The sequence below is a fragment of the Bdellovibrio sp. genome (assembly GCF_047637665.1).
Taxonomy (GTDB): Bacteria; Bdellovibrionota; Bdellovibrionia; order Bdellovibrionales; family Bdellovibrionaceae; genus Bdellovibrio.
Genome location: NZ_JBLJBT010000043.1, coordinates 57,672 through 115,342 on the forward strand (window position 1 = coordinate 57,672; position 57,671 = coordinate 115,342).

General features: G+C 46.9%; 55 protein-coding genes (2 of these 55 cut by a window edge). 24 read left to right on the top strand and 31 right to left on the bottom strand.

Going from position 1 to position 57,671, the window contains the following annotated elements; genetic code table 11:
* The 3 genes from fni to rpmI all read right to left on the bottom strand — a co-directional run.
* A protein-coding gene (fni, locus tag ACM64D_RS14630) for a type 2 isopentenyl-diphosphate Delta-isomerase (RefSeq protein WP_415063971.1) crosses the window boundary here: on the bottom strand, window positions 1–384 show its beginning. The gene continues 660 nt to the left of window position 1, outside the view; only the first 384 of its 1,044 coding nucleotides appear in the window; the start codon lies at window positions 382–384; the stop codon falls past the left edge of the window.
* Window positions 385–414: 30 nt separating this feature from the next.
* The gene (gene rplT, locus ACM64D_RS14635; RefSeq protein WP_415063972.1) at window positions 415–762 is read right to left on the bottom strand and encodes a 50S ribosomal protein L20; all 348 of its coding nucleotides are present in this window, start codon (window positions 760–762) and stop codon (window positions 415–417) included.
* Window positions 763–843: 81 nt separating this feature from the next.
* Window positions 844–1,035, bottom strand: a complete 192-nt coding sequence (gene rpmI, locus ACM64D_RS14640; RefSeq protein ID WP_011164102.1) for a 50S ribosomal protein L35 — start codon at window positions 1,033–1,035, stop codon at window positions 844–846.
* Window positions 1,036–1,364: 329 nt separating this feature from the next.
* Between rpmI and ACM64D_RS14645 the strand changes: the two genes are divergently transcribed.
* Window positions 1,365–1,901, top strand: a complete 537-nt coding sequence (locus tag ACM64D_RS14645; protein ID WP_415063973.1) for a hypothetical protein — start codon at window positions 1,365–1,367, stop codon at window positions 1,899–1,901.
* A gap of 54 nt (window positions 1,902–1,955) precedes the next feature.
* A complete protein-coding gene (locus ACM64D_RS14650; protein WP_415063974.1) occupies window positions 1,956–2,984 on the top strand; it encodes an alpha/beta hydrolase-fold protein in 1,029 nt (342 codons plus the stop codon).
* Window positions 2,985–3,017: 33 nt separating this feature from the next.
* Here ACM64D_RS14650 and ACM64D_RS14655 read toward each other — a convergent pair whose 3' ends face one another.
* Complete coding sequence (locus tag ACM64D_RS14655; RefSeq protein WP_415063975.1) at window positions 3,018–3,341, bottom strand: DMT family transporter; 324 nt, start codon at window positions 3,339–3,341, stop codon at window positions 3,018–3,020.
* Between the two features lie 268 nt (window positions 3,342–3,609).
* On the opposite strand from ACM64D_RS14655, the gene ACM64D_RS14660 reads away from it, so the two are divergent.
* A complete protein-coding gene (locus ACM64D_RS14660) occupies window positions 3,610–4,410 on the top strand; it encodes an acyltransferase (protein WP_415063976.1) in 801 nt (266 codons plus the stop codon).
* A gap of 4 nt (window positions 4,411–4,414) precedes the next feature.
* Here ACM64D_RS14660 and dtd read toward each other — a convergent pair whose 3' ends face one another.
* The 4 genes from dtd to ACM64D_RS14680 all read right to left on the bottom strand — a co-directional run bounded on the left by dtd (window position 4,415) and on the right by ACM64D_RS14680 (window position 8,339).
* A complete protein-coding gene (gene dtd / locus ACM64D_RS14665; RefSeq protein ID WP_415063977.1) occupies window positions 4,415–4,852 on the bottom strand; it encodes a D-aminoacyl-tRNA deacylase in 438 nt (145 codons plus the stop codon).
* Window positions 4,853–5,000: 148 nt separating this feature from the next.
* The gene (gene infC / locus ACM64D_RS14670) at window positions 5,001–5,591 is read right to left on the bottom strand and encodes a translation initiation factor IF-3 (protein WP_415063978.1); all 591 of its coding nucleotides are present in this window, start codon (window positions 5,589–5,591) and stop codon (window positions 5,001–5,003) included.
* A gap of 101 nt (window positions 5,592–5,692) precedes the next feature.
* Window positions 5,693–7,657 (bottom strand): threonine--tRNA ligase, encoded by a 1,965-nt coding sequence (thrS, locus tag ACM64D_RS14675; RefSeq protein ID WP_415063979.1) that lies wholly within the window; start codon window positions 7,655–7,657, stop codon window positions 5,693–5,695.
* Between the two features lie 130 nt (window positions 7,658–7,787).
* Window positions 7,788–8,339 (bottom strand): PilZ domain-containing protein, encoded by a 552-nt coding sequence (locus ACM64D_RS14680; RefSeq protein WP_415063980.1) that lies wholly within the window; start codon window positions 8,337–8,339, stop codon window positions 7,788–7,790.
* 301 nt (window positions 8,340–8,640) lie between these two features.
* Here ACM64D_RS14680 and ACM64D_RS14685 point away from each other — a divergent pair, with 301 nt between their 5' ends.
* A complete protein-coding gene (locus ACM64D_RS14685) occupies window positions 8,641–8,970 on the top strand; it encodes a hypothetical protein (protein WP_415063981.1) in 330 nt (109 codons plus the stop codon).
* A 22-nt stretch (window positions 8,971–8,992) separates the two neighbouring features.
* Here the strand turns inward: ACM64D_RS14685 and ACM64D_RS14690 are convergent, their stop codons facing one another.
* From ACM64D_RS14690 to ACM64D_RS14735, 10 genes are all read right to left on the bottom strand, one after another.
* Window positions 8,993–9,514, bottom strand: a complete 522-nt coding sequence (locus ACM64D_RS14690; RefSeq protein WP_415063982.1) for a hypothetical protein — start codon at window positions 9,512–9,514, stop codon at window positions 8,993–8,995.
* Between the two features lie 230 nt (window positions 9,515–9,744).
* Window positions 9,745–10,944 (bottom strand): molybdopterin oxidoreductase, encoded by a 1,200-nt coding sequence (locus tag ACM64D_RS14695; RefSeq protein ID WP_415063983.1) that lies wholly within the window; start codon window positions 10,942–10,944, stop codon window positions 9,745–9,747.
* Between the two features lie 8 nt (window positions 10,945–10,952).
* Window positions 10,953–11,531, bottom strand: coding sequence for a c-type cytochrome (locus ACM64D_RS14700; protein WP_415063984.1), 579 nt, complete (start codon window positions 11,529–11,531; stop codon window positions 10,953–10,955).
* The gene (locus ACM64D_RS14705; protein ID WP_415063985.1) at window positions 11,532–12,053 is read right to left on the bottom strand and encodes a DUF3341 domain-containing protein; all 522 of its coding nucleotides are present in this window, start codon (window positions 12,051–12,053) and stop codon (window positions 11,532–11,534) included. It lies immediately after the preceding gene.
* Complete coding sequence (gene nrfD, locus ACM64D_RS14710; RefSeq protein WP_415063986.1) at window positions 12,053–13,414, bottom strand: NrfD/PsrC family molybdoenzyme membrane anchor subunit; 1,362 nt, start codon at window positions 13,412–13,414, stop codon at window positions 12,053–12,055. The genes ACM64D_RS14705 and nrfD overlap by 1 nt, the downstream gene beginning before the upstream one ends.
* On the bottom strand, window positions 13,411–16,545 hold the full coding sequence (locus ACM64D_RS14715) for a TAT-variant-translocated molybdopterin oxidoreductase (RefSeq protein WP_415063987.1): 3,135 nt from the start codon (window positions 16,543–16,545) through the stop codon (window positions 13,411–13,413). The genes nrfD and ACM64D_RS14715 overlap by 4 nt, the downstream gene beginning before the upstream one ends.
* A 17-nt stretch (window positions 16,546–16,562) precedes the next feature.
* Window positions 16,563–17,102, bottom strand: coding sequence for a cytochrome c3 family protein (locus ACM64D_RS14720; protein ID WP_415063988.1), 540 nt, complete (start codon window positions 17,100–17,102; stop codon window positions 16,563–16,565).
* Window positions 17,103–17,298: 196 nt separating this feature from the next.
* Window positions 17,299–18,924: a cytochrome c biogenesis protein gene (locus ACM64D_RS14725; RefSeq protein WP_415063989.1), complete on the bottom strand. Its 1,626-nt coding sequence runs from the start codon at window positions 18,922–18,924 to the stop codon at window positions 17,299–17,301.
* Window positions 18,925–18,926: 2 nt separating this feature from the next.
* On the bottom strand, window positions 18,927–20,324 hold the full coding sequence (locus ACM64D_RS14730) for a cytochrome c biogenesis protein ResB (protein ID WP_415063990.1): 1,398 nt from the start codon (window positions 20,322–20,324) through the stop codon (window positions 18,927–18,929).
* A 110-nt stretch (window positions 20,325–20,434) separates the two neighbouring features.
* Window positions 20,435–21,247, bottom strand: coding sequence for an N-formylglutamate amidohydrolase (locus tag ACM64D_RS14735; protein ID WP_415063991.1), 813 nt, complete (start codon window positions 21,245–21,247; stop codon window positions 20,435–20,437).
* A 77-nt stretch (window positions 21,248–21,324) separates the two neighbouring features.
* On the opposite strand from ACM64D_RS14735, the gene ACM64D_RS14740 reads away from it, so the two are divergent.
* From ACM64D_RS14740 to ACM64D_RS14755, 4 genes are all read left to right on the top strand, one after another.
* Window positions 21,325–21,900, top strand: a complete 576-nt coding sequence (locus ACM64D_RS14740; protein WP_415063992.1) for a cob(I)yrinic acid a,c-diamide adenosyltransferase — start codon at window positions 21,325–21,327, stop codon at window positions 21,898–21,900.
* A complete protein-coding gene (locus ACM64D_RS14745; RefSeq protein WP_415063993.1) occupies window positions 21,900–23,027 on the top strand; it encodes a hypothetical protein in 1,128 nt (375 codons plus the stop codon). The genes ACM64D_RS14740 and ACM64D_RS14745 overlap by 1 nt, the downstream gene beginning before the upstream one ends.
* A gap of 170 nt (window positions 23,028–23,197) precedes the next feature.
* Window positions 23,198–24,655, top strand: a complete 1,458-nt coding sequence (locus ACM64D_RS14750) for a hypothetical protein (RefSeq protein ID WP_415063994.1) — start codon at window positions 23,198–23,200, stop codon at window positions 24,653–24,655.
* A 151-nt stretch (window positions 24,656–24,806) separates the two neighbouring features.
* Window positions 24,807–25,409 (top strand): hypothetical protein, encoded by a 603-nt coding sequence (locus tag ACM64D_RS14755; RefSeq protein WP_415063995.1) that lies wholly within the window; start codon window positions 24,807–24,809, stop codon window positions 25,407–25,409.
* Window positions 25,410–25,477: 68 nt separating this feature from the next.
* Here ACM64D_RS14755 and ACM64D_RS14760 read toward each other — a convergent pair whose 3' ends face one another.
* Together ACM64D_RS14760 and ACM64D_RS14765 are read right to left on the bottom strand one after the other, a co-directional pair.
* On the bottom strand, window positions 25,478–28,108 hold the full coding sequence (locus tag ACM64D_RS14760; protein WP_415063996.1) for an adenosylcobalamin-dependent ribonucleoside-diphosphate reductase: 2,631 nt from the start codon (window positions 28,106–28,108) through the stop codon (window positions 25,478–25,480).
* A 314-nt stretch (window positions 28,109–28,422) separates the two neighbouring features.
* The gene (locus ACM64D_RS14765; RefSeq protein WP_415063997.1) at window positions 28,423–28,992 is read right to left on the bottom strand and encodes a hypothetical protein; all 570 of its coding nucleotides are present in this window, start codon (window positions 28,990–28,992) and stop codon (window positions 28,423–28,425) included.
* A gap of 175 nt (window positions 28,993–29,167) precedes the next feature.
* Between ACM64D_RS14765 and gspC the strand changes: the two genes are divergently transcribed.
* From gspC to ACM64D_RS14845, 16 genes are all read left to right on the top strand, one after another.
* A complete protein-coding gene (gene gspC, locus ACM64D_RS14770) occupies window positions 29,168–30,085 on the top strand; it encodes a type II secretion system protein GspC (RefSeq protein ID WP_415063998.1) in 918 nt (305 codons plus the stop codon).
* Window positions 30,086–30,140: 55 nt separating this feature from the next.
* Window positions 30,141–32,423 (top strand): type II secretion system secretin GspD, encoded by a 2,283-nt coding sequence (gene gspD, locus ACM64D_RS14775; protein ID WP_415063999.1) that lies wholly within the window; start codon window positions 30,141–30,143, stop codon window positions 32,421–32,423.
* Between the two features lie 5 nt (window positions 32,424–32,428).
* Entirely contained in the window at window positions 32,429–34,120 is a 1,692-nt protein-coding gene (gene gspE / locus ACM64D_RS14780; RefSeq protein WP_415064000.1) for a type II secretion system ATPase GspE, read from the top strand.
* A gap of 8 nt (window positions 34,121–34,128) precedes the next feature.
* Window positions 34,129–35,346 (top strand): type II secretion system inner membrane protein GspF, encoded by a 1,218-nt coding sequence (gene gspF, locus ACM64D_RS14785; protein WP_415064001.1) that lies wholly within the window; start codon window positions 34,129–34,131, stop codon window positions 35,344–35,346.
* A 119-nt stretch (window positions 35,347–35,465) separates the two neighbouring features.
* Window positions 35,466–35,876: a type II secretion system major pseudopilin GspG gene (gspG, locus tag ACM64D_RS14790; protein ID WP_415064002.1), complete on the top strand. Its 411-nt coding sequence runs from the start codon at window positions 35,466–35,468 to the stop codon at window positions 35,874–35,876.
* A 6-nt stretch (window positions 35,877–35,882) separates the two neighbouring features.
* A complete protein-coding gene (locus tag ACM64D_RS14795; protein ID WP_415064003.1) occupies window positions 35,883–36,473 on the top strand; it encodes a Tfp pilus assembly protein FimT/FimU in 591 nt (196 codons plus the stop codon).
* Window positions 36,470–36,976, top strand: a complete 507-nt coding sequence (locus ACM64D_RS14800) for a type II secretion system protein (RefSeq protein WP_415064004.1) — start codon at window positions 36,470–36,472, stop codon at window positions 36,974–36,976. The genes ACM64D_RS14795 and ACM64D_RS14800 overlap by 4 nt, the downstream gene beginning before the upstream one ends.
* Complete coding sequence (locus ACM64D_RS14805) at window positions 36,973–37,821, top strand: type II secretion system protein GspJ (RefSeq protein WP_415064005.1); 849 nt, start codon at window positions 36,973–36,975, stop codon at window positions 37,819–37,821. Before ACM64D_RS14800 ends, ACM64D_RS14805 begins: the two co-directional genes overlap by 4 nt.
* Complete coding sequence (locus ACM64D_RS14810; RefSeq protein WP_415064006.1) at window positions 37,769–39,010, top strand: general secretion pathway protein GspK; 1,242 nt, start codon at window positions 37,769–37,771, stop codon at window positions 39,008–39,010. Before ACM64D_RS14805 ends, ACM64D_RS14810 begins: the two co-directional genes overlap by 53 nt.
* 138 nt (window positions 39,011–39,148) lie before the next feature.
* The gene (gene pilM, locus ACM64D_RS14815; RefSeq protein ID WP_415064007.1) at window positions 39,149–40,819 is read left to right on the top strand and encodes a pilus assembly protein PilM; all 1,671 of its coding nucleotides are present in this window, start codon (window positions 39,149–39,151) and stop codon (window positions 40,817–40,819) included.
* Complete coding sequence (locus tag ACM64D_RS14820; RefSeq protein ID WP_415064008.1) at window positions 40,816–41,514, top strand: hypothetical protein; 699 nt, start codon at window positions 40,816–40,818, stop codon at window positions 41,512–41,514. The genes pilM and ACM64D_RS14820 overlap by 4 nt, the downstream gene beginning before the upstream one ends.
* Window positions 41,515–41,516: 2 nt before the next feature.
* A complete protein-coding gene (gene gspN / locus ACM64D_RS14825) occupies window positions 41,517–42,482 on the top strand; it encodes a type II secretion system protein GspN (protein ID WP_415064009.1) in 966 nt (321 codons plus the stop codon).
* Window positions 42,483–42,642: 160 nt separating this feature from the next.
* On the top strand, window positions 42,643–43,080 hold the full coding sequence (locus ACM64D_RS14830; RefSeq protein WP_415064010.1) for a single-stranded DNA-binding protein: 438 nt from the start codon (window positions 42,643–42,645) through the stop codon (window positions 43,078–43,080).
* A gap of 90 nt (window positions 43,081–43,170) precedes the next feature.
* Window positions 43,171–43,575 carry a hypothetical protein gene (locus tag ACM64D_RS14835; RefSeq protein ID WP_415064011.1) on the top strand — a complete coding sequence of 135 codons (405 nt, stop codon included), beginning with the start codon at window positions 43,171–43,173 and terminating at the stop codon, window positions 43,573–43,575.
* 11 nt (window positions 43,576–43,586) lie between these two features.
* Complete coding sequence (locus tag ACM64D_RS14840) at window positions 43,587–44,501, top strand: hypothetical protein (protein WP_415064012.1); 915 nt, start codon at window positions 43,587–43,589, stop codon at window positions 44,499–44,501.
* A gap of 140 nt (window positions 44,502–44,641) precedes the next feature.
* Window positions 44,642–45,520: a transposase gene (locus ACM64D_RS14845; protein WP_415064013.1), complete on the top strand. Its 879-nt coding sequence runs from the start codon at window positions 44,642–44,644 to the stop codon at window positions 45,518–45,520.
* A 197-nt stretch (window positions 45,521–45,717) separates the two neighbouring features.
* Here the strand turns inward: ACM64D_RS14845 and ACM64D_RS14850 are convergent, their stop codons facing one another.
* The 11 genes from ACM64D_RS14850 to ACM64D_RS14900 form a co-directional block, all read right to left on the bottom strand.
* Entirely contained in the window at window positions 45,718–48,321 is a 2,604-nt protein-coding gene (locus ACM64D_RS14850) for an ATP-binding protein (protein WP_415064014.1), read from the bottom strand.
* A complete protein-coding gene (locus ACM64D_RS14855; protein WP_415064015.1) occupies window positions 48,308–50,524 on the bottom strand; it encodes a RelA/SpoT family protein in 2,217 nt (738 codons plus the stop codon). The genes ACM64D_RS14850 and ACM64D_RS14855 overlap by 14 nt, the downstream gene beginning before the upstream one ends.
* Before the next feature lie 230 nt (window positions 50,525–50,754).
* A complete protein-coding gene (gene rpoZ, locus ACM64D_RS14860; protein ID WP_415064016.1) occupies window positions 50,755–50,994 on the bottom strand; it encodes a DNA-directed RNA polymerase subunit omega in 240 nt (79 codons plus the stop codon).
* A gap of 103 nt (window positions 50,995–51,097) precedes the next feature.
* A complete protein-coding gene (gmk, locus tag ACM64D_RS14865) occupies window positions 51,098–51,655 on the bottom strand; it encodes a guanylate kinase (protein WP_415064017.1) in 558 nt (185 codons plus the stop codon).
* Window positions 51,652–52,530 (bottom strand): YicC/YloC family endoribonuclease, encoded by an 879-nt coding sequence (locus tag ACM64D_RS14870; protein ID WP_415064018.1) that lies wholly within the window; start codon window positions 52,528–52,530, stop codon window positions 51,652–51,654. The genes gmk and ACM64D_RS14870 overlap by 4 nt, the downstream gene beginning before the upstream one ends.
* 34 nt (window positions 52,531–52,564) lie before the next feature.
* Window positions 52,565–53,497: a tRNA (adenosine(37)-N6)-dimethylallyltransferase MiaA gene (gene miaA / locus ACM64D_RS14875; RefSeq protein WP_415064019.1), complete on the bottom strand. Its 933-nt coding sequence runs from the start codon at window positions 53,495–53,497 to the stop codon at window positions 52,565–52,567.
* Entirely contained in the window at window positions 53,497–55,359 is a 1,863-nt protein-coding gene (gene mutL, locus ACM64D_RS14880; protein WP_415064020.1) for a DNA mismatch repair endonuclease MutL, read from the bottom strand. The genes miaA and mutL overlap by 1 nt, the downstream gene beginning before the upstream one ends.
* A gap of 38 nt (window positions 55,360–55,397) precedes the next feature.
* Window positions 55,398–56,048: a hypothetical protein gene (locus ACM64D_RS14885; RefSeq protein WP_415064021.1), complete on the bottom strand. Its 651-nt coding sequence runs from the start codon at window positions 56,046–56,048 to the stop codon at window positions 55,398–55,400.
* A 16-nt stretch (window positions 56,049–56,064) separates the two neighbouring features.
* Window positions 56,065–56,913, bottom strand: coding sequence for an SH3 domain-containing protein (locus ACM64D_RS14890; RefSeq protein WP_415064022.1), 849 nt, complete (start codon window positions 56,911–56,913; stop codon window positions 56,065–56,067).
* On the bottom strand, window positions 56,888–57,583 hold the full coding sequence (locus ACM64D_RS14895) for a polyprenol monophosphomannose synthase (RefSeq protein ID WP_415064023.1): 696 nt from the start codon (window positions 57,581–57,583) through the stop codon (window positions 56,888–56,890). Before ACM64D_RS14895 ends, ACM64D_RS14890 begins: the two co-directional genes overlap by 26 nt.
* Window positions 57,584–57,628: 45 nt before the next feature.
* Window positions 57,629–57,671 carry the 3' end of a hypothetical protein gene (locus ACM64D_RS14900; RefSeq protein WP_415064024.1) on the bottom strand. 398 nt of this gene lie beyond the right edge of the window, so the window shows 43 of its 441 coding nt (coding positions 399–441); its start codon lies beyond the right edge, outside the window; the stop codon is at window positions 57,629–57,631.

The window sequence follows — 57,671 nt, forward strand, 5'->3', positions numbered from 1 at the left end:
TCGAGCCTTGGGCGCCTGTTTGCGCACTCGGGCCCACTCTTCGGCCGCATTGGAATCTTCCAGCTCACGACGTTGCGAACCCACTCCCATCATAATTTGATGACGATCACTGAGTCTCGCCAGAGCCTCGTTGATCTCTCGACCTCGCTCGTGTCCCGCAGTCATGGAAGAAATAAAGATAGGAGAAGACAGGGAAACCGCTTCGCCTTTAAAAACAAAAGAGGTCGAAATATCGACCTCTTTAAAATTCAAATCAGGCAATGCCTCATGAATCAATTCGATCGAGTCCAATCCATTTTGACCTTCGGTCTGGGACCTAGGATCCAGCGCAATCCTTATATGATCGCGCTTTCTTTGTTCAAACTGAGAGTTGGACTCTTTCATGGGCTTGGGCCCTTCAACAAAAGCGTTGGACTATGCCAACGCGTGTTTGCAAAGTGCCGTGAATGCCGCTGCATCGTTGATTGCTAGATCAGCCAAGATTTTTCTGTCTACTTGGATTCCAGCTTTAATCAAACCACCGATCAAACGAGAATATGTAGTCCCGTTCAAACGAGCTGCTGCATTGATACGTTGATTCCACAAAGTACGGAAGTTACGTTTTTTAGCTTTACGATCGCGGTAAGCGAAAGCCATACCACGGTCATTTTTTTCTACCGCGTGAATATACGCACGAGAACCAGCTGAATAGTAACCTTTTGCTCTTTTAAGAACTTTTTTGTGACGAGCACGATTTGTTTTACCACTTTTTACACGAGCCATTTTTTACTCCACCAAATTTTTATTCACTCTGGATTGACCAGAGTAGCTATACGGAAAAGACAGTTAATTTAAATTTCTAAATTAGAATACCAGGCAACGACGAACTTGAAGCATGTTTGCATCTTCAACGTATGATGTTTTACCTAGTTGTCTTTTCGTCTTAGAGCTCATGTGTGAGTTCAAGTGACGCATGCGAGTGCTTTTCTTCTTAACTTTTCCGCTTGAAAGAACTTTCAAACGTTTTTTAGCGCCAGAATGAGTGCGCATTTTCATAATTGTTACCTTCCACCGATAAGGCGTCTGCCGGTCTGCACTTCAACTTCGTTGAAGTAATTAAAAACAGGGGCAGCTCTTAACCATTGCCTTAGACAGTCATAATTACGGACTCATCGTTGTAGGTCGAATGAGGGGTAAAATCAAGCTTTTTTAAGGGGTTAGAGGGTGTATGAACTCTCTACCACGCCCCTCAATAGATCTTAATTTTCTTTATAATTTCAACAATTTAAGGAAATCTCACTGAATTTTCAAAGAATTTTCCCCTCGACTCTGCTATAGATGAGTGCCTAATTTTAAGGCTGATTCACCATCAAAAGGGAGTTCTCATGATCCGGGCCCTCGCTCTTTTACCTCTTCTTTTTTCCCTGAATTCACAGGCCACCGAACAGAGAACCTTCACTAAATTGGGGCCGGACTCTGCGCTCGTAAAAATTGTGCCTGAAAGCTCCGACACTCCCCAGGCCGCCACCTACGTCGATGGAAACGAAAATGTCGCTTTTATTGAAATGATGCTGGCAGATCCCCAATCTTCCTTGGCTCAAACCAAACAGCAGTTAGAGATGGAAAACTGCGGCGAAACCAGCACAAGCCCTGATGGATGGATCCCTTCCTGCGGCCGCGTGGAGCTGACTTCTTTTGTGAGAACCTCTTTTGGCCGTGGCGGCTGGATGGAGGCGGGAGCTGGTTACACTTTTTTTGTTGGATTTCGTTTTGCCGGTTCCGGACATTTTTTTGAAAGCCGATATATGGCTACCCTTCGCGAAGATGTCATTGCCGATGTCGATGAGCAAATGCAGTATCAAGGTTCACTGTCTAAGAATTTAGGATTAGAGAAGATTGTTATCCTTCCTCTAGCCCGCTAGTGCCTGGTGCAATAAAAATTGCACCGTGCTGCGAGTGATGCCAGACTCTAAAATATGACATCAGAAATTCTAAAGAATTATCGCGCCTATGAAGTGAAGCACTTTCAGATTGAGACTTTAAAAATCGAAAGTGCTCTTCTTAAAAAGAATCCTCTCAAAGACCCTGCGGTTCGTTTCAACCCGTTACTCCTTCCTCACTCAGAAGGGCCGTGGCCAGTCGTCGTTGTCCTGGCCGGTTTTACAGGGAATGCGCCTTTTTACTTCAATCCAAAATTCAATGAATCTAATAGCATTCAGATGATCGACGAAGCCTTTGCCCGGGGCGAGGCTCCCGAAGCTCTTTATGTTTTTGTCGATGCCTTGACGACCTGGGGTGGCTCGCAGTTCATCAACTCGGCGGCGACGGGCCACTATGAAGACTACATTATGACGGAGCTGATTCCCGCACTGAAAGAGCACTATCCTCTTTCTCACAAAGCCAGCGATTGGTGTGTAACCGGCGGCTCCAGTGGGGGCTACGGCGCTTTACATCTTGGCAGTCAATATCCCGAGGTTTTCGGGCATATTGCCGCCATTGCTCCAGATTGTTTTTTTGAAGCCAGTCTCTTGCCAGAGCTTTATCATGCGCTCCCCTTGTGGGAAAAATACAATCAGTCCACGCGCAAAGCTCTTGAGGAGCTTCGCAATGGAAAGCTCACTAAAAATCGCAACTGGCACACATTGCTGAACGCCTTTGGCATGGCCGCTTGTTATGGGGCGCACGGCGCTCCCGGAGAGTTCCAGTTCCCTTTAGATCCTCACTCTGGCGAAAAGATTCCCGCTCTTTGGGATCAATGGCTTGAGAAAGATCCTCTTCATTTTCTACCTAAAAGAACTTCCGCTCTTAAAAAAGTAACGGGAATCTATTTGGACGTCGGCAACAAAGACAACTTCCACCTTCAATACGGCGCCCGTCAGATTTCAAAAATTCTAAAAACCTATCATATTCATCACGACTACGTAGAGTTCGATGGCAACCATTTCGACATTGGCGACCGTCGCCCCGAAGTCTGGAAATGGCTCGCCACTCAATGGCGCACCTAACACCCCGCACTGCAAAAAGGTACGGCGTACCTTCTAGGCGAATTTGAGGCCGAGGATGCCGGTGATGATCATCCCTAGGAACGCGAGTTTTAAGAGGGAGATGGGCTCATGGAATACAAGATAACCAATCACGACGGCGCCCACGGCACCGATGCCCGTCCACACGGTGTAGGAAACCCCCACGGGAAGGACCTTCATGGACAAGGAGAGCAGGTAGAAGCTAATTCCCATTGTGATCAGCGTAAACACCGAAGGGCCTAACTTCGTAAATCCTTCAGAATATTTTAAGCCCGTGGCCCATACGAATTCCAAGATGCCGGCGATCAATAAGATAATCCAAGCCGTTGTATTGCTCATAGCAAACTCCCCTCGTCGCTTCTCATTGCGACGCTCGCAATTTTTTAGAAAGTCGTTGCTGCAAAACAGAGGGAGACTTTACCATCCCCGTTCTTTCTGAAAGGTCTTCAGAAAATAGATTTCCCTCGAGACTAGCACACTTTTAGCTCGTCGCAAGCACGAAAGCCCGACCTTTTTCTAGCTATAATTCCACCGAGCGGATATATATTACGAGCGCCTTATCAGAAAGGCTCAAGTTGAGACCCCGTCTCGACCGATAGGAACTTGAATGAAGAAAATGGATTTAGAGACGACTCAAACAGAACATAAAGGCCTCAAAGGTCTTTTTGAGAAAACATTGCGCCGCTTTAAAGTGGCAACACACCTTTTGACGATGCTTCCTGTGTATGGACTGGCTTGTTTGATTTTGGGTGCCAGCCTTATTCCCGGAATTTCTCTTTTTCGTTTTCTTTCAGATCTCGTGGCTACACAGAGTTCAGTGATTCAGAACATCACCTATGGCATCGGCATTGCGACCGGTTTTTTTCTTTACGGAACGACACTTATTTTTCTGGCACCTTTGGTAAATGCGCTGTTTCGCGCGAAACTGAAACCGTGGCGTGGTCCCTATCACTCAGCGGAATCCCTGAAGTGGTTTATTCATAACGGCCTTACTTATCTGGCTCGTTTTACCTTCTTGGAGTTCGTGACACCCTCTCCATTAAGTCTTCTTTTTTACAGAATGATGGGAATGAAAATTGGTGATGGTACCGTGATCAACTCCACCTGGATCTCGGATCCTTCCTTGATCGAGTTAGGGAACAAAGTCACCATCGGAGGCTCTGTCACTATCGTCGCTCACTATGGACAAGGCGGACTCTTAGTCATTGCTCCGGTCAAAATTGAAGATGGATGCACGATTGGAATCAAAGCGACCATCATGGGTGGCGCAACCATCGGCGCAGGAGCAAAAGTTCTGCCTCACTCCGTGGTCCTCCCCAAAACAGTCATCCCCGCCGGAGAAACCTGGGGTGGCGTTCCAGCGCAAAAGATCGACTCGTTGAGAGCGCACACAGGAAAAAGCGCTTAAACCCTTATACTTCAATAATCAATGTCACCGGGCCGTCATTGAGAAGCTGCACTTTCATGTCAGCGCCAAAGACACCGCCACAAGTAGGCACTCCCTGAGCCGCACTGATCTCAAGGGCCTTCTCATACATTTTAAAAGCAATATCTGGAGCTTCCGCACCGATGAAACTGGGGCGGTTCCCCTTTGAAGCATCACCTAAAAGTGTAAACTGGGAAACGATCAGGTGAGATCCCCCGACATCCTTCAGCGAAAGATTCATTTTCCCGTTCTCATCAGGAAAAATTCGCAGCGCGATTATTTTTGAAATGAGTTTTTGAAGTTGCTCTTCTGTATCGCCCTTAGCGACTCCCAACAGGGTCAAAAATCCTTTTTCTATGGAGGAGATCTCTTTACCACCCACTACGACTGAAGCATTTTGTACTCTTTGGACAACGGCCTTCATAAGCTCCTCTAATATTAAAAACTCTACGGCACGGCAAACCTGACGCATCGTAGACCCAAAAAAGAAGCAGGCACTTTAGAAAAAAAAGAGCCCCGAGGGGCTCTTTTTGACACGCTGTAGACTGAAAAAGTCACCAGGCACCTTTTTTTTAGTCTTCGTCTTCTTCTTCGACTTCTTTTAGTTCGTCGAGTTGTTTGGTGTCTTGTTTGGATTTGTTCGGATGAAGTTTTTGGTATTCTTTGATTTTCAAAGGATCCGGTCCCAACATCAAGAACATGTTTTTACCTTCCATTTTCGGCTGAGCTTCGATCATGGCTAGGTCATTTACGAAAGCGATCGCTTTTTGCATCACTTCCATGCCCAATTCTTGATGGGCCATTTCACGTCCCATGAAACGCAAAGAAACCTTCACCTTGTCCCCTTCTAAAAGGAAACGGCGGGCGTGGTTCATCTTAGTTTCAAAGTCATGCTGATCTGTGCGCGGACGCATCTGGATCTCTTTGATTGTCACTACGGTTTGTTTCTTACGAGCGGCTGTCGCCTGTTTCTTTTTCTCGTACTTCCACTTACCGTAATCCATGATTTTACATGTCGGAGGAGTTGCTGTCGGAGCAATCTCAAGAAGATCGAGGCCTCTATCTTCAGCAATACGTAACGCCTCAGGAACAGTCATCACTCCCAGCATGTTACCTTCATCATCGATAACACGGATTTGTTGAGCGCGAATTTCGCGGTTCACTCTTAATGAGTCTTTAGAGTCTTTCTTACGGTCACGGTCAAAACGTCCGCCACCACCTCTAAAATTACCTTCAAACTTGCTAATGGGAAACCTCCAGGGTTCTAGTTAGTCGTTGCAGCCTTCGCAAGAGAGGACTGCAATTGTCTTGTCGTAATATCGTCCAAAATCGTTTTCATTAACTCATCCACCGTCAGGCCTTTGTGCTCAGAGCCGTCTCTGAGACGCAAAGACACGGTCTTCGTCTCAGCCTCTTTATCCCCCACAATAATCATATAAGGGATTTTCTGAAGCTGAGCCTCACGGATCTTATAATTAAGCTTCTCATTACGGCGATCAAATTCAACACGAACTTTGTGCTCTTTGAGAAGTTTCATAATATCTTCACAGAACGTATTCACACGGTCCGTCACATTCAGGATGCTGACCTGGGTTGGGCACAACCACGGAGGCAAATGCCCCGCCGTATGCTCCAGGTAAACCCCGATAAAGCGCTCCAAAGAACCCAAAACCGCTCTGTGCAACATCACAGGGCGATGTTCTTTGTTGTCCTCACCGGTGTATTTTAAATCAAAAGCCTCTGGCATATTAAAGTCGACCTGAATCGTTCCCGTCTGCCATGAACGCCCCAAGGCATCCACAAAGTGGAACTCAAGCTTAGGACCATAAAAGGCCCCCTCGCCTGGGGAGTATTCAAACGGCAAATTCAAGCCATTCAAGGCATCGGCCAAGGCACCCTCGGAACGATCCCACACACTGTCATCACCCATTCTATTTTCTGGGCGAGTCGCCAAAAGAATTTTATAATTCGGCATTCCCAAGGTTTGATAGATTCGATTCAACATCTCAACGAAACGAGAGATCTCGACCGTCAATTGGTCCATCGAACAGAAGATATGAGCGTCATCCTGGCAGAACGTGCGCACCCGGGTGATCCCGTGGATCGCTCCCGATTTTTCATAACGGTGCAAACGACCAAAGTCCGCAATACGCAAAGGCAGCTCACGGTAAGAGTGCTTTTCCGCGCCAAACATCAGACAGTGACAAGGACAGTTCATGGGCTTTAGAGCATTCTCACGCTCATCAAGCTTCGTGAAATACATATTGTCCTTGTAGTTGGCATAGTGACCGGACTTCTTGAAAAGCTCCGTATCAAAAACCTGCGGCGTGATCACTTCCTGATAACCATATTCCAAGTACAAATCACGGATGTAGTTCACAAGTTCATTGTAAACCGTTGAACCCTTGCCCGTGAAGAAGGGAGACGCTGGAGCAAATTCATGGAACATGAACATGCCAAGCTCTTTACCCAATTTGCGGTGATCGCGCTTTTTGGCTTCTTCGAGATTGTGAAGATAAAGATCGAGATCTTTTTTATCGCCGAACGCGGTGGCGTACACACGCTGAAGTTGGGCGTTCTTTTCATCCCCTCTCCAGTAAGCTCCCGCCACGGAAAGAAGTTTGAACGCTTTGATCTGTCCCGTGCTTTGCACGTGAGGTCCACGACAAAGGTCAAACCATCCTTCGCCGTTGAAGTAAATCCCCACAACTGTCTCACCCTTTGAGGCCAAGTCTTCAATCAACTCCACCTTAAAGCGTTCGTTCATTTTTTTGAAGGTCTCAATAGCTTTAGCGATCGGCCAATTTTCACGACGAATCGGAAGATCCTTAGCGACGATCTCAGCCATCTTCTTTTCAATTTTTTCGAAATGCTCTTCATTGAAGGCAAACGGAGAATCAAAGTCGTAGTAAAAACCGTTGTCGATCACCGGACCAATCGTGACCTTCACCTCTGGCCAAATATCTTGAACCGCTTGAGCCATGATATGCGCGCAAGAGTGACGAATCACCTCCACCGCCTCAGGGCTTTTGGTGGTGATCAACGCCACCTTGGTTTGGTCCTTAAGAGGCATACGGAAATCAGAGATTTCGGTTGATCCATTGATTTTGACCCCAAGAGTTTCTTTGGCCAAACGAGGGCCAATGGACTGCGCCACTTCGAGCGCCGTTGGTTCATGGTCAAAAACCTTCGTAGAGTTATCCGGCAGAATGATTGTAACTTGTGACATTAGCTTGCTTGCACTCCGGCTTCGCCGGAGCATGAAAAGGTCGTCGTGAAACGATCAGTACTAGTTAGAAAATGTGATGAATAATTATGCATTTGCATCACATTATTAGTAATCCGCCTAGCACAAGGGGTCAAGCACTCACCGCAAGAAATTGCACACCTATAATCTGTTCCCCGGCGGTGGTCGACACAACCCAGCGAACTTGAGACTCCACGGACACCCAGCGCCCATGGCGATTTTGATACATCAAACTGACAAAGTCCTTCACGCGAACTCCACTTTGCCCCAAGGAGACCTGCGCGCCTCCCTTTGAGAAGTCATTCATCAACCCTTCACGGAGGAACTGGACCCCACCACCCGTGGGCGAGGCTTCCGCAACAACAGATTTTTTAAGCATCACTTGGGACTGAACCGGAACCCGCTCTTGCTTTCGACTTTTCACTGGCACCCCCATGAGGCGACGAGTCACAAGGCTCCCAATACGCGCCCCTTCAGACTCAAAAAGGAAAAGCATCTTGGGACTCATCAACGACATCTGATAAGCCGCACTTTCAATAGTTTGCACAATAAAGATAAAGGACAGTTTCGCATTGAACTGAAACCAGCTCGCAAAAGCTTGAACCGTTCGCAAACTAAGAAAATCAGACCGAACCACCACGCAGACCTCTCCTTGTTGAGACATTAAGTATTGCTTTAACTCCTCAGTGTTTCGAGAAAAGTGCCATCGCACCCCCACCACCCCCTGAAGATAGGGAGGTAGATTTTGACTCGAACTGAGATAGATAAGTTCCTGTACGGGCTTTTTATTCATATAAAGATCTATTGCAAAGCTGAAGCCCAAACCCCAACTCAACCCTGGCGCTTCCGACTGTCAAGCTCGTGGACAGTCGCACATAAAACTTTAAACAACATTGCTAAATTACTGATTTACCAAGCGAAAAATGCAAATCACTATCAACTCAATATTTTACCAAGGAGAACTCATGAAAACTCTTATGATTGCGCTCGTGGCCTGTTTGGCTTTCACATCTTTAGCTTTTGCCGAAGAAACGATGGGCCAAAAAACCGAGAAGACTCTAGAGACCGGCAAAGAAAAAGCCAAAGAACTGGCCTCTGAAGCTAAAGTCGAAACCAAGAAAGCCGCCCGAAAAACAAAACGCATGGCTAAAAAAGGCATGCATCGCGTGGAAGAGGCGACCTGCATGGAGGGCGACGCTGCCTGTGCCGCGAAAAAAATGAAAAATCGCATGGAAGAAGGGAAAGACACCACGGTCGACAAAATGAAAGACGTCAAAGACGAAATGTCGAAATAACTTTGCCCGGTGCCTGGACCTCTCAACGGCAACGAAGAGCGATCTCCCGCAGCTCTGACAAATCGTCACAGTCAAAACGTGAAATTCGACTGCAGACATAATCTATGCAAGACACGTCGTAAAGGCCTCGACACATATCCGTGACTTCGAACACCTCGACCTTTTCATCACAAGCAAACCGACTCACACGACTGCAGATACTGCGCACGCAATCGCCATTCACGTTGCGACATGCCTCCGACACCTCCAGCATATCCTCCCGATCATCGCATTCAAATCGACTCATCTGGGCACAAACCGCATCAATGCATCGACTGGGAGATCCTCCGGGAGAACACTGCGGAGGTCGAGGCGAAGGACGAGGCGGCGTATTGGGAGGTGGCGCATTTTCAGGAGGGTCCGGCAAGGGTCGTGGACGCGGCTGAGCCAAATTAAGATAGTAGGCATCGACCAACTGCTGAAGCCTTTGCGAAGAAGTCACTGCAAAACTATCGATTGAAATCAACAATGACAGAACAAAAAAAATCGAAATCGCCAGACGCATAAAACCTCCCCCTTCATGCTCAGGGAGATCTCAAAGCAAGCTCAAGGCTTTCCCAAAGAAAGAGACAAAATACATCCCACACATTTCTTTGTCTGAACCTTGGCCGAATTTTGTCAAATGAGCTTTATGCCCTCAGCGACGATTTGGGCTGGAGAATTCCTTAGAAAAATTCCATAAAAAAAGGGAACTCTGAAGAGTTCCCTTTTTGAGAGGACTATGAAGTTCCTCAATTAGTAAGCAACGTGGTGATTGACAGCCTCATGAAGACGAGGATCCTTCAATGGAACCAAGCTGTGCTTGCTCCAGAAAGACATGATCGTCAGCAAGAAGACCCCTGCGAAACCAGCAAAGATACCGATCTCCCAGAATCCGAAAGTCACATGACCATCGAAGAAGTTAGGATAAACCATCCAGTAGATATCCACGTACTGCATAACCAAAACAAGAGCCGACACCAACAAAACGTGGGTGTCATTTCTCTTAGCACCACGGGGAAGAAGCGCCAAGAAAGGCACAACGAAGCGGAAGATCAAAAGGGCCATAGAAACGCCCATCCAGCCGCCTTGTGCTCTCATGATGTAGTATTCAGTCTCTTCTGGTAAGTTAGCGTACCAAATCAACATGAACTGAGAGAACGCAATGTAAGCCCAGAAAATAGAGAAGCCCTTTAGGTACTTCACTACGTCATGCTGATGTTCTTCAGTCACATAACCTTTTACATAGCCATGACGCTTCATCAACACAACAACAATTGCCAAGAAAGCCATACCCGCTTGGAACATGCCCGAGAAAGTATAGATCCCGAAAATTGTTGAGTACCAAGTTGGCAACAAAGACATCAACAAGTCCACGCTGAAAAAAGAGAAGGCCAAAGCAAAGAACACCAAGAAGCCCACAGCCGGAGATACGTTTTTATGCGTCAAATTCGCATCACCCGTTTGGTCTTGCTTCAAAGAGTTACCAACCATCACATATTTGAAGAGCATACAGCCGACAGCAAAGATGAACAGACGTACAACAAAGAAGCCGGTGTTCAGGTATCCTGTTTTAGCGGCAATAACAGCATTGTTCGCCACAGTCTCTGAATTCGCCCAAGGATAAAGATGTTTGAAGCCTACCAAAAGGATCAAACCGCCCACGAGGATTCCAGGAATGAAAGCCGTTGTTGCTTCCGCATAACGACGGATAGAAACAGACCAGCCCGCTTTTGATACATTATTGAGTGCAATCCAGAAAAGCCCGCTCACACCCATGGCAGAGAAGAAAAAGAAAGCCACCAAATAAGAAGTCCAAAGACGCTCTTGGTTCTTCATCAATCCGACAACAAAAGTCAAAAGACCGATGGCGATCAAGGCGAAACTCAAAGTTTTGAGTTTCGCAGGAGCTTCAAATTTAGATACATGTAGATTTACGTGATTATGTTCGCCCATTCTAAAACCTACTTCGATTGCTTCTCAAGGAAGCGAATGTAGTTAACAACTTGCCAACGATACTTTTGAGGAATGTGAGAAGCGTAAGGCCCCATCACACCCTGCCCCATTGTGATCACATGATAAAGGTGTCCATCCGTCCATGCCTTCACCTTGTCACTCACCACTGGAGGTGGCTTCAAAGCCATTTTGTCGGTCAAAGTCGCTTTCGCAGCAACCCCGCCCTCACCTTTGTAACCATGGCAAAGAGCACAGTTTGTTTCGTAGAATTTTTGACCTACGATCAAAGTGTCTTCATCCACTTTGCCAGCAAGAGGATTTTTCAAATTCTTAGATGCAGCCTCCACATCAGTTCCGTATTTGTAGGGCTCAAAACCCACTGGAACTGTGTTTTCCGGAGGAACTCTCATTCCTCTGTGGAAAGGAGAGCTTTCATCATACTCCTGCGCCTTGATTGCAGGAGATTCCATCATGTCTTGGATAACTTCAATGTTGGGCTTATTGCCGCTAGGACCACAGCTGGACAAGGCCAAAACTGTTAAGCCTGCTGCTGCAACACCCATGGATAAGTTCACGAGGCTTCTCATTTAGTACTCCGTCTTTTTCACTTCAGTTGCGCCCATCTCTTTGAACATCTTCTCAATTTTGGATTCATCATACCCAACATCATTGAAAGGAATGAAAATCGCAAACTTGTGACAGCTAAGATCTGGATCAATATTGGGAGGATCAATGCGTGGAATTTTACACGCATAGAACAACGCCGCTACCGAGCAAAGAGCCGCAAACAAGATCGTCAATTCGAAGATAATAGGAATAAACGCAGGCAATGAGAAGAACGGTTTACCACCGACATTCACCGCCCAGTCCACTGCAGAAGTCCACCAGGTCAAAAGAAGACCCAGGATCATTCCCACAAAGCCCGACACGAACGTGACATAAGGAATCCATGATCTTTTAATGCCACAAGCTTCTTCCATTCCATGAACCGGATAAGCAGAAATGGCTTCAAATTTTGTAAAACCCGCTTCGCGTGTTTTACGAGCCGCCTTAAGAATGAGATGCTCGTCAGTCCAGATACCAGCGATACCTTTAGTATATTGAGCCATTAGTGGTGCCCTCCTTTTTCGTCGTAACCCACATGCAATACGGGCTTCACTTCCGCGATGGAGATCGCAGGGAACAAGCGCAAATACAACAAGAACAAGGTCAAGAACATACCGAAGGATCCAACCAGAACCCCCGTATCAAACCATGACCACGCATACATACCCCAGCTTGATGGCAAGAAGTCGCGATGCAAAGAAGTCACTGTGATCACGAAACGCTCAAACCACATACCGATGTTCACGAAGATGGAAACAACGAACATCACAGGGATTGAACGACGCATTTTCTTGAACCAGAACAACTGAGGAATCAAAACGTTACATGACACCATTGTCCAGTATGCCCAGCCGTAAGGACCGAAAGCACGGTTGATGAACACGAAACGCTCGTATTGGTTGCCAGAGTACCAAGCAATGAAGAACTCAGACGCGTAAGCGTAACCAACCAACATACCTGTGGTCATGATGATCTTATTCATCACTTCCATATGATCCAAAGTGACGTAGTTCTTGAATTCAGGGAATCCGATACGCACCAATGTCATCAAAGTCACAACCATCGCGAAACCAGAGAAGATCGCTCCGGCAACGAAGTATGGAGGGAAGATCGTCGTATGCCAACCTGGCAAGTTAGAAACCGCGAAGTCGAAGGAGACGATTGTATGAACCGACAAAACAAGTGGAGTCGAAAGACCCGCCAAGATCAAGTAAACCATCTCATAGTGGCTCCAGTTCTTAGCAGTTCCACGCCATCCCAAAGAAAGAGCGCCATAAACCTTACGACGAAGTGCATTTTTAGCACGGTCTTTAATCGTCGCGAAGTCAGGAACCAAACCGATGTACCAGAAAACCATTGATACAGTCGCGTAAGTAGAAACTGCGAACACGTCCCAAAGAAGTGGAGAACGGAAGTTCACCCACAAAGGTCCGCGTTGATTTGGATATGGGAACAACCAGTAATCAAGCCACGGACGACCTGTATGAAGCAAAGGGAACAAGCCCGCGGTCATAACCGCGAAGACCGTCATCGCTTCCGCCGTACGCGCAACCGAAGTTCTCCACTTTTGACGGAACAAGAACAGAACCGCCGAGATCAGGGTGCCGGCGTGACCGATACCGATCCAGAATACGAAAGTTACGATCATCGTACCCCAGAAAACCGGACTGTTAACTCCGAGAAGACCGATACCGATGCCGACAACCGCAGCAAGAATTCCGATGTAGAACAACAACAACGTTTTTGCACCTAAGAAAAGACCGATCCAACCTCGAGAGGGGAATCTTTCTACCGGTGCACAGATATCGTCAGTCACATCCTTTAAGGACTTATTTCCAAGGACTAATGGGCTACGCTTAATCATGAGTGCTCACCTTGTTTTGCAGTACCGTGACCTTTGTGGTCACCAGTTGATTCTTTATCATTGTTACGAATTTTCGAGAGGTAGCGAACCGATGGTTTTGCATGCCACTCTTCCAGAAGGGCGTATCCACGCTCTTCTGTCTTAAAGATCTTAGCAACCTGGCTGTTCGCATCGTTCAGATCACCGAACGTGATCGCCCCTGCTGGGCACGATGTCTGACAAGCCGTCTTCACGTCGCCATCTTTCAATGGACGTTTTTCATTACGGGCTGTTGTTTTTGCATCCTGAATTCTATGAACACAGAATGTACATTTCTCCATCACCCCGCGCACGCGAACGCCGACGGAAGGATTCAAAGCCATGTTCAAAGGCTTCTCGATCACCTTCGCATAGTTGAACCAGTTAAAGCGACGAACTTTGTATGGACAGTTATTCGCGCAGTAACGAGTTCCCACACAACGGTTGTAAACCATGTCATTGAGACCTTCATCAGAGTGAACAGTCGCAAGAACAGGACAGACCGTTTCACATGGAGCATTATCACAGTGTTGACACATCACTGGTTGGAAAACCGCTTCCGCATCCGCAGGATTGCCCGTGTAATAACGGTCAATACGGATCCAGTGCATTTCACGACCTTCGATCACATACTGTTTACCAACAACTGAAATGTTATTTTCAGATTGGCAGGCAACGACACATGAAGAACAGCCAGTACAAGAGTTCAAATCAACAGCCATGCCCCACTTGTGACCACTGTATTCGTGGCCAGACCAAATAGACCAAATTTGGTGTTTATGGATGCCCGCATCTTTCTTCTTATTATAGTCTTTCAAAGTCGCTTCTGCGACGATGCTACGACCTTCCATAGAGTGATGTCCTTGCGTGATCGCAAGTTCATACTTCTTATGAAGTTTCGTGAAGGTTGCAGTTTGACCCGAGAATACCATCTTGCCGTCTTTAGCTATCGCTAAAGCAAACGCATTTTTACCGATACCGTTTCCAACTTTACCCGCATGAGTACGCCCGAAACCTACAGCAATCGCCAAAACATCATCATGAAGACCTGGTTGGATATGAACGGGAAGTTCAATTTTCTTTCCACCCACTGTCAACTCAACGACAGACGCCTGTTTCAAGTTGTGTTTTTCAGCTGTCGCCAAAGACACCATGATGTAGTTATCCCAAACAATTTTTGTAATAGGATCTGGAACTTCATGAAGCCATGAAACGTTATTCAAAGAGCCATCGCCCATTTGCGATGTTGGGTAAAGAACAAGTTCAAATCCCTCTTTCGCAGCCGCAGGCTTAATAGAAGTGAATGCATCCACTTTGAATGAACGAGCGGACGAACCTTTACTCAACTCTCCAGCAAAACCTTTTTGCAAAGTCTCTTGCCAGAAATCGTCAAAGTCTTTTCCTTTACCCACTTTAGGGTAAACGTCTGACTTCCAGAAAACTCTCAAGTAGTCATAGAAAGTCTCATAGTCTCTTAGACGAGCCGGGCCTACATTCGCCATGTATCCCCAAGTCATCAAAGAAAGCTGGAAAGAACGAGTGTCGTACATTGGGCGGATCGCAGGTTGGCAGATTGTGTACACGCCACTTGCCAATTCTGCATCACTCCAAGACTCTAGCGCATGATTGTCTGGAGTCACAAAATCTGCGTAGACACCAGTTTCGTCGATACGATCGCCTGTGTAGACAACCATTTCAACTTTCTTAACAGCGTCAGCAAAGCCCATTTCCTCAGGCAATACGAAAGCAGGGTTAACTCTGTGGATGATCAAAGACTTCACTTTGCCATCCTTCATGTCTTGAATAAGAGATGTCATTTCAGAGTAAGAGGCTTTCAAACCAGGGTTTCCACCCTTAGCATCAACCGTCTTGCCTTCGTTCTCTAAAACAGAGTTCAAGAAGTTCACGGCCACTTGAAGTTCTTTGGACTTTTCAGTCAAAGTCTGCAAGCCACCAGCAACAACCAAAGACTCACCTTTATTGGCCAGAAGATCTGCAGCGACTTTCGCAAACAACTCTGGCTCGATTCCCAATTTCTTAGCTGTGTCAGCAAAAGGCGCCAACGCAGACTTCACTGCTGCATTTCCAGCGTAGGAAGAAGCCCCTTTTTTCACGATGATTTCATGAAGAAGGCCCATCACAACATCAAGCTGCTGAGAAGGTTTGATCTTGAAGCGGATATCCGCATTTGCACCCGTCAAAGAATAGTTGGAGTCAAAAGACACCATACGATTCATGTTCTTGATGTCTTTTCTGCCGTTCGCAAACTGATTTGTGAAGGCTGTTGGAGAAATCCAAGTACCCAAGAAATCTGCATCAACTGATACGATCATTTTAGCTTTGTCGAAACGATAAGCAGGAACGACGTCATCGCCGTATGCCGCTTTTTGCCCCTCACGAACTTCTTCGTTCGCAAACGCTTCCCACATCACGTGTTGAGCTTTGAAACCTTGAGAGAAATCGCCGATCACAGCGCGTGTTGCCGGAGACGAAATCGCTCCCGTCAAAACAACAACGCCACCTTTTTTAAGTTGATCAACGACTTTTTTATCAAGCTCTTCCCACTTGACGTCGACCAATTGACTGTTGGTCTTTTTCTCATTGAAAAGATTGCGTTTAGGTCCCTGAAGTCTTTCAGGATCATACATATTAAGTAAAGAAGCCTGAGAACGGATGCTCAAACCGCTCATGCTGAACGGATGACCCGGATTTGCTTCGATCTTAATGGGGCGACCTTCTCTGGTTTTTACCAGAACGCCCAATCCTTCTGAACCGTCAAAGTAGGCAGAAGAATAGTAGTTCGCAATACCCAAAGTCACTTCTTCAGGCTGCTTGTTATAAGGGACAATTTTTTGTACGGGACGGCGGATACAGCCCGCACTTGCCATGGCAATGGACGCCCCCATCAGTTTCAGGAACTCACGACGAGCCCAACCATCCTCACCGTCTTTTTCACGAAGCGGAGAAGATTGAAACTCGGTTTCAGCCATTTTCATGAACTCAGGATCATTCTTCCATTGTTCTAGGCTCAACCAGTACTTATTATCGCGCTCAATCGTTGGACGAAGCGCTTTTTTCATTTCTAATTCATTATCATGATGCATTTCAGACATGGTACCTTCCGAAATCCTTAGTAGTGACAAGTTGAACAGTTGAGAGGTGCTTTATTCTCTGGCTGACGATGACAGTTCACACACCAACCCATGGAAAGATCAGAGAACTGCTGAACCTTAGTCATTGTCTCGATCGGACCGTGACATGTTTGGCAGTTCACGCCTTTTGCAACGTGGGCGTTGTGATTGAAGTGAACAAAGTCTGGAAGCATGTGAACGCGAGTCCATTCAATGGAGGCACCGCTATCATAAGCTTCACGAAGCTTTTGAATATTGGGTCTATCTGTTCCCACCTGAAGGTGACAGTTCATGCACGTTGAAAGTGCAGGAATATTTGCGTGCTTCGTTCTTTCCACCTGATTGTGGCAGTACTGACACTGCATTTTGTGTGTTCCCACATGCAGGGAATGGTCAAAAGGAATTGGTTGCTCTGGAGCATATCCTTTATTGTAACCAAACCCAGGCTGAAATTTGCAGCCTGTGAGAAGTGTTGAAACCATGAGCGCGCCTAAAAACGCCAATGCGCTCGCCGCCGATCTGTTGAATACCCGATGCATAATCATCCTTCGCTAACTCACTACGGTGTGGGCCAAAGACAAACGAATGCTGTCCTAATTTTAGTTTGCACCTATTTAATGGTGGAAAAGTTCTGTTGTCCATCATCTTTTTGCAAACATAATGAAAAAGAAGGACTCCCACACATTTTCAGCACACTAACTCAGCAACACCCGATCTCTTCAACCCGTTGTTACTTTAACCTTTACGTTTTCCTGCTCTAATCATACTGACGTAGATCACCATCAAGATATGTGCTGCCACAAAAGCAGACACGTACTCAACCCCCCCGGCCCCAAAGCCGTAGGAATGAAGCCCCGCACCAAGAACGAAGTTCACTCCATACCAAGCCATGATCACTAAAGAGAACGTGATAATCGCCGTCACTACCATTCCAAAATGTTTGATCATACCCGCATAGCGCGCATGAAGAACCGCCAAGTACCCAAGAAGCGCAATCAACGCCCAAGTCTCTTTTGGGTCCCAACCCCAGAAACGACCCCATGAATAATCAGCCCAGATACCACCCAGGATAATCCCCGGGGCCAAGAAGGCGACACCAATTTGCATAGAACGATAGATCCCCATCACCACTGCTTTGATCTTTTCGTGATGTTTTTCCTCGCCACGCAAATAATAGATTAAACCAATATCACCCAAACCAAACGCCAAGAAGAAAGCCGCATAACTAATAGTGATGGTCATTACGTGAATGGTCAGCCAATAGTTGCTACGCAAAACCGGCTCTAAAGGTTGTAGAGTCGGGTCTAAAACTGCCGGAGCAAAATCGGCGATCACAAGACCGAAGGCGGCAACCAAAGTCCCTGCAACTAAAATAAGACGGAATTTGTAGATGATCTCTAAAATCGCCGCAAAAAGGACCACGCCCCAAGAAACCCACACCACCGTTTCATACATATTCGAAACGGGCGCTCGATCCATGATGTACATACGCACACCAAAGCCATAGGTGTTCAAAACAAAACCAATCGCCAGAAAGACCCAGGCGATTTTCATCAAGGACTCTTTACTTAAAGTCCACACCAACAACAAAACGATGAAGGCCAGGAAGTAAAAGATATAAGCCCAACGGAACGGATGGAAGCTATTGTAATGAACCTCGGCGGGAATCGTTCCACTGTGTTCATAAAGCCCCGGATTGACTGCACGCGCAGACTCTTCAAAGCCTTTAACGGCATTGTCAAGATCTACGGCTGTTTGCGAAGTGCTCTCATTCTTTGCCATCGCCCCGATGTGGTTCACAAAGGCCTTGGTCATCGCCAGGAATTTTTCTTGCTGAACCGGTTCTAAATCAGCCACTGCCACCCAAGAATTCCCTTCTTTAGGCGGAACCAATTTCAACATCCGGCCTGCCGCGATTTCCTGAAATACGAAGAACTGATTTTCTAGGCGTTGCAATGCTTGGAAGTAAGGATTGAGTTTTTCTTTTGACTCGCGCTTCCCTTGAAGCTCTTGACGAAGCAACGCAAAACGTTCGCTGCCAAACAACTCTTCACCAGAAAAGTAACGCTGATCTTTCGGAAGCTTCATGGCCTCCAAAACTTCGTGATTACGAACTTCAAAAATCTTTTTATCCTGCCAAGCCTGTGGCGACAACATCCAAGTCATCACGATCTCTGTCGCCGCTCGGCCTTCATAGGTCGTCTTGCCGTAGACAATCTCCAACATCTCCCGCGAGAAGCTGTCGTAGGGCTTAATGCGACCGCCGTCTTGCACCGGAAGATACTTTAGCGCATCACCTGCTTTTGCATAAACCGTCACACTCAATAGCAGAGAGGCCAGTACCAGAAAAAACTTCTTCATATTCAATTCCCGTTTTCCTTTTGCGACTTGCGCGCAATTCTAAAATCGAGGTGTTTAAACCACATTAATAAAACAATCCCTAAACTCAGCACCAAAGAACCAAGGTATTTTAAAAAACGTCCTGGATCTTGGTTGACAGAAAAAATCGAAGCCACCGGTTTCCCCTGCTCCTCTTGGAAGCTGGCCTGATAAATCGTAAGTCCCTTGTATTTTAAGGGCTCATTCATTGAAATCAGATGCTCACCGGAATCAGGAACCTCTACAACACTTTGATAAGCCATCGCACGCATCGTTCCTTGGTAGCGACTGACTTCGAAGTTCTTCAGCTTCAAAGGAAAACCCAAATCCACACGGCGATTGCCGTAGGTCAAAAGATAGACAGCATTGTTAGTAAATAACTTCGTCATATCGTTCAGCAAAACCCAGTGTTCTTTACCTTCAAAAAGAATTTTAATCGCCGAGGTCGTCATCGGCGACGGACGCTCTGCGGGCTTTAAATCCCACTCTTCAAGGGCTGCTGGCAAATAGCGCAAAACACGGAACTGCAACGACATCTTGTAGCCAGGATCAAAGACATCCCCTTCTTTAACCACACCTTTTTTCAAAGGTGTGGCGCTGTCTTTTTGAAAGACCACATAACGAAGCCCCTCTTTAGAGGGAGTCAGGAATATCTCATTAGCCTCACGACCTTTTTCAGGAGCCGGTCCCAGATGAATCTGCGCGGGTCCGAAATTATGAGTCGCCACCGTATCCGACTTTCTTTGCACCAACCACTCAATCACGTTGACGTTGGCGTTTTGCAATTGAAAGCGCAGGCCGGCTCCGCCCTTACCGGACTCATCAGCAACCACCTTGCGGGACGGAATCACGTATTTTTGATAGTCGACAATGCGAATCTCGCCACTCAAAGCGGGCACGATAAAAGGATGTTCGACTGTGGGGGGTTTTTTGAAGAAATCCACTTCTTGCTCAAGTGTTTTGGAATAGCGATCCCCATCAAACGAAGAGTAAACAACCAGATCCGTCTCGGCGACCTGAACAAAGTTGTTGGTTTCACCAATCCCCACTCTCATGGAACCATCAAGACCATACTCCATGGTCAACCACGCGCCGGCTAACAGAATGATGATACCAATATGTGCAAGAACAAAGGCTGCGTGGCGCTTTCGCCAAGGCCACCGATCCAGCATCACCGCCGTCAAATTGATGACCAACAACCCCATCACCGCATACATAAACCAAGTGTCATAGACGAGCTTCTTGGCGGCATAAGCATCGTACTTAGCCTCAACAATAGTGCCCACGGCCGTAATCGCCGCAAGGGCCACAATGATGAACACCGCAAGCTTCAAAGAAGCCAAGGGCTTATTAAGTCTTTTGAGAAGAGATTTCTTTGGCACACTAGTATTATCCAATGAGCATGTCCTTGCTGAGAGCCAGTTGTTTTTTGCGTATTGCTATCAATAGTTTAAGTGCCGTTCACTGACTACGCTTTTCCCTCTTCGACGCTCTACATTATATGCAGCAAATTGTTGCGGACATAGCTCAAAGCAAAAAGGACTTTCTCTTGAACCTTCTTGGCCTCTTCAGGCTTTAGCTTCTTTGATTTTTCATCCATATAAAGGGATCGGTTCATCTCCACCTGAAGAGTGTGCTGCTCTCGCTTCGGGTCTCCATACTGCTCCGTGACACGTCCACCAAAGTACGGCCAGTTGTAGCCGACCTTAAAACCCGCCGTCGCGTAAGCCGCAATCACCAGATCCTTAAATCGCGGGTCACAACTTTTTCCCTTGCTGTCACTGACCACAATATCTGCCCGCAGCTCTCCCGGATCACGATGTTCGCTGGTGCCCAGGGAAGGCATGCTGTGAGCATCAATATGATAGGTCTTCTTAAAATCTTTCTCATGGAGCTTTTGATAAAGCTCTCGAATGCCCGCATGGAAAGGTTCGTAAATCAATTTAACAAGTTCCTGATGAACCTCAGGAGTCATGGGCTCTTTCATAATCTCGTGCTTGTAAGTCGTGATGACCCAATGAAATCCTCGATTGTGCATCCCTGCGGGGTTGGGGTTGCCGATAACGGATGAAGCATCTACATCGTCGGGAATACGGTTGAGATCGGCGGCATAACGATGCCATTCCGTTTTCACATAAGGGATATGAAGCTTGTGCAAGGTCGGCTCATAAAGAAAATCCACATAACGATCGACATCACACATCAAAATTTCCTCTGGCAGAGTATTGAGCCACGGAGTTTGTGGTGGAATTTTTTCTCCCGAATGCGGGATCGTTACGATCAAAGGCACTTCATTTGCTGTCATGTTTGCTCCCGTAAACTTACCCTTCTACCTTGACCTCTTGCGCAGAAAAAGCAAGACTTTAATAAAGGACTTTTATTATGACGAACGCTCCCAAAGCTAAAATTTATACGCGCACAGGTGACAAGGGTACCACACGCTTGGTCGATGGCTCTTGTGTAGAAAAATTCAATCCTCGCGTTGAAGCTTATGGAACCGTGGACGAACTCAACAGTTATTTAGGCGTCGTCCGTTCTGCTCTGACCGGCTTTGCCGACCTCAGAGAGTTAGACAGCCCCCTTGAAAAGATTCAAAATGAACTCTTTAACATCGGCAGCCTCCTTGCCACTGAAAAAGAGGAGGTTTTTAAAATGCTTCCTCCGATCACCGAAGAACAAATTCGCTTTATTGAAGTTCAAATTGACGAGATGAGCGCACAACTTCCAGAGCTTCGTAACTTCATTCTGCCAGGAGGACACCCTGTCGCGGCCCATCTTCATGTGGCACGCACGTTCTGTCGTCGCAGTGAACGGCGCTCTGCGGAGATCGCCGTCAAAGATGACCGCTATCTTCCCGCTCTTCAATACCTCAATCGCCTCAGTGACTATCTTTTTGTGGCGGCTCGCTGGGTGAATTTCAAGACTCAGCACCAAGATGTTCTGTGGAAAAAAACTTAATGAAGCTCGACATCGCCAAACCGGAAGATTCTCAAGCGCTCACTGAGTTTTATAAAAGCTTCCCCTTGCGCGGCCTGGTCGAAATGAAGATTGATCGTGATGGGGATTTTTTTGCTCCTTACTCGATTCAATCCGATCGCCATCTCACTTATCTTTTAAGAGATGAAGATAAACTTGAGGGGATGGCAAGCTTCGTCATGCGTGATGTTCTTCTCGACAACAAGGTCCGCCCCGTTGCTTTTGGCCGAGATCTACGCATCTCTTCCAATCGCCGGGCTATTTTGGAATGGTCTCAGCATTTTTTACCCGTGATGGACGAGGTCTTTAAAACCTTTGGGTGCGAGTACCTGTTTTCGGTTTTAAGCATGAGCGAGGTGCAAGCGCTGAATGCCTTCGTTCGCCCCCGCACAATGAAGCGCCCTTTACCTCACTACTATCTTTTCCGACGCTTCAACATGGCCTCGGTTCATGGACGCCTGCCTTGGGCCAGCAATCCCCTTCCACATCTGCGCATTCGCCGAGGCAACTCATCGAACGTGGATGCCTTGATTTATTATATCTCTCAAAAATCAAGACAGAAAGATCTGGCGACAGTTTGGGACACCTACAGCTTCTATGAGAAATTGGAGCGTTGGAAAGGACTCAAGCTAGAAGACTTCCTGATCGCCTTTGACAGGAATGAAAACATTGTGGGCTGCGCGGCCCCATGGTCTTCAGGAGGTTTGCAGGATTTTATTCCCATGCAATACTCGCTGCGAGCCCATAACTTCCGCCAGTTTTTAAAGTTCGGGAAGATGCTAGGATGGACCCGCACTTTGACGAAGCCCTATTCACGCCTGAAGATCGAAGCCAGTCTGAATTTTAAGTACATGAATTTTCTTCTGGCCGATAACGGCGATATTTTTGAGAGTCTTCTTTGGAAGGCTTTCGACGAGGCCCAAGAAAACGAATTTCTGGTCTATAATCAGACACGCTCTGAGTACATCTATCGTCGCCCGCCGAATTGGATCTCGGCAAAAATGCCGTTCGGGGTTTATCTATTAATGCGACCCGATCAAGAGCCTCCTTCATTCTTGCACCCTGCTAATGAGAAGGCTGTTGAGATGGAACCGTTTTTTTCGCTCTAACAAACGCCCGGCCCCAGCGAAATCCCCCCGGGACCAGAATTGTCCCTCTCTCCCATTTCTGACACCCCTCGCAGAATCAACTCGTCTAGAAACCACGCTCCTCCAGCATACGTCTTGCACATCATCCCCTCAGAGGTGCATCGGTGCTGTTAAATGCAAAACATCTCATTTTGAGACACGTCCTCCAAGTCCTGCTTGGAGTCGGACTGCTATGCTCTAGCACGGTGGCTCAAACCGCACAGATGTCGACCGCACAGAAAAATGGTATTTCTTCGGCGGACCGTATCGCCACCGCCTTGATAAATTCTCTTCCTGATTCCGGCGTGAAAAATGGACTCAAAAGATATTATCAAATTCTGGATCCTCGAGCTTACGCGACCGACACTCAAGTCGCCTCTAAAAACTCTGGAGTGAGCAACTATTTTCAACACCACTTTTCAAACAACAAATGCTTCGCAGAAAAGGCATTGTTATTCTATCGCGACTTACGATTGAGCACTCGCCAAACCCAACTCATCGACGAAAAAGAGAATCGCCATAGTCGAACCTCTTTGGGAGACAAGGCAGGAATGAATCGCAAAGACTTAAAACCCGGTTGGCTCTATGAAAAAGCTCTGCACTATACCAAAGGGAATCCCAATGCCGCCCTCACTTTGATTGGCATGTGTGGCCATGATGATCTGAAACAAGGTGAGTTTCTCAACGACACCGTCGAAGAACAACTATTGGCAAAGGGTTATCGCCATGACGAGTTTTTTGAACTGCCTGACGGCGAAGAAAATCAAGAGTCCCCCTGTCCAGCCAGAACCGCCGATTTCTATATCGCTGGCGCTTTGGCTGACAATGCCGATATTGATGCTTCATTAAAAAGAAGAATTCTAGAAACTCAATACCCCGGCAAAAAGGCGGAACAAGTTGCGAGCAAGAACTACCACGTTTTAGGCGCGGCATTCATGACTTGCCAAATGATCGAGGCCGGACTGAATCCTTTGCTGGCCGTGAAGGTCGAATCCATGGCGGCCAATCTTTATCGTGGCATTCGTCTTTGCCAAAATATCGAAGTTCCCGCACATCTTTTCTGGCGCCTGCAACGAGATCAACAAATCAAAGGACGCCCCCCTCGCCTTCGCTTTGAAGAGGCCGTGATTCAAAATGCTCTTGCCAAAGGGCGCAGCAAACAGTGTCAAACCAAGAGTGCGAAAGAAGATGTTTTTTGTGATCTCCTCAAAGCCGTCGGAGCCCCTCTGGAGCTCGACGTTCCTCGCCTTGAACAACGTGCTCAAGGACTTCTTCAAGCTTATATGGATAATATGATTGCCAGTGGTCTTTATGCTTCCTGGCATGTCAGCGGCGAAATTGCCGGCGTTAGCCTGCCCTGCTCGCGCGATCAGCTCTTCGGTCCTCATCCCTTTATGAAATGGCTGGTCTCCCAGACGGAGTTGCCTCTCAATATTTGTGGAAGTGGATTGACAGCCGAGTCGTGCCGAAAGGCCCTGGCAAAAATTAAAAGTTGGGAGATTGATTTTGATTGGACTGTTTCACAGCATGTGGCCGGTGCGAAGTTCGCCGCTCGTGTGTGCAAGCCCCATCCACAAAACAAGACTTCGCTGGACGAGTTCTGCAATTAGACGCCGCCACACACCTGACTCTTTTTGCTACCTCAATGGCGCCAAAGGGCACTCATTGAGCCTTATAACAAAATTAACCCACTATAAGTCTTTAAAACGGCGGCAAGGTCTTTGCTGAGTCTTCGTCATATCTTAATATATGGAGGTCCGTGTGAAGAACCATTTATGGGTTGCTGCCCTGATGATCGCTTTGTCCCCGCTCACGTCTAATGCCGAGAACTTGGTTGAAAGCTCCAGGGACCTGAACTTCCGTCTGAAAAGCACCCAAGATCTTCTTTTCGGAGTCACTAACAACGCCGAACAAGATAGACATTACCAAATCACCCAAAAAGAGCTGCAAGGCGTTCTGCGTATCATTCACCGCGACGAACTCTCCGCGATGGATCTAATCAATCTCAAACTCAATCTCAATCTAGATTCCCGTTATAACGAATTGTCTGTTGATCAAAAAATCGATTTAGAGAAAGTCATGACGGATGTTTCCTGGGTGCGTTCCAGAATGTCGGAATATGAGTTCTTCAGCAAATTCCACTGTCGTTTTGCCGTCCGGGACAATCCTTTAGAGGAACTTCCCAACGACTCTTTTATTAAAAATCCAGCTCAATACCGCGATCAGATGCCTCGTGAGATTATTGATCACGCCGAAGAGACTCGCGGAGATCGCGCCGTGATCGGAATGTGTTGGGATAAAGCCGAGAAAGACATTTTAAACTCTTGGACCCAAGAGATTCGCAAAAAACAGTTTCAACAGTAACTGAAGATAAAAAAAAGATCTCTTCAATGTCCTTGAAGAGATCTTTTGCTTTTTTCTAGATTACGTTTCTATTCACACTTACTGCTTCCACAGTCTGCGCAAACAAAACAACCCTCTTGAATTTTTAGGTTATTTCCGCCGCAGCTCGTGCACTTAATGGTCTTGATCTCTTTGATATAAGTCTTCAAGGTACGACCAATCGCTTTTGCAAAAGACGTGATAGTTCCCTCACTCTTAATCAATTGAGAAACCACGAACTCAATATCCGCTCCGTGACGAAGGGCCGTGGAAATCATTCTGGTTAGCGCCTCTTGTTCATCGGATTCGAAGAACTTACGGATATCCGCCAACACCCAGCCATCTTTCGTCTCAAGATTGTAAAGACCCGATTTTTCTTTTACGAGCTTTCCGTTCTTTACATGAGTCGGCAAATGAAGACTGTTTTGTTTCATCGCAAAGACTTCATAAGGGTCATTCCCCAAAAGCCCCACAAGAACCACCCAACGGCTTCCCGCACTTGTGATCTGGTGAATATCACAGTCCAAAGATTTTGGACGAGGAATGGCTTTCGTATGCAATACAGTGGAATCATCTTTAGCAACAATCGCACTTGAAGCGGACAATACTGTCGTCATCGTGCCTTCACGATAAGACGTACATCCTTTAATAGTTCCTGTTTTATAAACGTCGTAATAAAGACGTTTGAAATCCTCGTACGGATAGCTTTCAGGAATATTCACCGTTTTCGACATAGCCGAATCAATGTACTTAGAAAGAACGCCCATTGTCTTAACATGATCATCAATGGTGAGATTAAACGTCGTTGACGCCCAGTCCGCCTGAGGATCCCAGCTCTTATTCTTTTCATGGAAACGAACGGCGTAGTCCCGCACGCGGGATTCCTTCAACAATCCACGAGAAGCATCAAACTTCCAAACGTCGTCATTAAACTTCGTGAAAAGTAAACTTTCATCGCCCTCTTTAGTCCACTGCCATTTTGTTTCAGGACCCGAGATATCATAGGTCTTAGCTTCCCAGTTGATATTCTTAGGAACGCCCAAACCCTCTGGCGGGAACGGCTGCATCACCGTGCGGGTGTATTCAGCCATAAAGATAGGCTCCAATCCGCCAGAAACGTTGTTGGCAAAAACCGAGCTGTTCCCTGTAGGCTGAATAGACAACAAATGACTGTTGCGAATGCCATACTGACCAATCAATTCTTTCACTTCCGGCTTAAGCTTTTCAACGAAATGACTCTTTAAATATTTCTCTTTATTGAAAAGCGGGAATGCGCCTTTTTCCTTCGCCAGCAAAGCCGATGTTTTGTAGGCCTCGTTCATCATGAATGTACCCAAATCTTCAGTCAGCTTAAGAGCTTCCTCGGAGCCGTACTTCACTTTCAACATCATCAATGCGGAACCATAGCCCAACATTCCCAGACCAATTCTTCGTTTCGCTTTAATACTGTCAGCTTGTTCAGGAAGCGGAACCAAAGTTTTGTCATTCACATTGTCCATAAAACGGACCGCTGTCTGAATGGTTTCGCCAAGTTTCTGATAGTTCCAGGTGCCTTTCGCCTCATCAACAAATTGTGTGAGATTCACAGAACCCAACAAACACGCTCCACCCACGGGAAGAACCTGCTCCCCGCAAGGATTGGTCGCGTTGATATGTTCTGCATAATAAAGGTTATTAAGTCTATTGATCGTATCGATAAACAAAATACCAGGCTCATTGCGATTGTAAGTCGACTTCATGATCAAGTCCCAAAGGACATTGGCATTTTCAAAAGTCTTATACGTTTTTACCGGAAGCCCCTTGGCCTTCCATGTGGTCAGATTGCCGTCCCAGTACTTCTTATATTCTTCCTTCGCATTTTCATGGTCAGGGAATTCCAGATTCCAAGGAAGATTGCTTTCCACGGCATTCATAAAGTCATCAGACACAAGGACGGACATATTGAACTTGGTCAAGCGGCCTGGCGTTTGTTTCGCCGTGATGAACTCTTCGATGTCGGGGTGATAAACAGACATCGTCACCATCTGTGCGCCCTTACGGATCTTCTTCTTGCCTTTGTCTTCTGACTTTTTAAAACCACTTCCCGCAGTGATGACAGAGCTTTGCGTGTCCCACATTTCTAAAAGTTTAACCGCTCCAGGAGAATCTCCACCAATTCCACTCACGTAAGCACCACGAGGACGCATCACATCGGCACAAAAACCGTATCCGCCCTCGGACTTAAGAATCAAAGCCTGACGCTTCAACTCGTCCATGATGCTTTCCATCGAGTCTTGATTCTCTCCACGGAAACCACTCACAAAACAGTTGATGTAAGTCGTGCCTTTAAGCCCCGTTCCCGCGTTGGACGTAATACGTCCTCCAGGGACAAATTTAAAATCCTCAAGCAAATCTAAAAATCGCTCTGTCCAATAGTCACGAATCTCGGGAGCTTCAACGGAAGCCAAATCCTTCGCAATAGCAAGGTGGCGATCGTTGACATCTTTTTCACCAGCAAACTTGTATGTGGCTTCGAAAATCTCTTTAGAAAAATCATCATTAAACTGCGTATTGCGCTTTTGAATCTTCGAACTCCCAACCACAGACTCACTCGACGAAGACTTTTCGCTCGCTTTGGCTTTTTTCACTTCAGGGTGAGTGGTTCTTGGTGGCATTTCAGACAAATTAAGATCGGGATTCATTTAAGCTCCTTCGTGGCTCCGAGTTACACCTCAACTAGACCAAGGGATGGTTGGCCTTACAAGAATAATTTCGCAGAAAAATTAGAATCCGATAGAGGGGGCGCCCAAACAAAGCCAACCCGAAAAGCTCAAGATTTAGGAAGGTGGTACTTAGATACCTGGTTTTAATTAAAAATCTTACTTTTGAATGTGCTTACTTTTTAAGCGTTGCTTATTAAGTAAGCAGACCTCTTCACTCCGCGTTGAGGGGTGATTTTAAGCGGCGCTTAAAACCCCGATCATATCCTCCCTCCCGAAGGAGGTCCTCGGTTCATTTAAATTAAAGAGCTTTCCTCAGGAACGAAGGTCTCTCGCACATGCGGCCAGAACCAATCCAGTTGTGGATCTGAGGCGATCACGTCCTTAATAAGAACTTTGATATCCCCTTTGGTGGAGATCTCACGGCGAAGCCAAATTTCAATCTCATCATAACCAGGGCCGATGATCGTGATCTCGACACGACTTAAGAAATGCAGAAGATGCAAATCTCTGGTGGCGACAGATTTACCCTCTGTCTTTCCACGGATGAAATTCAGCACCTCTTGTTTGATTTCGGCGAAGGAACGATAGTTGATACGACGAAGAATAAGATCCGCACGATGATCGCGATTGATCCACCGCTGATGCAAACCTCGTTGTACTAAATTAATAAGGTAGTTTCGCAATACCGAAGAGACCAGACGAAAATCTTCGTCCGGCAACGACATCACCTGCATCAAGTCAACGTAGCGAGCCTGTTCCTGGCCGCGACGAAGGGAGGTGAGTACTTCTGGTATTCTCAGAAGAGATTCGCGAATACCTAGAAGATCGATTCCTGCTCCATCCGTGAAGTAGAGAATTCTCATACTTCTATCATGACCTATCTTTCGAGAATGTGTGTAGAAATTTGATTGTTCACGACCATGGTCTAGCTTGTATTTTTTCGTGCAGACCCCCCGCCTTTTTGATAGGATTGATCGAGGCCCAAGGACTAGGCGCCCGGCAAATTATGCCGGTTAAAAGACAAAGGATTGTACAACAGTGATTTCACGTAACCCGAAGAATCAACGTCCCCCTTTTGAGAAGTGGTACTCTTACATTCTCTTTATCTTTGTTGGTTACTGTATCGCAGATCTCGCTATCCTCGCTTACCGGGATCGCATGTTGCCACAAACCGCCCCCCCCTCTCATCCCAAGGCCTCACACTTTGATTCCGGCATCAGTCGTGGCGCCTACAACACCATCACCAATCGCAATATTTTCGCCTCAACCGGGGTTATTCCTGACGCATTGGTCGACAAATCCAAAGGGAGCGAGTCGCAAAAAGAAGCCGACCCTGTTCCCTCACAACTTCCTCTTAATTTGATCGGCACACTCGTCCATTCCAACCCCGATAAATCCATCGCGGCGATCGAAGTGCGCGGGAAAAACCAAGTCACATCTTACAGCCCCGGAAAAGAGATTGAAGGCATGGCTTCCATCCTTCGCGTCGAAAGACAAAAAGTGATCTTCCGCAATCTCAACTCCAACCGTCTTGAATATATTGAGATGAAAAAGGACGGCAATAAGGTCGCCTTCGGTGCTGGCGTTAAATCTTCAGGCGGAGGCGCTCAAGAAGTCCAAAGAGTTGGCGGCAACAGTTTCGTCATCAAAAGAGCCGATCTTCTTAAATACACCAACGATCTCTCCAGCATCTTAATGCAGGCACGGGCCGTTCCAAATCGCGAACCCGGCACGGGAAATATCAACGGCTTCCGTCTTTTGGATATGCAGCCCGGAAGTATTTACGAACAGCTTGGATTGCAACGCATGGACGTTATCAAATCCGTCGATGGCACCCCCGTCGACAGCCCGGCAAAAGCCATGGAACTTTACAACACTCTCAAGAACTCACCGAAGGTAACTCTTCAGGTGGAGCGAAACGGCAAAAGTGAAACCATGACTTACAATATTCAGTAAAGCCTGGGCCGTACTTGAAATAGATTAATTAATCCTCAAGAAGAGGAGAGGAAAAATGAAAAAAACCATCAGCATAGGAATTGCTTCATTGATGACAGCCCAACTTGTGGGCCCTGCAGCGCATGCTCAGTTTGAGGATTTCCCTCCACCTCCACCACCTCCAGATTTCGACGACTCAGGAAGCAACTTTCCTTCAGCCCCTTCCACTCTTCCCGGGAGCCCCGCTTCTGGAGCTTCACGAGGACATAATAAAGGCGCCAATGATGTTTTAAGCAAAACGGCCAAGGACAAGTTCGCCAAGGCCCCTATCGAAGACATCAATAGCGCCAACTTCCCTGAGACGATTGAGTCTTTTGATTTTCCCAATGTAGAAATCACCGACGTCATCAAGGCAATCAGTGAGCTTACGGGAAAAAACTTTATTATTGATCCCGGCGTCCGCGGAAAAATCACCATCATTGCCCCAAGCAAAATTACGGTGGCCGAAGCCTATAAAGCTTTCTTATCTGCTTTGGCAATCAACGGTTTCACCGTTGTCCCTTCTGGCAGCTTCCTCAAAGTGAAGTCGGCTCGAAATGCCCAACGCGACAACATCGAGACTTTTTCGGGCGCTTACTACCCGAACAGCGATCAGATGATCACGCGGATCATCCACTTAAAACATATTTCGGCAGCGCAAGTAAATAGAGACCTCCGCATTCTTCCTTCCAAAGATGGGGAAATGAACATTTACGAGCCCACGAACTCGATCATCATTTCAGATTACGGCTCCAACATTGACCGCGTGATGAAAATCATCAGTCAATTGGACGTTCCGGGATTTGAAGAACAACTTGAAGTTATCCCTATTAAGTATGCAAAAGCTAAAGACCTTGCCGATCTCGTTGATAAGATCGTCAACAAGGGAAGCAAATCCCAAGGCTCTGCTCCCGGCACCTTCACCGCCGGTGTTCCCCGCTTCTCTCGTTCTGCTAGCGCAACCTCACAGCAAGGGGCCAGCTTCTTTATGGCCATCCCTGATGATCGTACTAATTCGATCATCGTGGTGGGCAATAAATCCGGCATCGTGCGTATTAAAAAGTTGATCTCTCAACTTGATTTCAAAATCCGCCCTGAAGAATCCGGCGGTGTGTATGTTTATTACGTCAAAAATGGCGACGCCGAGAAAATTGCCCAAACTCTTCAAGGCGTCACAAAAGATGCGACGCCCAAACCGGCAACCGGCGGAAGTCTTCTTTCCCCTATTGGCGCCAGTGGCCAAATGCAAGCTCCTCAAGAGATCTTCGGCGGCGATGTTAAAATCACGGCCGACAAGACCACGAACAGCCTTGTCATCACTGCCAGCAAACAAGACTACGAAGTCGTGTTGAATCTTTTAGGCAAAATCGACATTCCTCGCGATCAAGTCTTTGTCGAGGCTATCATCATGGAGATGAGTGCCAATGATGGAAACTCTTGGGGCGTTGGATATTATAAGTACGGCGATTCTGGTTACGGAAAGGTTGGATTTAACGGCGGAATGAACTTGAACGAGTTCCTCAGTCCTACGGGCGGAAACGGTGCCGTGATTGGATTTGGCGAAGGCAAGGTTGTTGAAGTCACGGATCCTGTTTCTAAAACGACTCTTAAAATTCCAAGCTTGGTTGGATTTATCAACTTCTTAAAGACAACGAAGAAAGCCAACATTCTTTCTACTCCGCAACTAACCACCTTGGACAATCAAGAAGGCGAAATTGAAGTGGGGGATAAGGTCGTCGTGGGTTCCAATGCAACAAGCTCAGGTACTAGCGGCACCACCATCACGACGCCGGTTTTCGAAGACGCTACGATCAAGTTGACACTGAAGCCCTTCATCAGCCCTTCGACCAACGCCATTCGCATGGAGATCAAACAACAGGTGTCCCAGCTGTCGACAGCAAGTACACCCAAGGCTTTCCAAGACTCCACTCAGCCCTTGGCGAAACGCTCTATCAAAACCGTGATCAACGTGAACAACGGCGACACTGCGGTTCTGGGGGGCTTAATGAAGGAACAAGACATCGAGTCCGTGACGAAAGTGCCTCTTCTCGGTGACATTCCAATCATCGGCTGGTTGTTTAAATCCCGCACGATCGTTAAGGATAAAACCAATATGGTGGTCTTCTTGACTCCGAAGATCATTCGCAGCTCTGCGGATGCCAACCAGATTGTTTCGAAAAAACTAAATGAACGTATCGACTTTATTAAATCTCAAGGTGGCGTAGATCCTTTTGGCAAGAAGATGGATGAGGTGTACCGCAAGGCCCAATCTCCATCGGCTCCGTCAGAACCTACAGCCCCTGTTATTGAAGAGGAATAATTGTAATGGCCTCCGTGGATATTCAAACCATTCTGTCGAAAGCAACTTCCTTGTCGCAGGACCAAATCCGTTCTGTGCTGAACAACCCCTCGGTGGTGAGACCCATCACCGTGGGTGAAGCGCTGTCGGCAAAAGAGTTTTCCACGGCGGATGAAGTCGTCGCCGATCTCTGCAAAGAATTGGGTTTGGATTTTATTCGCGACATCCCCGTCAGCGATATCGCCGTCGACTTGATCCGAGATCTTCCCATCAACTACGCTAAACAGCACAATATTCTCCCCTACAAAGATGAACAAGATACGCTGACGGCTTTAACCAGCAATCCTGTCAATCTCAAGGCGTTGGATGACTTGAAGGTTCTTTTCGGCAAACGCGTACGCCCGCTTATCACGACCACCAGCCGCATCCAAGATGCGATCAATAAGGTCTACGAAAAAAGCACCGCCAATCTTTCCGGTCTCGATGAAATCGAGGATGAAGACTATGATCTTGATGATCCCATCGTCGACTTGCTTGAAGCTGGTGAAGACGATGCACCCGTGATCAAGATGGTGAACAGCCTCATGTTCCGCGCGGTCAAAGAAAAAGCGTCTGATATTCACATAGAACCCTACGAAAAAGACATGGTCGTGCGCTTCCGTACAGACGGTATTTTGTTCGATGTCTTTAAACCACCCAAAAAGCTTCAAAACGCCATCACGTCTCGTATCAAAGTTATGGCCAATTTGAATATCGCAGAAAAACGCCTGCCTCAAGATGGCCGTATCCCCTTGAAAGTGGGCGGTAAAGATATCGATATTCGTCTTTCTACGGTCCCGACGGCTTTTGGCGAGCGCCTGGTGATGCGTATTCAAGATAGATCCAATATCGTTCTTGAACTGACTCAGCTAGGATTCTCGACGGAAAATCTGGAAAAGCTCGACGATCTTTTAAGTCGCAGTTACGGAATCTTCCTTGTCACGGGTCCGACCGGCTCAGGAAAATCGACGACTCTTTATGGCGCTCTTTCTAAATTAAACAAACCGGATGTCAATATCCTGACCGTGGAAGATCCCGTGGAGCAACGAATCCACGGCATCGGACAAGTGCAAGTGAACTCGAAGATCGGCCTCACCTTTGCCGCGGGTTTGCGCTCTTTCCTTCGTCAAGACCCCGACATCATCATGGTAGGTGAGATTCGTGACTTGGAAACCGCAGAACTGGCCATTCAGGCTTCTTTGACCGGTCACTTGGTCCTTTCCACTCTTCACACCAATGACTCCGCAGGCTCCTTCCCCCGTCTGATTGACTTCGGCGTGGAGCCGTTTTTGATCGCCACGTCTATTATGGGCGTCGTGGCACAACGTCTTTTACGGATCCTTTGCCCGCACTGCAAAGCTCCCTACGAACCTTCTGATTTTGAATTGCAGCTTCTAGGGATCACCAAAGAGCAGGCTAAAAATGCTCACATCTGTCGCGCCATGGGATGCAATCATTGTGGGCAGAAGGGGTACTCCGGTCGTACTACGATCAGCGAATTATTGGTGGTGACTGATGACATCCGTTCACTGGTCATGCAAAGAAAAGATGGTAACTCCATCAAAAAACAAGCGGTGGCCAACGGGATGAAAACGTTCCGTGACCATGGTATACAGAAAGTGCTTGCCGGGATCACGACCATTGAAGAACTGACTTCCAACACCCAGCTTGATATCTAGGAACGACCATGCCTATTTTTGAGTACAAAGGCCTTAAAAGAGATGGAAAAAACGTCAAAGGTGTTATTGACGCTGAAAACCTGCGCGCGGCGCGGGCCAAACTCAAAAAAGACAATATCTATGTCGTCGATATTCGCGACAAGAAAAAATCAGATCCCAAAAAGAAACAAGGACCTCGCTCTACCAAAAAAGTAGGCGTCAAAGAACTGTCTTTGATGACCCGTCAGTTGGCAACGCTGATCAAAGCCAATATTCCTCTGGTAGACGCCCTCACGGCCGTTTCTGAACAGGTGGAAAATCCCGTTCTTTCCGAGGCGATTGCCGACTGCAAAAACATGGTGAATGAAGGTTCGCCCCTGCATAAAGCACTTGCGAAATATCCCAATGTTTTTACAAACATTTATATTTCGATGGTCGAGGCCGGAGAAATGTCGGGAAGTTTGGATGTGATCTTGATGCGTTTGGCAGAGTTCACCGAAGCTCAGGCTGATTTGCGAGCCAAAGTCAGCAGCGCCATGACCTACCCGATTATCATGATGACCGTGACCTTAGGACTTCTGGGATTCCTTTTTGTCTTTTTGATTCCCAAAATGGTGACGGTCTTTGAATCCGCTCCCAACCTCCAACTTCCTTGGTACACGGTGACACTTATCGACGCCAGTCAGTTTGTCGTCAACTACTGGTATTTGCTTGTAGGAAGTGCCTTGATCCTGTTTCTTCTATTTAAAAACTGGAAGAACACTCCTGCTGGGCGCAATCAGTGGGATGCCATTTCTTTAAAGCTTCCCATCATCGGCCCGACGGTTCGCATGGTGGCGGTCTCTCGCTTCACTCGCACCTTGGCGACGTTGCTTAACGGCGGCGTCCCCATGCTGGCCGCTTTGGATATCGTTCGCAACGTCGTCAACAATCATGTTTTGGCGATCGCCATTGATGAAGCGCGCAGCAACATCTCAGAGGGGGAATCCATTGCCGGCCCTTTGAAAAAATCAGGCCAGTTTCCTCCCATCGTTATTCACATGGTCAACATCGGGGAAAAAACCGGCGAGCTTGAAAACATGCTGTCTCAGGTGTCTGACGCCTACGATTTCCAAGTGAAAACAAAGCTAGAAGGCCTCACAAGCTTGATGGGTCCAGTCGTGATTGTCCTGATGGGTTTTGCTATTGGAATGATCGTCGTTGCCGTGATGGTGCCTATGTTTGAAATGGCGAACATCGCTGGATAACGCAGCCCCCTCATGTCTCGCAAATATTATGTGACATAGGTCGAGAGATTGCCTTCAGGTTTTCTTTACCTGGATGGGGGCTTCTGCTATTCTCAATGTCTGTTAAACAAGGAGTAAGTATGTCTCTTCTTAAGAACCGCCGAGGTATGACTCTGATTGAGATCATGATCGTTCTTGCGATCATCGGCAGTATTGCAGCCCTTCTACTACCTAACATCACAGGTCAGTTGGATAAATCAAAAGTCAAAGAAGCTCGTATTCAAATGACTCAAATCGTGAATGCCCTTTCTATGTACTACACAGATTGCGGAAAATACCCTCAAAGCCTTGAAGGCCTTGCTAAAGCAGATCCAAACTGCTCGAACTGGGGACCAGAACCTTACTACAAAAAAGATCTTAAAGATCCATTTGGACATGAGTTGGTTTACGAACTTGATGGCAGTGAATACTCTTTGAAATCTCTAGGTAAAGACGGCCGCGAAGGTGGCTCTGGAAACGACAAAGATATCACTCTTGAGGATATCCAGTAGGCCTTGATGTCATCTCAGAGGGGCTTCACTCTTATTGAAATCATGGTAGTGCTGGCGATCATCGCGGCCATCATGGTTGTTGCAGCCCCTCGTTTTGCAAAAAAAGACGCCAACATCAAATCAGTCGCTCGGCACTTTCTGGTGCTCAGCAAAGAAATTCGCAATAAAGCCCGTCTGTCCAATTCAACCTACCGCCTGGCCATCAGCATGGAAGCCGGCGAAGAAAAGTACTGGGTTGAAAGAGCCAACGGCCCCCAACCCGTCAATCCCGAGGCTTACGAAAAAGCCAAAGAAAAAGAGAGCGAAAAAGAAGAAGGCGCACCTCCTCCTCTTTTTCAGATGGATAAATCCGTCACCAAGAAAGAACAAACTCTTCCCAATGGGCTGCGCTTTGGCTCGGTGGAAACCATTAACATGAAGTCCCCTCTTACTTCCGGCGTGGCCTACGTTCACTTTTTCCCAGAGGGATTTGTCGAAGCGGCGGCTGTACAGATCACAAACGGAAATAATTTAACTTGGACTCTTGTTTTTAATCCTTTAACGGGTCAAGCTGATATCATAGAGAAAGCTACTTCGTTAAAGGACATTCAACGGTGAGAAAAAACGGATTCACATTGATAGAGACCGTGATAGCCATGGTCATCCTGTCCTCAGGTCTTCTCCTTCTGGCGAACTCCTGGAGTGGCAGTTTTATGCGTATTCGTAAGACTCAGTTGTCCACGGAAGTCTCTGCCCTCCTTGAAAGAAAAATGGTCGAAATTGAAATGGAGTATGCAGGAAAACCCTTGGACTCCATTCCCGAAGAAAAAGAAGACGACTTTGGCTCTGAGTACCCACAGTACTCTTGGAAAATGACTTCCAAAGAATTTGAAGTTCCCGATTTCTCAGCCACCTTGACGGCCCAAGCCGGGGGCGCTGATGAGCTGACTTTGACAATCATGAAAACTTTGGCGGAACACATGTCAAAATCCATCAAGGAAGTCAAAGTCACCGTCGTCTTCAAAGGCCCCAAAAAACCTTTAGAGTTTTCAGCCACACAGTATTTTGTCGATTACGATAAGCAGCTTCCTCTTCCTTCCATTCCCGGAGTCGGACAATGAGAAATCATCGCGGCTTCACCATGATTGAGCTGATGATCACAATCACGATTCTGGGGACTCTCACGGTCCTCACGGCCCAGGCCATCTCCCAAGCGATTCGCGCAAAGGTAAAACTACAAGATCAAATTGACGACGTGTCACGCTTAAGAGACGCCACCCGCCTGATTGAACGAGATATTAATTTGGCCTATCACTACCGTGATATCGAAAAAGAGTTGGAGCAAATTCTTAAAAAGAAGAACAACCCCAACCAACAAACACCCCCCGGAACCCCAACCCCCCTTCCACCAGAAAACCCTCAAGATCCTGCCAGCCGTCGGGAGGTGCCGCGCCGTGACCCGGAAACTCACTTTGTCGGCAATGGCGAAAGCATGGATTTTGTCACCTTGAACAACGCACGAACCGTTCGAAACTCGCGTCAGGCTGACTTCATTGAAGTAGGCTACTCATTGAAGGACTGTAAAAATCTTCGCGACGACAAGACATCTTCTAAATGTCTGTGGCGACGCAGCTCTCCTTATGTCGATCTTGATGTGACCAAAGGGGGCAATGAAGTTGTTCTGCTTGAAAACGTCTCTGAATTTAAAATTCGTTACATGGGTAAAGGGAAGCAAGATTGGGTCTCTGACTGGAGAACCGACGCCCAGGGTGATGGCGCGACGAAAGGGAAATTCCCTCAGGCCGTTGAGGTTTCGCTGACTGTTGAGAAAAAAGAAAAAGGAAAATCCAAAAAATATTCAATGCAAGTGATCGTCCCCATTCACTTCCCCAACAATCCAGAGGAGGGAACCAATGCGCAAGGAAATCAAACTTCTTGGCCGCAATCTCAGTTACCCACTCAATAATAAACGTGGGGTTGCCTTGATGGTGGCCATTGCCTGCATCATGTTGATTATGTACTTCGCAATGGAAGTCTCCTATGACTCGAATGTGGAGTATCTTGTGAACTCTCAGGGATTGAATCGCGTGAAGGCGTATTATGCGGCAAAATCAGGAATGCAGCTAAGCCTTCTGCGCATTAAGATATACCAACAAGCCCAGGAAAAGTTTGGGGCCCAATTGGGCGACAGTCCTATGTTAGATCAAATTTGGAAGTTCCCTTTTGCTTGGCCCCTGCCTATCCCCGATGAACTCAGCGCTGTCGATAAAGACAACTTTAAGAAGATCTTTAAAGAATCCTCAATGGACTCCAGCTACATCGTCACAATTGAAGACGAGGGCTCTAAGATTGACCTCAATGATTTAAACTCCCCTTCAAAGTCCTTGCAGGAAACGACCAAAAAACAATTGCTCAATATTTTCGAACAAAAAAAGAAAGACGATGAGGCATTCGCTCGCGAATACAGCAACGTGCGTTTCGATGAGTTGGTGAACAATATCGCCGACTGGATGAGCGCGAAGTCACAATCATTCAACGGGGGCGACAAAAGATCGCACTATGCCGATCTCAATCAAGAGTCCCAAAGCGACTACTTCCCTCCCAATCGCAACTTCCGCACGATTGCAGAGCTGCATATGGTGCCAGGAATGAATGACGACTTTTTTGATCTTCTTCAGCCACGCATCACCATCTACGGGATGAAAGGAATTAATCCCAATCTTGCGACCAAAGATGTTCTTAAATCTTTAGACCCCGCCATGACCGACGAAGTGGTCGGAGAAATCATCAAAAGACGTGAGACCGAGTCTGAAGGGGGCCCCTTTAAATGCGATCAAAGCGGTGGAAGCTCTGACTTCTGGAACTTTGTTCAATCCCGAGGCGTTCGCGTCATGGGAAATCCTGAAGACATCCCCATGACCTGCGATACGGTGATGAACTTCAAAATCCGCAGCACCGGAGAATTTGCCGGAGCCACCCGAGAAATTACCGCCATCGTAATGGATCTCAATCGCACTGCGACCAAGGTAAAATCTTATGTAGATAAAGAGAAACAAGACCAGGGCTCCAAATCGGATCAAAAGCAGAAACAACAGCAGAAGAAAGATCCTCTTCCCAAGGGGCCTCCGCGCATTGTCTATTGGAATGAAAGATAGCCGGGCGAATGTTCTTTGTTTATCCCGACCAACGTCAAGAGATCATCCTAACCCCCGATAACCAAAAGACAATTTAAACTATACACAGCGCCTTTCCTCGCATAAACTAAGACCAAAAGCTCGTTCATGGAGGAACGCGTGAAATCTCTCGGCATAGACATTGGTTCGAGCAGCATCAAAATTGTGGAAGTGCAAAGCACCTCCAAAGGTTTTCAGGTCGCTCAATTTTTTGAGCACCCGCTGAATATTGCTCCGGGCGCAGATCAAGAACTTGAAATAATTGAATTCCTCCGCGACTTCACCAGTCACTACGACCCTAATCAAACTCGTTTTGTTATGGCGCTTCGTCAAGATCGCGTGGCCATTCGTAATAAATTTTTTCCGTTCAACGATCGCATTAAAATCTCTAAAAGTTTGGCTTTTGAATTAGAAGAGGATATTCCTTTTTCTTCCGACAATGCCATCTTTGACGCGAAAATTGTGCGCACCGTGGGCGGCGGCGCAGAGGTCTTGGCGTGCGCGGCTCCGAAAATCCATGTGCAAAACTGTCTGCAAAGAGCTCAAGACGCGGGAATTGACCCTTACTTGATTTCGGCCGAAGGAACGGCTCTGGCCAACGTTTTTGAAAAGTGGAATGAAGCACCTCCGGCCTTGTTGGCCCCGGCCATTGCCTTGAATGATGAAGACAACCGTCCGGTTCGCCATATCAATTTGATTTTGAACATGGGGCATACCCGCACCCTGGTCAGCGCCTTTGAGGGCAACTCACTGATTGCCGTCCGCTCTATTCTTTGGGGTGGTAAAAATATCGCCGACGCGATTTCGAAAAAATATGAAATCCCTTTCCTTGACGCTATTAAAGAGCTGCAAACCAAAGCGTTTATCTTGACCAATAAACAAGGGGCGACTTTTGATCAAGTCACTTTCTCTGACACTATCGCAAAAAGTGTTCGCGAAATGGCACGTGATCTCCAGCTTTCCATTCTTGAACTGAAAAGTGAGTTCAACGCTCAGATCGATAGCATCGGCTTGACTGGTGGCGTTTCCCAAATTCAGAACATCGGCCCCTTCTTGACTCAACTTCTGGAAGCCCCCGTAAATCGCACTTCCACTTTGGATTTAATTCCGAATGTCCTTTTTGAACGCTCGGCCTCCAATGGCGCCAAAGCGGGCGTTGCTCTAGGGCTGGCGATTGAAGGTTTTAAAAAGCCACGCAACCCTCCCCTCAATTTTTTACGTGGGGAGTATGCCAAAGAAAACCACCAAGTTAAAATGTTCTGGGAAAAATGGGGACACACTGCCAAGATTGCAACGGCAGCTCTTTTGGTTCTCTTTGTTTACACGTCCCTGCGCGAAACCTTTTCAATGAGTCTGGCGGAAAGAACTCAAGAGGTCCTTAAATCTCAAGCCAAAACAGTGGCCGGCCTTAAAGGCAAAAATGCCTCTGAGAACGGCATCCGCAAATACATCCGTGAAAATAAAAAACGGGCCGCTGATCTGAAAACTCTCGCCAGCGTCGCCAACATGAACTCTGCCCTCGATATCGTCAAAAAGATCAATGACGCGGCTCCCGGGAAAACGGCTGTCACTTTGGATGTTCATGATTTGCAAATCAACGACACCCAGGTGGCATTGCAAGGTTATGTGAACTCTCCGCAAGAGATGAGTCTTTTACAGCAGTCTCTTGCGAACATCACCGTCGATGGACAGGTTAGATCTCAAAAATCATCCTTGGGATCACTCCCCGGAAAAACAGCTTTTTCATTCAGCTTTAATGTCGATCGCGGCATCCAAAAGGTGGCAAGATGAATTTAGAGGACCTAAAGGACAGACTGGTTAGCGACGCCCGCCAAACTTGGGAAAGAGTCCAAGACAGCGCCGCCTACAATCAATTGCGAGATCGTTACGAAAATATGACACCGGCGATGCAAAAGCTGACCTCTGTCGGAGCCATTGCTTTTGTCGCCTTTGCCATTCTTTCCGTCCCCTATTCATATTATTCTCAATCGCAAGATTATGTCGGTGAGTTTGAAAGCAAACGCATGACGATTCGCGAACTTCTCAAGGTCAGTCGCGAATCCTCTGACGTTCCCCAGATCCCTCAAGCTCCTTCCATGGATATAATTCGCTCAAATATTGAGAATCAAATTAAATCCGCCAACCTACTGCCTGAACAAATCAAAGGAACAGAAGTTTTGGATAACAACTCTCAGTTGGTTCCAAAAAATCTGACAGAGGGAGTTTTGCAAGTCAGCCTAGCCAAACTCAACGTGCGCCAAGCCATGGACTTGGGCTATCAACTTCAGAACATCAATCCCAGCGTCAAACTGAAGGACTTGGTGATCACCGCCAACCGTGAAGACTCTCGCTATTTTGATGTCGTTTATAAACTAGTCGCTTTGGCCGTCCCGGAAGCTCCGCAAATTCCTTCCGAACCAACAAAACGCAGTGGTGGCATTCGGGATCGCCTGAAAAATCGCAACACTGAAAGCGGAGACGAATAGGCATGGAACAACTTCGTCAGCTTTTCCGATTTATCAAAGAAGGAAAAGGGAAAATCTTTGTCATGGTTTTTTCCTCCTTGGTGTTCTTGTTCTTTCTTTTCCCATTTGATGACTTGAGTGATCTGATCTCGTCCCAGGTTTCAAAACTTTCCAACAATACAGTTTATGTTCAATTCGACAAACTGAAGATGAGTCTATTCCCTCAACCTGGCGTGAAAATGGATCAAGTGTACATTGAATCCATTCGAACACCCGCCCTGTCGGCGCAAGAGTTGGTCATCACACCTTCGGTCTCTGGAATCATCCAGCAAAAACCTTACGGTCATGTGTCTGCGAAAGGCCTCTTGAAAGGTGATGTGGATCTTCATGTCGGTAAAGGAACCAAAACTGAGAACGGTGTCGAAAGACAGCGCCTCGAGGTCTCTGCGAAAAAAGTCTCTTTGCATGACCTCCGCGAACTGGCGAATCTGCCGGTCCTTCTCAAAGGTCAGTTGGATTTACAAACAACAGCCCTCGCGGATCTGTCCTTCCAAGAACAACCCGATGTCGAACTGGATCTTACGATCAGCAAGTTTGAGCTTCCTCCTTCAAATGTAAACACCCCCATGGGCCCCCTCACCTTGCCCGATCTTAAGCTGAGCACGGTTGAACTCAAAGGCCGTCTGGCGGCAGGACGCTTTATCATCGAAACCGGCACTATTGGAAAACCTGGTGATGAACTGTATGGTTCAATCAAAGGAAACATCGGATTGAATATCGTCAACAATGGCGGAGCTTTTTCTCACCAAATCGGAGCTTATAATTTTGAAATTGATCTGAAGACAAAGAAGAGCTTTCAAGATCGCGCCGCTCTCTTCCTCACTTTCATTGATGGCTATAAAACGCCCACCAATGAAGGCTCACAATACAAGTTCAAGGTTTCAGCGACAAATCCCATGATGCCCCCCAGTATTGGGGCTGCGCGTTAGTCCGATTTTAGATCTCCATCTAGACCCCTCTTAAATTAAACTGAGCAGGGGTCTGCTTAAAAATTGCACACCCCTTTCCGCAAATAAAAGAGAGTCCGAAGTCCTTATTGACTTCACTCTTAAACTGACCAAAAACGAAATGGTCAAATTTGGAGGGAATATGTCAGGTGTAAATAAAGTCATTCTAGTAGGCCGTTTGGGAGCAGATCCTGAAGTAAAAGCTATCGGCAGCGGCAGCACAGTTGCTCGCCTTAATATCGCTACAAGTGAGTCTTGGGTGAAAGACGGCCAAAGACAAGAGCGTACAGAATGGCACCGCGTAACTGTATGGGGCAAACTAGCAGAAATCTGCGGTAAGCACCTTTCTAAAGGTCGCCAAGTCTATGTCGAAGGCAAACTTCAAACTCGTCAATGGGAAGACCAACAAGGTCAAAAACGCTACACGACTGAGATCGTAGCAAGCACCGTTCAGTTCTTGGGTTCTGCGGGTGCCGAAAGTGGTGCGGGTCGTTCGACTTCTACTGGAAATGATGATTTCAACTTCCAAGATTTCGGTCCAGAGCCTAGCTTCAACTCCAACGACGAAATCCCGTTCTAAAGAACAGCACGGAAATTTATGTCAGCCCAAAGCCCCGATTTCATATCGGGGCTTTTTATTTGGTCCAGTCTCTCTTATAATAAAAAGCCTATGAAGTGTTTTCTCTTTCCAACACTTATGGGGCTTTTATTAAGCGGTTGTACCATCTACCGCTCCGAAGGACGTAAACAGTTCGAATCCGAAGCCCCCACAAAAATCTCTACCGCTTCCCCCTCCTCCACCTCTTTTCAACTGAAGGGTTGTAAAAAGGAAGGGCGCCTTGAGACTTGGTTCAACGAAGAATTCCCGTCACAAAGTTATGAACTGGTGACCGCGGAATCTGATTTGGAAATCTGGCGCACTCATCGCGACAAACGCATCGAGGTCAAAGCCTTGCAACGAAGTGAGACAGGAACGCAATCTTGCACCTACGAATTCGCGAACGACGTCGTTTGGAATCTTTATAAAGATCAGTTCATTAGAGAGCTTGAAAACAACTTGATGACTCTTGAATAGGAAAACAACACGTGATCTCTAAAAAATGCCTTCTTGCTGCCGCCCTGTTTTTATGTTGGACCTCTTCCGTCTATGCAGCCTCTGTGTCGGCCGTAAAGGGCACTAAAGTTCTGATCAATCTCGAGGGAGATAGCGCCGCAGAGGGAGAAGAATTTTACCTCATCAATCCAGACAGTCGTAAGAAGACGGCCGTCATTCGCATTAAACAAATCAAAGGCAGTAAAGCTCTTGGCGAAATTATCAAGGGCCGCGCGGAAAGTGGTTATGGCTTACAAGCCAAGGCCCCCACTCCGATCAGTGCTGATGTTGAATCCACGGACAGCTACAGTGAAACACCTAGAAAAAGAGACTCCGGTTCTTATCTGCGCACCCTGAAGGATTCTTACGGCGTGGTCGGCGGATACCTTATGAACTCGATGACCGCCGATGTCTCTTACAAAGATGGCTTTGGTCAGAGTCAAAAAACCTCTGCCAGCATGAGTGGATCAGGATTTGGGGTTGGCGGTTTCTATGACTACGTCCTTGGCGGCGATTTCGTAGGACGAGGTTATGCGGGTATTGAACAGTTCAATGTTTCTGGCTCGGCTTCCGCCGCCGCCTGCTCAAGCTCCACCAGTTGCGACGCAAACATCAATTATCTTTCTTTGTATGGATTAGGAAAATGGTATCCCCTTCAAAGCGGCGCCTATCGCGCCTGGGTTGGCGGCGGACTCGGTTACCTCTTGGCTCTTTCCAAATCAAGTTCAGCGCTGAACCAATCACAAATTTCAACAAATCAAGTGTTCACTTTCGCCGTAGGAGCAGACATTCAACGCGATAGAAAAAATTATATTCCCATCAGTGTCGAGTATAATTTGTTCCCCGCATCTGACACAGTGAAAGCCAGCATGATTATGATTAAAGCCGGATGGGCTTGGAATCTATAGATTATAAACTGATCCCTCTGCCTGTGCATACCATGCTAAGACCTCACTCTGATTTGGGCGAGGTTCGGACCTCTGACCTTGTTTCTTGTATTCAGGAATGAATATTCCCAAGCCCGATCTTTGCTCCAGCCCCTTAAAACATGGCTCAGCTATCTATTCATCACAGAAAGTGCCCCCATTGTGGCTCTAACCACTTCGTAAAAAGAGGGTACTTCTATAAACAACACACCAAAACCTACATCCCCAGATACAACTGCAAATCCTGTAATAAGACCTTCTCAACAAGAACTCTGTCGCCTACATTCAGACAAAAACGCACGGATCTAAACCCCCAGGTCTTTCAGTATCTCACATCAGGAGCCAGCATTAGAGCTACAGCCAAAGCCCTTGGTTGCACTTACAAAACTGCCTACCTCAAGTTCTTATGGCTCAGCAAAAGAGCCCAAGATATTCATCAAAAGCAGAGATTCTCTTTTAAAGAACTCTACTTCGATGAAATGCTCTCCATTGAGCATACTAAATTAAAACCTCTCACTGTCGCTCTTGCGGTTAGTGACAACTATGAGATCTTAGGAGTTCAAGTCGGAAAAATCCCCGCTCAAGGTAAAATTGCCAGCATCAGTCGCAGAAAATATGGCTACAGACCCAATGAGTCTTCAGTGAAAACCCAGGACCTTTTAACAGAAGTCAAAAGACAAGCTCTTATAAAGAGATTTACCATCAAATCCGACTCCAAACCTGAATACCACCGCATCGTAAAAAAGATCTTCTCAAACCTACCCTACGAACAGTTCATCTCTAAAGAAAACAAAGACAAACGCAGAGAACAAAAGTATCTCAAAACAGAGAAGCATATCTTTGATCCGCTTTTCCCCATCAATCACATTTGTGCAAGATCACGAGATCTCACCAAAAGACTTGTCAGAAGAAGTTGGTGTACAACGAAAGTTCCAGAGCATCTAGAAAGAGCCTTGTATCTTCTAATCGCCAAGAACAATAAGTACAGACTATTTTCTTAGACTGTCGAGGCAGAATTTGGAGGGAGGGAAGGACTTTGATGGCCGAAGTGAGGCCTTCGCGGGGCCTGGATGGCCCCCTGCCGGAGCGACAGCGGAGGTAGGAGCGATGAGGCAGGATGCCGTGCCGAACGCAGCGCCAGCAAAGTCCTTCCCTCCCTCCAAATCCTCGTGCCATCACCAGACTAGGAGATCAGTTTCTATAGATTATCCTGAGGCGGAAACCAGATAACAAAGCGTGTTTTCGCAGAGGCCTCATCCAAATAAAGCTTCCCGTTGTGGGACTGAATAATTCCCTGTGAAATACTCAATCCCAAGCCAACTCCCTGCCCGACTTCCTTGGTGGTAAAAAAAGGCTCCATGATCTTCTCTCGCATATTGTAGGGAACCCCAGGGCCTGTGTCAGAGACACTGATTTCTATTCCCTCTTTGCCTCTCCGGGCTTCAATCACGACTTTTTTATACTTACTCGCTTGAACGGCATCCAAGGCGTTGTTAAGTAAATTCAAAAGAACCTGAGAAATTTGATAAGATCGGGCTTTGATCTTTAGTTGAGGTTCTAACACCGCAGAAAGCTCCACACCCTCCAACTTAAATCTTTCATGGCAAAAAGCCAAAGTATCATCAACCAATGACTCAATGGACACCCACTCATCGCCACTGGCCTCTGACTCTCGCGAATAAGTGCGCAGTCCACGAACAATCTTGGCGATTCGTTGTACGACAGATTCAATGGAGTCGGTTTTCTTCTGCAATTCTTGATCGTCCCCCAACCCTTTGTGTTGCAGCGTCTTACGCAAAACGCCGACGTGCCCACTAATGATGGCTAAGGGATTATTGATTTCGTGGGCGATTCCAGCGGCCATTTCTCCTAATGACGCCAGACGAGCCGAGGTTAACATCTTAAGTTCTTGATCCTTCAGAATTTTTTCTTTTTCTCTCAATTCAGTGACGTCTTCAAGAATCTCTAAATAACCTGTGATCTCTCCGTTCTCGTTGCGAATCGGATTCATCGACATCGTCATCACATAACGTTTTCCTGATTTGCTGATTTGAGTCCACTCGGAAGCTCTTGTCATTCTCAACTTATCGGCCGCCGAGATAAAGTCCACACCTAAAGCAATGGGGTAACCCAACTCCCTCTCCATCTTCGTTCGGACCTCGTGCACTTCATTCATATCATGAAAGATCAATGGAGTGGCTTGCCCCACAACTTCTTCGTTTTTGTATTCCAAGAGTTCTTCGGCCGTCTTATTCATCTCGCGAATCACTGTATTTTTATCCAGGGATATAATCAGCAATGGAACGCTGTTCATACCTGCTGTTTTAAAATCATAGGCTTCTTTCGCGGCACGCTCGGATTCCTTGGCAAGATTATAAAATCGCAGAGCGATCCCCAAAAGAAGTGACACACTCACTCCAAACAAAAGAACCACACCCGGAAGATTTGAAGTATTCTCTCGAATCACTGCGTCCGATGGAACAACCTCGATTTCCCAATGAACGCCAAGCTCCCGGTAAGAACTATTCACTTTCCAGTCACGGGCAAAAACGGGATCCGGCGTCCCTTTACGGAAAACCTCTCGTCCTTGCTCATAGATCACCAAGTCGTATCCGGGAATATCAGCGACCTCATTAAAAAATGGTTCAGACAAAACTGCGGCCGCGACGACCCCTTCGTATTTCGTCTCCACATGAATCGGAACAAAAAGGACAAATCCTTTTCCGCCAGTTCTAAATTCAATGATGTTCGACAAGGAAACTCTGTGACCCTTTGTCAGCTCCATAAAACGGGCCTGGAGATCTTTACTCGTTCCCCACACCTTGGTGTTTAGAAGTTGAGTCCCTCCACCAGACGCCGGATAGGCCCAACGAATCACCCCTTCTTGATCGGCCCAAAAAAGGCGATGCAACCCACGGAACTCAGCAAAAAAACCTTCAGCATCCACCTTCCACATTTTCTCATTAGGATATGCTCCTGCGGAAAATCTTCGCGACATCTGCCCTAAGGATTTTTCTAATGGAGTAAAAACATTATCAAGATGAGCCTTCAAACTCTCGACCCGTATTTGGGTCAACCTCTTATTTCTTTCTTGATCTCTTAAAACCAAAAGCTGCCATATCAATATCGTCGTCAGGACCCCTGTCACAACCACAAAAAACGGCGCCAACGCCCGATCGTGAATGGAAACTTTTCCCACCTGAAGACGCAAGAACCACAGCGTGGCCAGCGCCAACATCGTCAACGACAGCGAGGTATGAAGCGCCATCCGGGAAAAACTTCCCCATCCGTATTCAGAGTTAAAACCCAAAAAATAGCTGAGACTTCCTATGAGCGAAAACCCCAATACTAAAGAAGCTCCTGTCGCACTCAACATTTGGAAAGTGTATTTTTCTTTCTTCTGACAACAGGACAAAGCCAGAATCAACAAGCACGTCGCCGTACTTACAGCCATGCGCCCCGGAAAAGGCATGCCAATACTGTAAAAGGGCTTATTAAAAAAGGTATCCATGCCTAAATCAATCGCGAAGATATATTGAATTAAGGTGACACCGCTGATAACGACGACAACCCCCACGGAGACTTTGGAGATAAGAGACGTCTTAGCATTTGCAAAGGCAATCCCTGTCGCCAAAGCGACAAGGCAAAGTCCTGTATTAAAAACCATGGGGGACAAGTCGGGTCCCAGCTGAATGATGGTTGGATTCTGCAAGATCCATCCGATCATGACGGCGATACCAACGACAAAAACGATCGACGCCAGTATCTGATGCAATCTTTGAGAAAACTTAGTGAATAACACGAGTGACACCAATTATACCTTTGATCTTTTGAATCTCATAGATAGCTTGGTTCAACTGGCTGGCGTTCTGTACACTGACTTCAAAATGACAAACAGCTTTTTTATCTTTAGTCGTACGAATTTGCGCTGACTGAATGTTGATCCCTTGCTGCGCAAAAGCCTCCGACATTAACTTCAATAATCCAGGAATGTCTTGAGAAATAATCTTAAGGCGAACGACTCGCTCTTGTCCTTCGCCGGCCTGCTTCACATTCCAGTTCACATCAACCTTACGAAGCTGATCAAACTCAAAAGCTTTGCGACAGTCACTGCGATGAATAGTGATACCACGTCCTCGACTGATAAAGCCGACAATAGGATCTCCAGGAATTGGATGACAGCATTTCGCATAGTGAACCAGAACGTCATCCATACCATCGACGCTGATCAAAGAATTTGTCTTACGAGTTTTTTGAGTCGCCGCACGCATGACTTTTTCCATGAAGGAAGAATCATCCGTCTTCGCCGCTTCTTTGGCGATGTTTTCAGGAGTCAGTCTTTCAACCAAAATTCGCGTTTCAAGCTTTCCGTATCCCACAGTGACATAAAGCTCATCAATATCCGCAAGTCCGTGATCTTTAAGATAGGCTTCAAAAGCAGGTCCTTTGAGGTACTTCACGGCCGCCATGCCAAATTTGCGGAACTCTTTTTCCACCAATTCTTTCCCCAGCATGATCGCGCGGCGACGCTGTTCTTCTTTGACGAAAGCGCGGATTTTTGACTTGGCTTTGTTCGTAACAACAAACTTGAGCCAGTCTTTAGAAGGAACTTGGGTTTTAGAGGTCATCACCTCAACCGTATCCCCGTTTTGCAATTGATATTTCAAAGGAACCATTTTACCATTCACACGGGCGCCGACAATGCGATTTCCCAACTCTGTGTGAACCGCATAGGCAAAATCAACAGGCGTAGCCCCTTCGGGAAACTCACGCACGTCCCCTGTCGGAGTAAACACGTAAATTTCCGTCTCAAACAAGTCCGTCTTCACGGTATCTAAAAACTCATCCGGACTGCGCACTTGTTGATGTAGGGTCACCAAATCACGCAGCCAGTTGGCTTGCTGAAAGTCAGAATCATCGACCATCTTGCCGCGCTCTTTATACTTCCAGTGGGCCGCGATCCCGCGCTCTGCAACCAAATGCATTTCTTCAGTACGAATTTGAATTTCAATACGCTCCCCGCCAGGCCCAATGACGGTCGTATGCAAAGACTGATAGTTATTGGCTTTCGGCATGGCGATGAAATCTTTAAACCGCCCCGGGATCGGCTTCCACAGCGAATGCACAAGCCCCAAAGCCGCGTAACATTCGGCCACATTTCCCACAATCACCCGGAACGCCAGAACGTCATAAACCTGATCGTAATCAATATTACGAGACTGCATCTTACGATAGATGGACCACAAGTGCTTCGAACGTCCATACACCTCAAACTTGAAACCGGCCTTTGTCAGTTCCTTTGAGATCATGCCTTTAACGTCGTCAATGTAACGATTCTGTTCCGCCTCGGTCTTCTTAAACTGTTGGACCAATTGATAATACACGTCAGGGCGATAGTAGCGGAAACACAAATCTTCGAGTTCAATCTTCAAGGAGCTAATACCCATGCGCCCCGCAAGAGGCGTGTAGATTTCAAGAGTCTCTAAAGCAATGCGCTCTTGTTTTTCAAAGGGCATGAAATTCAAGGTTCGCATGTTGTGAAGTCGGTCCGCCAACTTCACCAGCACGACGCGAACATCTTTTCCCATCGCCACGATCATTTTGCGAATATTCTCGCCTTGTTTCTCGTGACTGTTTTTGAACTTCATCTGACCAATCTTAGTCACTCCATCCACCAGATGGGCAATCACCTCGCCGAATTCCCGGCGGATGTCTTCCAAAGTCGCGTGAGTGTCCTCCACCGTGTCGTGGAGAAGTCCTGTCGCAATGGTGTCCAAATCTAAATGAAGATCCGCCAAAATGGCGGCGACAGAAAGAGGGTGAGAAATATAAGGCTCTCCACTTCGACGAATCTGTCCTTCGTGAGCTTTCTCTGAAAAAGAATAAGCTTTTTCGATCACCTTTAAGTCTGCGTTCGGGTAGTAACTGCGAATACGACTCAGAAGATCTTCTAAAGTTTTCACAGGCTTTTGGCTTACGCCATTCTCTTTCAGGGGTTCAACCATATCTAAAAAGTTTACCCGAGGAGTCGAAGGGCTCCAACTAAGATTTAAAATAAGGCTTTAAATTTACTGGTATTTTCGAAGAGGTGAGACCTTTGTCTAAGGGATTGAGGAAACCTCAAAGACCTTAGCCTGACGAACCCGAGGCCTGCCAAAAAAGCCTCTCTGAAAGCAAAAAAATAGGGCTTTCCTTCGAAAGCCCTATCTCAAGTCCAAAATAAAAGAAAACTCTATTACTTGTTCAAATCTTTCTCGATTTGACGAATCACTTCCGCAGTATCCAAAGTCTCTTGGTATCCTACGTTTCCGATCGCCACCTCACGAAGTGCGCTGACGATGTACTTATTGCTGCGAGTAGAAACAGTGGCCTCGGCACCCTTAAGAAGTTGCTTCGCTCTTTTTGCAACCATCAAGACAAGAGCAAATCTATTAGGAACTTTTTCCAAGCAATCTTCAACAGTTACACGAGCCATTTCGCCTCCAGAAAGCAATTCTTCAAGAAATAATCACTGAAACTTTACCATTGTTCCCCCCATTTGCATAGGGGTGCAGAAAGTCAATTCGGCCAAACTACCGCTAAGTTAGCAATTCTTCAACGATTTTTTTAAATTGAGCGTAGGATTGTTCAAAGTTGTCGTTCACGATCTGATAATCAAATTTGGAGGCCTCACGGATCTCTTTTTCAGCGTTGGCCATGCGAACCTCAATATCCGCTGGAACGCCCCCATCCCTCTTTGTGATTCTTCGACGCAACTCATCAATCGAAGGGGGAAGGATAAAAACCGTCTTGGCATCCGGAAACTTCGCCTTGAAAGTCGCAACCCCCTGGATGTCGATATCCATAATGGCGCACTTTCCCTGCTTCCAAGTGTCCTCAATAGACTGATAGGAGGTGCCGTAAAAGTTCGTATGAACCTTGGCCCATTCTACAAAAAAGCCTTCTTTGATCTTATTTTGAAAATCTTCCGCAGCGATAAAGTGATAGGGTTTCCCTTCACTTTCCCCTTTTCGCATAGAACGTGTCGTAAAAGTAATAATGTCGACCAAGCGAGGATCTTCCTGGCTGATCTTTTCGACAAAACTGCTTTTTCCTGCACCGCTTGGAGCGGCAACTATTATAAGACGCGTCTTCATTGAACGTTTTGAACCTGTTCTCTAAGTCTTTCAATAAGGGTTTTTGCTTCTACCACGGTCTGAGTGATCTTGGCTACCTGAGACTTTGAGCCAATCGTATTCACCTCGCGGAGCAGCTCTTGAGTATAAAAATCCAATTTCTTCCCCTCCGCCGATTGAGAGGAAACCAACTGACGATAATTTTTGATGTGTTCAGCCAGACGTGAAAGCTCTTCATTGATGTCGGCCTTCTCAAGCTGGATCACGATTTCTTGCGACAAACGAGTCGGATCAATTTCATTTCCTTTGAGGCGAGCGCGAATTTTCTGCTCATACTTTTCTTGAAGCTGATTGTTCGCTTCTCCGCGCAACTCGCTGATTACTTTAACTTGTTTCTCTAAAGACAGAAGCAATTTTTCAAGATCCTTGCGTAAAGCCTTCCCTTCACGCACGCGTTCGCGGTCACAATTTTTACAGGCTTCTGAAAACGCTTTTTTAAGAACTTTATCTTCCCCTGCAAACAACTCGTAGGTTTCTTCCACTCTAATGATATCTGGAAGACGAGCTAAAACTTCGAGATGAACTTGAAATGGGACGCCCAACTCTTTGGAAAGATGTTTGTATGCCGTGAGGTACTTCTTTGCCAAGGCATCGTTCACGGTCATCTGCGCCTTACCCGCCACACTTTTCACACGGCGAGATACAAAAACATCCACTGTCCCACGCATCAAGGACTGACCAAGAATCTTCTTAAGTTCCCCTTCATAGGCGACAAACTCCCGGGGAAGATGAAAGCGAGGCTCCAGGAAACGACCATTCACTGCCCGAATGCTTACTTCCACTGTAACTTCTTTTGATTGCGCTCTGGCGGTGCCGTATCCTGTCATGCTTTTCATAATATCTCCATTTTGAAACCGACCCCGAATGGGGTCAAGGGATGAGAAATTTCTCGACCAAATCTCGAGCCTCTAAAAAACCATCCCGACCCGAAAACCAATGAATGTCTTTATCTCTTTGAAACCAGGTTCTTTGCCTTTTAGCCAGTTGCCGAGTGTTTTTCGCGATCTCCTCAACAAGCTGTTCCCGATGCATTTCGCCCTTGAGAAATGAAATCGTCTCTTTGTAGCCCACACTGTTCAGGGGAGCCCATGATTCCAAACCTTGGTCGAGAAGCCCCTGTACTTCCTCTACCAAACCCGCCTTCAGCATTTTCTCCGTGCGCAACTGGATACGTTCTTTCAACTCATCACGATCCCATGACGGACCTATCTTCAACAAAGGATACGGGAACTCACTTCGAGACTCTGCAAACTCTTTTTGTATCTGGGTCACGCTTTTTTTATGACTGCGGAGCAACTCAATGGCACGTCCAATACGATAGTGGTCCGCCACGTGAATCTTAGCTCCATACTCGGGATCTTTTTCCAAAAGCTCGCGATGAAGACGTTCCGCGCCCCCTGGAGACGCCAACTCTTCTTCGACCTCTTTTTGAACCTCTAAAGGCACGGGCAAAACAGGGTACATCCCCTTTTCAATCGCCATAAAATAGAATCCCGTACCACCCACAACAAACACAGGAGTGCCCTCAGGAACTTCCTCCATACATTCAAAAAAATCCCGACAATATTGACCCGCCGTCATCTCTTGAGGAGGATTCACGTAGTCCAACAAATAGTGCGGCACCAAGCCCTGCTCTTCTTGGCTGGGTTTCGCGGCACCAATATCCAATTTCTTGTAAATCTGAACAGAATCGCAGTTGATAATGACACCCCGAAACTCTTGCGCCAAGCGCAGCGCCCACTCGGATTTCCCAGTGGCTGTGGCGCCGACAACAAAGATCACAGGTTTACGCGGATTTTTCATTAGACGATTCGGCCGAAATCTTTCTCGAGTTTGTAAAAGGGATACTCCACACTGACCGGTCGCCCATGGGGACAGAAACTCGACAGAGGAAACAGGTCCATGTCTCGCAAAAGACTTTTCATTTGTTCAAGCCCCAAAGCTTGTCCAGCTCTGACCACGGAATGACAGGCCATCGTGGCGCAAATGTCTCCCACCACGCGCTCTAAAGAATAACTTCCGCCTTGATCAACGATCTCGGTCGCCATTTTATCTAATACAGAACTGAGAATGGCTTCTTTGATCATCAACGGAGCCGCCTTCACACCGACGGTGCCAGGACCCAATGATTCGATGTGAACACCCAAACGTTCGATCTCTTTGGCAATTCCCAAAAGAGCTTCGACTTTTTCAGGAGACATATCGACTGCCAATGGGAACAAGAAGTCTTGCACATCAACCTTGCCCCCCTTCCACGCCGTCATTAATTTCTCAAAAACCACGCGTTCATGGGCAGCGTGCTGATCAACGAAGACAATCTTATCCCGCCCTTGAGTCACAATATAAGTCAGATTGGCTTGCCCTAAAACCTCCAGCGAGGACCAGTAACCCCGCGGCGCCTCAGGCTCCGGAGATTCAGAAGCCTGCGAAGGACGCAAAGACTCCCTCGCCTCGGCAGATGCCGCCAAAGCCTGATAGTCCACTTTCGGCTGATTCACTGTCGAGGTGGGGAAACTAAAATCTTTTTTCTGAAACTGCGTCACCTGAAGCGAGGAATCCTGGAATGCCAGGTTTTCTTTCGGAGTCACTGTTTCGGCAAAATTCGACAAACCCTTCGTGGAGGAATAGTCCTGAGGAGATACATCCGACAGCGGCTGTGGGCCTCTGGGACGCTGATCTTCCGCCAACCAAGGGGCTTGTTCTAGCGTCCCCCGCAATGCGGCCGCCACGGCACGAAACGCCAATGAAGGCTCTTGAAATTTCACCTGCGACTTCGTCGGATGAATATTCACATCCACACAATCAGGATCTGTTTCCACCCAGACAACAGCAATGGGGTATTCTCCGTGCATCAAAAGATTGCGATAAGCCTCATTGACGGCCGCTTGCAAACTGCGATCTTGAATCCAACGATTCTGCGCGAACAACCAAATATTTTTTGCTGTTTTCGCCACATTGTGAGGATCGGCAAAGACAGCATAGGCTCGCACATTGTCGCGAGAGGCCTCGCCAACAAAGAGTGGTTTGATTTCCAAAATCTGCTCAACACGATCTTTACGATTCTTACAAGCGGGCCAAAAACTGACCAGCTTACCATTTTCCTGAATACGAAACTCCACGTCGTAATGAGATAGGGCCATGGCTCTTAACGTCGTCTTGATCGCGGTATTTTCTGCCGCATCGGATTTTAAAAACTTCAGGCGCGCCGGAGTATTATCAAAAAGATTTTCAATAAGGATCGTGGTCCCTAACGAACCACCGACTTTGTCGATCTCTTTTTTACGTCCGTATTCACTGACAAGTTGATGGGCCTGTTCATCTCCTTCACGACGAGACGTCAAGGTCAACTTACTGACGGCGGCGATACTTGCCAACGCTTCCCCGCGAAAGCCAAAAGTGCGAAGCTTCCAAAGATCATCTGTTTTCGAAATTTTACTTGTCGCAAATCGTTCCAGGGCCTTAGGAAGATCTTCTGGAGCCATCCCTTTACCATTGTCGATCACTTTAACGATGCGACCCCCGTCAAAAAACTCAACATGCACACGCGTGGCGCCAGCATCAATACTATTTTCAACAAGTTCCTTAACAAGATGAGCGGGACGCTCAACCACTTCACCGGCAGCAATTTGATCGACAACTTCGGGAGGTAAAACTTGGATAGACATAGAGGGAATTTGCATGAGGACCCCGCTTATGTCACGCTCTATTCAGGGCGAGGACAGCCTCCCCAGGCTTGGCACTTGAGCAACTTCATTCGAAGATCTCTCAACTCAGAAAGAGTGAACCCCAGCTCCATATCAAACCCATGACGAATGCCACCGGCATGAGACAAAGAACGAAAAACGGTCGCATTCCCCTCAAATTGCTCAGGGCGTAAATGCAAATCGCTATAAGTTGTGAAACGAATTTGGTGTGGGTACTTGGTTAAGTTCCATGTAAAACGATCTCTTTGCGCCTTGGCCTTATCAAGAGCCTGTCCATAGTTCTTCCAGCACTTCACTTCCATCACCAAGACCACTTTTTGAGTCGTCCGATTGATAACAACAAGATCCAACTCTCCCAGCGTTTGTCCGCCGGTGCTGTACTCAATCCCCGTCGCCAAAAGAAAGTCTTTATCCGGATAGTCCTCCTGAAGACGTAGACGGGCTACTTGCTCACAAACTGCCCCATCCGGCTCATAATTGACCGCAGACGACTTCAACGCCTCAAAGACAGGCTCAATATCTCCAGCAAAGCACACCGCAGAAAAAAGAACCGACAAAATAGAAAGAAAAATAATTTTCACCGAAAGCCCCCAGCCAGAAACGGATACCACAGAGGGTACGCCGTACCTATTTGCAATGCGGCGCTTCATGTGGATTTTATGACGACTAAAATTCCCAGCCCAGATTCAGGCCAAAACCATAGTATCTGGTTCGTTCCCAGTAGTATTTAGCGTCGGCTCTGACAGAAAGTCGGTCAAAGCGAAAGGCAAGCCCCAGATCAAAAAGAGCCCCCAAAGTCATGTCATCTGCGGCATAACTTACGGACTTTGCACCGCTGGGGACCTCAATGGTGAAGTGAGAGTACTTAAACATCGGCCCAAAGCCATAATAGAAAAGCATGGTTTTACTTTGTGGTAAAACGGTTTGCATCAAAAAGTCGGCCATCACAATAAAGCCATCCGCACTTTTCTTTGTCACATCAGAGTAGTATTTCGGAGCAGTAAAAGAAAAAAGAATATTGCCGTCCGTGTAGATCTCGCCGTCGAACAAGGTGTTGTAGCCGTTAAACTTCACACCAAAGAAAGTCATGAACTCCGAACGCTCTTGCCCCAAAGTATCTTCGGTATAATTGATAAAATCCAAAGTAGGTCCCCGATAACGAGTGGCAAAGAACGGTTTTTTACGCGTCTCTTTTTTATCAAGACGGCCCTCGCTTTTCTCTGTCGGAGCAATCTTCACAACGCCCAATCTAATATCGGTATCTGCAATCCATCCCACTATTCCTGGCTTCACGCGAATCTTATAAAAGGGACCTTTTTTTCCTTTTGAAATACTGTGAACTTGTCCCCGCTTCAAAGTATCGATCACCGGAGCATCAAAGTCCGCGTCCTGATAAATCAAGGCACCGTCTTGAATGATCGTAGCCTGTTGAGCTTGCGCCCAAGTAATTAAAGGAAATAGGAGAGAAATAAGAAGGACGAAGAGCCCTCTATTTAAAACGCATAAGCCAAACACGATAGAAAGCCTCAATGACAATCTTCAGGGACATCTTGCTTTGGCCGACGCGGCGATCTTCAAAAACAATGGGAGACTCGGCCCCTTTGAAGCCCTTTTTCAATGCTTTGTACTTGAGCTCGATTTGAAAACTATAGCCGTTGGATTCGACAGTGGAGAGGTCGATGCCGTGAAGAACTTCCTTCTTCCAGGCATTAAAACCTCCGGTCCAATCATTCAGTGGAAAACCTAAAATCAAACGTGCATAAATCCCGCCACCCCGAGAGATGATCTTACGCAAAAGTCCCCAGTTCACCGTGCGCCCACCTTCAACATAACGAGAGCCCACTGCAAAATCATGGGTCTCAAGCTTTTTAAGCAAAGGCCCTAGGTCTTCAGGACGATGGGAAAAATCAGCATCCATTTCCGTGATAGCGTCAAAACCATGATCCATTCCCCAACGGAAACCTGCGATATAAGCCTTACCCAAGCCCTGCTTGCCGGGACGAGACAACAAATGAAGCTGTGGAAGGTTCTTTTGCATTTCACGAACAATGGCCCCGGTCCCATCTGGAGAGTTATCATCAACAACCAAAATTTCAACGCCAAGATTTTGTGCAAAAACAGCAGGCACAATCGCCTGAATGTTTTCTTTTTCGTTGTAGGTAGGGATCACGATCAGTGTTTTCATGCCCCCTTAAATTGTCACAAAGGGGCCGTGATGGCAATCATTAGATCATATAGACCGAGAGACCAAACGCCCTTTTCCCTTATCTTGA

Excerpts from the sequence above, each read along its gene's own strand:
- ACM64D_RS14720 (WP_415063988.1), bottom strand. The coding sequence starts at position 17,102 with ATGCATCGGGTATTCAACAGATCGGCGGCGAGCGCATTGGCGTTTTTA.
- rpoZ (WP_415064016.1), bottom strand. The coding sequence starts at position 50,994 with ATGGCTCGTGTAACTGTTGAAGATTGCTTGGAAAAAGTTCCTAATAGA.
- ACM64D_RS14820 (WP_415064008.1), top strand. The coding sequence starts at position 40,816 with ATGAATTTAGAGGACCTAAAGGACAGACTGGTTAGCGACGCCCGCCAA.
- ACM64D_RS14715 (WP_415063987.1), bottom strand. The coding sequence starts at position 16,545 with ATGTCTGAAATGCATCATGATAATGAATTAGAAATGAAAAAAGCGCTT.
- rpmI (WP_011164102.1), bottom strand. The coding sequence starts at position 1,035 with ATGAAAATGCGCACTCATTCTGGCGCTAAAAAACGTTTGAAAGTTCTT.
- ACM64D_RS14740 (WP_415063992.1), top strand. The coding sequence starts at position 21,325 with ATGACGAACGCTCCCAAAGCTAAAATTTATACGCGCACAGGTGACAAG.
- ACM64D_RS14650 (WP_415063974.1), top strand. The coding sequence starts at position 1,956 with ATGACATCAGAAATTCTAAAGAATTATCGCGCCTATGAAGTGAAGCAC.
- gspF (WP_415064001.1), top strand. The coding sequence starts at position 34,129 with ATGCCTATTTTTGAGTACAAAGGCCTTAAAAGAGATGGAAAAAACGTC.
- gspN (WP_415064009.1), top strand. The coding sequence starts at position 41,517 with ATGGAACAACTTCGTCAGCTTTTCCGATTTATCAAAGAAGGAAAAGGG.
- ACM64D_RS14845 (WP_415064013.1), top strand. The coding sequence starts at position 44,642 with ATGGCTCAGCTATCTATTCATCACAGAAAGTGCCCCCATTGTGGCTCT.
- rplT (WP_415063972.1), bottom strand. The coding sequence starts at position 762 with ATGGCTCGTGTAAAAAGTGGTAAAACAAATCGTGCTCGTCACAAAAAA.
- ACM64D_RS14655 (WP_415063975.1), bottom strand. The coding sequence starts at position 3,341 with ATGAGCAATACAACGGCTTGGATTATCTTATTGATCGCCGGCATCTTG.
- ACM64D_RS14805 (WP_415064005.1), top strand. The coding sequence starts at position 36,973 with ATGAGAAATCATCGCGGCTTCACCATGATTGAGCTGATGATCACAATC.
- ACM64D_RS14705 (WP_415063985.1), bottom strand. The coding sequence starts at position 12,053 with ATGGCTCAATATACTAAAGGTATCGCTGGTATCTGGACTGACGAGCAT.
- gspE (WP_415064000.1), top strand. The coding sequence starts at position 32,429 with ATGGCCTCCGTGGATATTCAAACCATTCTGTCGAAAGCAACTTCCTTG.
- ACM64D_RS14765 (WP_415063997.1), bottom strand. The coding sequence starts at position 28,992 with ATGAGAATTCTCTACTTCACGGATGGAGCAGGAATCGATCTTCTAGGT.
- gspD (WP_415063999.1), top strand. The coding sequence starts at position 30,141 with ATGAAAAAAACCATCAGCATAGGAATTGCTTCATTGATGACAGCCCAA.
- ACM64D_RS14695 (WP_415063983.1), bottom strand. The coding sequence starts at position 10,944 with ATGGGCGAACATAATCACGTAAATCTACATGTATCTAAATTTGAAGCT.
- gspG (WP_415064002.1), top strand. The coding sequence starts at position 35,466 with ATGTCTCTTCTTAAGAACCGCCGAGGTATGACTCTGATTGAGATCATG.
- ACM64D_RS14810 (WP_415064006.1), top strand. The coding sequence starts at position 37,769 with ATGCGCAAGGAAATCAAACTTCTTGGCCGCAATCTCAGTTACCCACTC.
- gmk (WP_415064017.1), bottom strand. The coding sequence starts at position 51,655 with ATGAAGACGCGTCTTATAATAGTTGCCGCTCCAAGCGGTGCAGGAAAA.
- ACM64D_RS14795 (WP_415064003.1), top strand. The coding sequence starts at position 35,883 with ATGTCATCTCAGAGGGGCTTCACTCTTATTGAAATCATGGTAGTGCTG.
- ACM64D_RS14830 (WP_415064010.1), top strand. The coding sequence starts at position 42,643 with ATGTCAGGTGTAAATAAAGTCATTCTAGTAGGCCGTTTGGGAGCAGAT.
- ACM64D_RS14735 (WP_415063991.1), bottom strand. The coding sequence starts at position 21,247 with ATGACAGCAAATGAAGTGCCTTTGATCGTAACGATCCCGCATTCGGGA.
- ACM64D_RS14660 (WP_415063976.1), top strand. The coding sequence starts at position 3,610 with ATGAAGAAAATGGATTTAGAGACGACTCAAACAGAACATAAAGGCCTC.
- ACM64D_RS14895 (WP_415064023.1), bottom strand. The coding sequence starts at position 57,583 with ATGAAAACACTGATCGTGATCCCTACCTACAACGAAAAAGAAAACATT.
- dtd (WP_415063977.1), bottom strand. The coding sequence starts at position 4,852 with ATGAAGGCCGTTGTCCAAAGAGTACAAAATGCTTCAGTCGTAGTGGGT.
- ACM64D_RS14835 (WP_415064011.1), top strand. The coding sequence starts at position 43,171 with ATGAAGTGTTTTCTCTTTCCAACACTTATGGGGCTTTTATTAAGCGGT.
- ACM64D_RS14855 (WP_415064015.1), bottom strand. The coding sequence starts at position 50,524 with ATGGTTGAACCCCTGAAAGAGAATGGCGTAAGCCAAAAGCCTGTGAAA.
- nrfD (WP_415063986.1), bottom strand. The coding sequence starts at position 13,414 with ATGATTAAGCGTAGCCCATTAGTCCTTGGAAATAAGTCCTTAAAGGAT.
- mutL (WP_415064020.1), bottom strand. The coding sequence starts at position 55,359 with ATGTCTATCCAAGTTTTACCTCCCGAAGTTGTCGATCAAATTGCTGCC.
- ACM64D_RS14645 (WP_415063973.1), top strand. The coding sequence starts at position 1,365 with ATGATCCGGGCCCTCGCTCTTTTACCTCTTCTTTTTTCCCTGAATTCA.
- ACM64D_RS14760 (WP_415063996.1), bottom strand. The coding sequence starts at position 28,108 with ATGAATCCCGATCTTAATTTGTCTGAAATGCCACCAAGAACCACTCAC.
- thrS (WP_415063979.1), bottom strand. The coding sequence starts at position 7,657 with ATGTCACAAGTTACAATCATTCTGCCGGATAACTCTACGAAGGTTTTT.
- ACM64D_RS14690 (WP_415063982.1), bottom strand. The coding sequence starts at position 9,514 with ATGCGTCTGGCGATTTCGATTTTTTTTGTTCTGTCATTGTTGATTTCA.
- miaA (WP_415064019.1), bottom strand. The coding sequence starts at position 53,497 with ATGAAAAATCCGCGTAAACCTGTGATCTTTGTTGTCGGCGCCACAGCC.
- ACM64D_RS14700 (WP_415063984.1), bottom strand. The coding sequence starts at position 11,531 with ATGAGAAGCCTCGTGAACTTATCCATGGGTGTTGCAGCAGCAGGCTTA.
- ACM64D_RS14680 (WP_415063980.1), bottom strand. The coding sequence starts at position 8,339 with ATGTCTCAACAAGGAGAGGTCTGCGTGGTGGTTCGGTCTGATTTTCTT.
- ACM64D_RS14885 (WP_415064021.1), bottom strand. The coding sequence starts at position 56,048 with ATGAAGCGCCGCATTGCAAATAGGTACGGCGTACCCTCTGTGGTATCC.
- ACM64D_RS14725 (WP_415063989.1), bottom strand. The coding sequence starts at position 18,924 with ATGAAGAAGTTTTTTCTGGTACTGGCCTCTCTGCTATTGAGTGTGACG.
- ACM64D_RS14745 (WP_415063993.1), top strand. The coding sequence starts at position 21,900 with ATGAAGCTCGACATCGCCAAACCGGAAGATTCTCAAGCGCTCACTGAG.
- ACM64D_RS14870 (WP_415064018.1), bottom strand. The coding sequence starts at position 52,530 with ATGAAAAGCATGACAGGATACGGCACCGCCAGAGCGCAATCAAAAGAA.
- ACM64D_RS14685 (WP_415063981.1), top strand. The coding sequence starts at position 8,641 with ATGAAAACTCTTATGATTGCGCTCGTGGCCTGTTTGGCTTTCACATCT.